Consider the following 41,179-nt stretch of genomic DNA (forward strand, 5'->3'; position numbering starts at 1 on the left):
CCCACTACAAAAACACACACACGCAAACCGCTATGCAGCCAAGTCTCGTGGGCTCGGATTTGTTTAAACGCCCCCGGGGACGACGACACGTCGGTTCCGCGCGCCCGCCTCTCGCCGTGTCAGGGCCGCGGCGGGCCCGCGTGGATCGCATCGAGGAGCGACTCCGGGGTCGCGGTGTCCGGGTTCCAGCGGGACTCGACCCACCAGGTCGCTCCGGCGTCGCCGAGGCCGGCGAGCTGGTCCGCCGCCGCGGTCCGGTCGGTCGGGAGCTCGCCCTGGACGACGACGTCGAACGGCCGGCCCGCGTCGAGGCCCAGCTCCGCGCGGCGCGCGGTGAGCCACGCGACCAGGGCGGAGACGTCGTCGGGCGTGGGCACGTCGAAGCCGCGCTCGCCGCGGAGCTGGAGCACGATCCCGTCGGCGCGCAGCGCGCGGTCGAGTGAGCGCAGCGGCGGTCGCTCGGCGTCCCAGACGCCCACGGGCCACACCGGCACGTGGTGCCCGACGACCGGGCGCTCCACGGGCCGCGGGAGGAACAGCATCTCGCCCGCGTGCACGTGCGTGCCGTCGAAGGCGAACTTCTCCCCGGACCAGGCCCGGTCGAGGTAGGCGATCGCGTCGTCGAGCAGCTCCGCACGCTCCCGCAAGGACTGGAGCTGGCCCGGGACGGCCGAGAAGCCGCCGTCGTCGAGCACGCCCACGCCGACGGGCAGGACCAGGCGCCCGCCCGACAGGTGGTCGACGGTCAGCGCCTGCCGCACGACCTCCCACGGCCGGCGGCGGGGGAGGGCGAAGACCATCGCCCCGAGCGCGATGCGCTCCGTCCGGACCGCCGCTGCGGCGAGCACCGCCCACGGGTCGAACGTGTCGACCGGCATCGACAGCAGGCTCAACCCGTCCCACGAGAAGAACCCGTCCCAGCCCGACTCCTCGGCCCCCACCGCCATGTCCAGCACCTGTGCCGCGGAACCGAAGCTCCCGACCACCCCGACCTTGATCGCCGACCCTGTCTCCGTTGCTGATGCGCTCATCCGCCCGACGCTACGTCCCACCACCCACACCGCTGAGTGCATGAAATAGTCGCGTCCCGGCACCGCGCGCGCGATTATTTCATGCACTCAGCGGTCAGGGGCGCGGGGTGACGTCGAGGCGGACGATGCGGCGGCGGGCGACGTCGGTCACGGTGAGGCGGCGGTCGTCGACGTCGACGTGGTCGCCCACCGTCGCGAGCCGGCCGAGCTGCGCGACGACGTACCCGGCGACCGTCTCGTACGGGCCGTCGGGCAGCTCGACGCCGGTGCGCCGCGCGAACTCCTCGATCGTCTGGCCGGCATCGACGCTCGTCGCGGTGCCGTGCTCGCGCGCCGGTGACGGCTCGTCGGGGTCGTACTCGTCGCGGATGTCGCCCACGAGCTCCTCGACGAGGTCCTCGAGCGTGACGATCCCGTCGGTCCCGCCGTACTCGTCCACGACGACGGCGATGTGCACGCCCTCGCGGCGCATCTGCGACATCGCGGGGAGCACGGTGTTGGTGGCGGGCAGGGCGAGGATCGGGCGGACGACGTCGCGCACCGCCAGGGCGCGCCCCGTCTCCGGGTCGGTCGCCGGGTGGTCGGGGCAGTCCCGGCCGAGGAGGTCGCGCACGTGGAGGAACCCGACGACGTCGTCGAAGTCGTCGCCGGTCACGGGGTAGCGCGAGTACGGGCCCGCGGCGACGGTCGCGGCGGCGTCGTCGAGCGACGTGTCGGCGCGCAGGAACGCGACCTCGCCGCGCGGCGTCATGGCCTCGGCGAGCGAGCGGTCGCCCGCCTGGAACACGTCGTCGAGGATGCGGCGCTCGTCCTCGGGCAGCGACTCGTGCGCGAGCACGATCTCGCGCAGCTCCTCCTCGCTCATCTCCTCGCTGCGCGCGGACGGGTCGCCGCCGAGCAGCCGCACGACGCCGTCCGTCGAGCGCGAGAGCAGCCAGATGACGGGCCGCATGAGCGTCGCGAAGCGGTCGAGCGGCGGCGCGACGACGAGCGCGACCCCGGCCGAGCGCTGGAGCGCGATGCGCTTGGGGACGAGCTCGCCGAGCACGAGCGAGAGGTACGCGATGACGAGCGTCAGCCCGACGAGCGAGACCGTGTCCGCGAGCGTCGCCGAGAGCCCGAGGTCCTCGAGCGCGGGCGCGAGGTCGGGGGCGAGCGTCGAAGCGCCGTAGGCGGCGGAGAAGAAGCCTGCGACCGTCACGCCGATCTGGACGGCCGCGAGGAACCGGTTGGGGTCGCGCGCGACGGCGGCCACCCGCGCGCCACGCGCGGACTGCTTCTCGAGCCGTGCGACCTGGCTCTCCCGCAGGGACACGAGCGCGATCTCGGTGCCGGCGAACACGCCGCCGACGAGGATGAAGAGCAGGACGAGGCCGATGTTGGCCCAGGTACCGGAGTCCATGCTCCATCCAAGCAGGCCGCCCGGCCCGCCGCGGAGTCAGCGGTCGGTGGGCTCCCGGTCGGGGTCCGTCGCCTCGGGGTCGGTCGGCTGGGGGGCGGTCGGCTCCGAGGTGTGCGGCTCGGCCGCCGGCGTGGTGGCCTCGGTCGCCGTCCCCGCCGTCGAGTCACCGGACGCGTCGGTCGTCGCTCCGGTCGTCGCCTCGGTGGTGGCCGGCTCGGCGTGCTTGCGGCGGGGGATGAAGTGCGCGACGAGGACGACGACGCCGCCCACGAGGATGCCGACCACGGCCGAGCACGCCGTGTTGACGAGCCAGCCGAGGAACCCGCCGACGCCCGCGACGCCGGTGACCGCGTGCTCGAGGTGGTGCACGACGTCGTACGGACCGTGCCAGCCGAGGTCGTAGGCGCCCTGGAGCAGGATGTGCCCGCCGACCCAGAGCATCGCGATGATCCCGACGAACGAGATGACGGCCATGACCTTGGGCATCGCGCCGACGAGGCCGCGCCCGAACGACTGGACCCACGGCGTGTCGCGCTTCGCGAGGTGGAGGCCGATGTCGTCCATCTTCACGATGAGCGCCACGACCCCGTACACGAGCACCGTGATGAGCACCGCGACGATCACGAGGATGACGAGGCGCGACCAGAAGCCCTCCGACGCGACCTCGTTGAGCGCGATGACCATGATCTCCGCGCTGAGGATGAAGTCGGTGCGCACCGCGCTCGAGACCACCGAGTCCTCGTCGACGGCCTTCTTCTCGGCCTTGGTCTCGACCTCGGCGTGGTGCTTGCCCGAGACGAGCTCCCACACCTTCTCGGCACCCTCGAACGCGAGGTACGTCCCGCCGAGCATGAGCAGCGGCGTGAGCAGCTGGGGCATGAATTGGCTCAGCAGCAGGATCGCCGGGAGGATGAACAGCAGCTTGTTGCGCAGCGACCCGGTCGCGATCCGCTTGACGACGGGCAGCTCACGCTTGGCGGCCAGACCCTCGACGTAGCGGGGCGTGACGGCGGTGTCGTCGATGACGACGCCCGTCGCCTTGGCGCTCGCGCGCCCGGCGGCGGCGCCGACGTCGTCGATCGACGCGGCCGCGAGCTTGGCGAACGCCGCGATGTCGTCCAGGAGGGCAGCGAGTCCGAAGGCCATGGGGAGGTGCTCCGTGCGCCGGCCCGCGTCGCCGCGCACGGGCCCGCTGGTCGAGTGGACGCGGCGGCAGCATCGTAGCGACTTCACCCCCCGCTCGCGTCGGGGGGTCAGGACGCCGGGGCGCGGGTCACGACGTTCACCACGTGCGGCGCGCGCACGACGACGCGCACGACCTCGCGGCCGGCCGTCGCCCGCGCGACGCCGCCGGTCGCGAGCGCGAGGTCGTGCAGCGCCCGCTCGTCGACGTCCGCGGGCACGCGCACCCGGTCCCGGACCTTCCCGTCGACCTGGACGGCCGCCTCGACCTCGTCCGCGGCGAGCAGCCTCGGGTCGACGACGGGCCAGGCCGCGTCGGCCACCGACGGCTCGCGACCGAGCCGGCGCCACGCCTCCTCGGAGGTGTGCGGGGCGAACAGGCTCAGCAGCACCGCGACCGCCTCGGCCGCCTCGCGCACGGCGGCGGCGTGCGCGCCGGCGTCCTCGCCCGCCGCCGGGCCATCCTCGGACGCACGGCGCGTGGCGGTGACGAGCTCCATGACGCGCGCGACGACCACGTTGAAGCGGCTCCGGTCGAGCAGGTCCTCCGCCTCGTGCACGGTCCGGTGCGTGGCACGGCGCAGCGCGTGCGCGCGCGACCCGGACACGACGGCGTCCCGCGCCCCGAGTTCGGACGCACCCGGCACGGAGTCCGGGCCGACGGCGTCCGCGAGCCGCAGCACGCGCGCGCAGAACCGCCGCATGGAGACCGTGTCGACGTCGGCCCAGTCCACGTCGTCCTCCGGCGGCCCGGCGAACACCATCGCGAGCCGCACCGCGTCGGCGCCGTGCCGGTCGAGCTGCTCGCCCACGTCGACGCCGTTGCCGAGCGACTTGCTCATCGCCCGCCCGCCGTTCAGCACCTGCCCTTGATTGAGCAGCGTCGCGAACGGCTCGACCACGTCCACCCACCCCTCGTCGTGCAGGAACTTCGTGACGAACCGGCTGTACAGCAGGTGCAGGATCGCGTGCTCGACGCCGCCCACGTACTGCGCCGCGGGCATCCACCGGCGCGCGTCCTCGGGACGGAACGGGACGTCGCCGGGCGCGCCGTCGCCCAGCGAGCAGTACCGCAGGAAGTACCAGGAGGAGTCGACGAACGTGTCGAGCGTGTCCGGGTCGCGATCGGCGGCCGCGCCGCAGCGCGGGCACTTAACGCGCCGCCACGCGTCGGCGGCGGGGGACGCGAGCGGCGAGCGGCCGCGGGGGAGCAGGTCGTCGCCGGACAGGTCGGGCAGCCGCACGGGCAGCTCGTTCTCGGGGACGGGCACGACGCCGCAGCCCGGGCAGTGCACGACCGGCACCGGGGCGCCCCAGTAGCGCTGGCGCGAGACCAGCCAGTCACGCAGCCGGTACGACGTCGCGCGCTCGCCCGCGCCGTCGGCCTCCAGCACCGCGACCGCCTTCTCGACGCCGCGCCACGTCTCGCCCGACCCGGCGGGCAGGCCGTGCGCGGCGGCGAAGCGCGCGTCGCGGTCGTCGTGCGCGGGCACGCCCATGACCGCGCCCGTCCCGTAGTGGGGCAGCACGTGGTCGGCGGCCCAGACCGGCAGCCGCTCGCCCGTCGCGGGGTGGCGCACCCACGTGCCGAGGAAGGTCCCGGCGCTCGGGCGCTGCGCGTTCGTCCGCTCGATCTCCCCGGACGCCAGCGCGGCCTCTCGGTGCCGGGCGAGCGCGCCCGCGTGCTCCGGCGCGCACAGCGCCGCCGCGGGCGGCCCGTCCGGGGCGACGGCGACGAACGTCGCGCCGGGCAGGGTGTCGGGGCGGGTCGTGAACACCTCGACGTGGTCGGGGCGTGCGCCCGGCCCGGGCGAGGCGCTCGCGGTGGCGCGGGGGCCGCCGTCGGGCACGACCGCGAAGCGCACGCGCGCGCCCGTGCTGCGCCCGATCCAGTTGCGCTGCATCGCCAGGACGCGCGCGGGCCACGCGCCCTCGAGCGCGTCCATGTCGTCGAGCAGCCGGTCCGCGTACGCCGTCACGCGCACGAACCACTGCGTCAGCTCGCGCTGCACGACGGCCGCCCCGCACCGCTCGCACCGACCGCCCACGACCTGCTCGTTGGCGAGCACGGTCTGGTCGGCCGGGCACCAGTTCACCGGGGCCGTCGCCCGGTAGGCGAGGCCGCGCTCCAGCAGGCGCAGGAACAGCCACTGCGTCCAGCGGTAGTACTCCGGGCGGTGCGTCTCCAGGTGACGCGACCAGTCGAACGACACCCCGTACCGGTGCGCCGTCGCGGCCTGCGTCGCGATGTTGGTCTCGGTGAACACGGCGGGGTTCTCGCCCCGGCGGATGGCCGCGTTCTCGGCGGGCAGCCCGAACGAGTCCCAGCCGATCGGGTTGAGCACGTCGTACCCGCGCAGGCGCCAGTACCGCGCGACGACGTCCTCCAGGGCGAACACCTCGGCGTGACCCATGTGCAGGTCGCCCGACGGGTACGGGAACATCGTCAGCAGGTAGCGGCGCGGGCGCGCGCCGTCGTCGCGCGCGCGGAACGTGCCGTGCTCGGCCCAGTACCGCTGCCAGCGGTCCTCGATCTCACGGGTCGGCAGCAGGGCTGCGGCGGGGTGGGGTGGGTGTGCGGCGTCCACGGGGAGGCTCCTCGAGAAGGTGGGCTTCGTCGTCGGGCACTCGCCCGGTCCCGTGGGGACGCGCGGGCATCGCCGCGCTGAGCGTGCCCGCCCGGCGGGCTCAGCGCGGCCGGCGAAGGAGGAGCCGCAGGTGTCGCATCCCGGACATCGTGACCCGCCCGACGGTGCAGGGTCAACCCTCGGAGGTCCCTCGGGTGTGGCGGACGTCGCGCGTCCAGGCACCCCAGGCCCGATCCCGCGCCAGTAGGCTGGTCGCCATGGCATCCCACTACGACGTCGTCGTCCTCGGTGCAGGTCCCGGTGGTTACGTGGCCGCGATCCGTGCAGCCCAGCTGGGCCTGTCGGTCGCGGTCGTGGAGGAGAAGTACTGGGGTGGGGTGTGCCTCAACGTGGGCTGCATCCCGTCCAAGGCGCTCCTGCGCAACGCCGAGCTCGCGCACATCTTCCAGCACGACGCGAAGACCTTCGGCATCTCCGGAGAGGTCAGCTTCGACTTCGGCGCGGCGTTCGACCGCTCGCGCACCGTCGCGGAAGGGCGCGTCAAGGGCGTGCACTTCCTCATGAAGAAGAACAAGATCACCGAGTACGACGGCCGCGGCACGTTCCGCGACGCGCACACGCTCGACGTGAAGCTCGCCGACGGCTCGACCGACCAGGTGACGTTCGACAACGTCATCATCGCGACCGGCTCGAAGGTGCGCCTGCTCCCGGGCGTCGAGCTGTCCGAGAACGTCGTCACGTACGAGAAGCAGATCCTCACGCGCGACCTGCCCCGCTCCATCGCCATCGTCGGCGCCGGCGCGATCGGCATGGAGTTCGGCTACGTCCTCAAGAACTACGGCGTGGACGTCACGATCATCGAGTTCCTGGACCGCGCGCTGCCCAACGAGGACGCTGACGTGTCGAAGGAGATCGCCAAGCAGTACAAGAAGCTCGGCATCAACCTGCTCACGTCGACCGCCGTCCAGACGGTCAAGGACAACGGCACCGCCGGCGTCACCGTCAGCTACAAGGGCGTCAAGGACGACAAGCCGGGCGAGCTCGTCGTCGACAAGGTGCTCATGGCGGTCGGCTTCGCGCCCAACGTCGAGGGCTTCGGCCTCGAGAACACCGGCGTCCAGCTCACCGAGCGCGGCGCCATCGCGATCGACGACGTCATGCGCACCAACGTCGAGCACATCTACGCCATCGGCGACGTCACCGCGAAGCTCATGCTCGCGCACGTCGCGGAGGCGCAGGGCGTCGTCGCGGCCGAGACCATCGGCGGCGCGGAGACCCTCACGCTCGGCGACTACCGCATGATGCCGCGCGCGACGTTCTGCCAGCCGCAGGTCGCGAGCTTCGGCCTCACCGAGCAGCAGGCGCGCGACGAGGGCTACAAGGTCAAGGTCGCGACGTTCCCGTTCATGGCGAACGGCAAGGCCCACGGCCTCGGCGACCCGACCGGCTTCGTCAAGCTCATCTCCGACGAGACCTACGGCGAGCTCCTCGGCGGCCACCTCATCGGCCCCGACGCGTCCGAGCTGCTGCCCGAGCTCACGCTCGCGCAGAAGTGGGACCTCACGGTCTACGACGTCGCGCGCAACGTGCACACCCACCCGACGCTGTCCGAGGCCGTCCAGGAGTCGGTCCACGGCCTCGCGGGGCACATGATCAACTTCTGATCGACGAGCACCACGTACCGCGTGCTTCACGGAGGGCCCGGACCTGCGCACCGCAGGTCCGGGCCTTCTGCGTTGTCCGAGCCCTGACAGGACGGCACGGGGCCGCGGCGCGAGGTGGTGCTCAGCGGCGCGCTGCGAGCGGGCGGAGATGCCCCCACGCTGGACGTTCCGCCGATCGTCGACAGGGGAGCCGCACATGTCCGACCAGACCACGCCCCAGGACCCGACCACGCAGCAGCCGCAGCCCGAGCAGCCCGCTGACCAGCTGGAGCCGCCCGGCCTCACCGGCGACATGTCCCAGGAACCCGACCACGGGGAGTCCACGTACCGAGGATCGGGCCGGCTCGAGGGAAAGCGCGCGCTGATCACCGGGGGCGACTCCGGCATCGGCCGCGCGGTCGCGATCGCGTTCGCCCGCGAGGGCGCCGACGTCGCGATCTCGTACCTCCCGGACGAGGAGGAGGACGCCCGGACGACGGCCCGGTGGGTCGAGGACGCGGGCCGCACGGCCGTCCTGCTGCCCGGCGACATCCGCGACGAGGAGTTCTGCCGGCAGCTCGTCGCCGACGCCGTCGCGGGCCTGGGCGGCCTCGATGTCCTCGTGAACAACGCCGCGTACCAGATGTCGCAGGACGAGGGGCTGCGCGGGATCACGACCGACCAGCTCGACCGCGTCCTGAAGACCAACGTCTACGCGCTGTTCTGGATCACGAAGGCGGCGCTCGACCACCTGCCCCGCGGCGGGGCGATCGTCAACACCACGTCCGTGCAGGCGTTCGAGCCGAGCCCGCAGCTGCTCGACTACGCGACCACCAAGGCGGCGATCCTCAACTTCACCAAGGGCCTGGCGCAGCAGCTCGCGCCGGAGGGCATTCGCGTCAACGCGGTCGCTCCGGGACCGATCTGGACGCCCCTCATTCCGGCCACCATGCCGGAGGAGAAGGTCGAGCAGTTCGGCGCAGACACGCCGCTGGGCCGGGCCGGGCAGCCCGCCGAGCTCGCTCCGGCGTACGTGTTCTTCGCGTCGCAGGAGTCCAGCTACATCACCGGCGACCGCATCGGTGTGACCGGGGGCCGGCTGCTGTAGGACGCTGCGGACCTCGACGGCTCACCGCGCACGACGGCAGGCCGGCGGCACGTGAGCCGCCGGCCCGCCGTCGTGGAGCGCGTCAGCCGCAGGCCACGCCGTTGAGCGCGAAGCCCACCGGGGCCGGGTGGGTGCCGGCGGTCGTGGCCGCGCCGTTGAAGCCGAACGTGACCGACTGCCCCGGCGCGATGCTCGACTGCCATGCCGGGTGCGCCGCCGTGACGGTGCTTCCCTCCTGGCTCACCACGGCGCTCCAGCCGGGCTCGTCGACGGTCTGTCCGCCGGGGTAGCTGAACGTGACGGACCAGCCGTTCACCGGGGCGGCCGACGTGTTGGTGACGGTGACCGACGCGGTGAACCCGGTGCTGTTGCCGCCCCACGAGGCGGCCGAGTAGTCGGCCTCGCAGTCGCCGAGGGGCTCCGGCGTCCCGTCGTCCTCCAGGGTGGTGAACGTGACGGAGCGTGTGGCCGAGACGGCGCCGGAGTGGTCGTTGCGCGACCGGACGTCCACCGTGTACGCGGTGTCAGGTTGCAGACCCGTCAGGTCGACCATCGGCGACCCGTCGGTGCTCGCGATCACCTGCCCGGTGGCCGGGTCGACGACGTCGTACCCGGTGACGCACCCGGACTCCGCCGCGCCCCACATGACGTGCGCGCTCGTGGCGGTGACGGACATCGCCATGACGGATCCCGGGGCGCCCGGCGCCTCGTCCGGGCACGCGGGCTCGGTCGGCTCGCCGCCGTCGTCACCGATCCCCGTGACCTCGCCGTCGCCGCCGTCGAACGCGACGTCGGAGCACGAGTAGAAGTTCTCGTTGCTGTCCGAGCGGACCCAGTGGGTGAAGATCATGTGGTCGCCGCTGCGGTCGGCGGGGAGCGTGACGTCCCAGTAGTAGTAGTTCAGGGCACCGGGTCCGCCGGTGTCGGGCGGGTTGGTCACGGAGTCGATCAGCTCGAGGTCGTCCCACGCGAGCGGGCTCGACGGGTCCCAGCCCTCCTCGGTGACGTACACGTCGAAGCGTCCGGGGTGCTCGGCCCAGTTGTTGTGCTGGAACTGGTAGGTCTCCCCGGCGGTCAGGTGCGTCCGCGGCCAGTCGTCCCGGACGGCGTTGAACCCGCTGAAGTCGTACGGGCCGCGCCCACCGCCGTCGCAGATCTGGCCGTCGGGGACGTAGCCAGCGGTCCGTCCCGCGCCGTTCGAGTCCAGGTTCCCGAACCAGTTGTAGAAGGCCGAGGTGCCGCTGACCGCGTAGGCGTTCGCGCACGCCGGGTTCTGCGGGTCCACCTGGCCGTTGCCCGTCTGGCCGTCCACCCAGCACAGGTACTGCCGGCTCCCCGGGAAGACCTCCGCCCCGTGGGCCGCGGCGGGGGCGGGCGGCGAGGCCGCCACCAGGCCCGCCGCGCCGAGGACCACCGCGGCGGCCCACGCTGCAATGCGTCGCATCTCTCCAGCTCCTTTGCTCTCGGATGTCGAACACGGTGACGATGCCGCAGGACGTTCGACGGCGGTACCGACCTAATCGATTCGGGCGGCGCGCGCCGTCGGCTCGCCGAGAAGGGCATTCGGCCAGATGCCCGACGAGCGCCTGTGTGTTTGTGTGTCGGTGGCTGGCCCTAGCCTGTGCGCGAGAAATACGAGCGTCTGAGGGGGCCGTCGTTGCAGGTTGGTTCGATCGACGAACAGGATCACCAGATCCACGCAGTGATGGCCGGCCTCCGGGTGTCATCGACGTCCGCGGGTACGGGCCACGCGAACGCTGCGGCGGCGGGGGTTGAGGCGGTTGGTGCATACCGAAGGCTGTATGCGGACGAGTCATGGCCGGAATGCGATGGCGTGAACGAACTTCTGATCGCACAGCGGCACCGTTGCGCAATGTGTGCTACGGATCTTCAGGACGTAAGGGCACGAAAGTCGCTCGACCATTGTCACTTCTGCGGGTTGGTGCGGGGGTGGCTGTGCAACCGGTGCAATGTTCTTGAGTCCCGCGCGGTTGATGGTGCCTTCGCGGACTACCGGGCTGAGCCGCCGGCGGCCCTCGCGCGGGTACGCGTCCGATATCCGGGCCGTGATCGGTCGGAGGCGTCGCGACGGTACTTCCGCAATGTCGCTGCTGGGTACCCCTCCGGAGTGTTGCCGGGGGACTGCGAGCCCGACCTCCATCTGATCATCTCGACGTGTCGCGCGGAGAACGCGCAGTTGCGCAGTCGAATCGCCGAGGTCCTGTTCCAGCGCGCCGGGGAGCGTGATCGCCTCGCCGCGGTGGAAGCCTCGTGGCGGGTGCGCTTGAGGACCGCGTCGGCGAAGGTGGCTGCGGCTGATGCGGGTACGACGGGCGTGCTGGAGGAGCTCCGGTTTTGGCGTCGTGCGCTCTCGTGGGGTGCCGGAACCGCTGCGGCACTCTGGATCGCGAACATGACTGCCTGGATGATGGCGTCCGACCCGCTCACCGCGGTGCCGCGCTCGATTCTGCTGCTCTTCTGCCTCATGCTGTGCCACGCCGCAGCCACGGTGTGGGTCATCTACCGCGACGCGTGCAGGCTCCGAACGCACCACGTGCTGAGATACATCTGTCTCGGCACGATCTTGGCGACCCCCTCTGTCGTCGGGATCGTTGGCATCCTCGTAGGATCCGGGATTCTCGACGACGAGATCATCGGGTCGGTGCTCGGTTGGGTATCACTGCTTGGCATCGTTGTGGAGCTCGGGATGATCGTGGGTGCCCTTATTCTGGCCCGCGCCCCTCGCGACGACGGGGTTCCGGGTCAACCGAGCTGATGGGATCGCGGTCACGAGCGAGTGCGCCCCGAGTGGAGTCCCTGGACGTCGCGCACGGGAGAGGATGAGGGTGGGGGACACCGACACGAGAAGGAGACCCATGCCTGCGCCCACGACGCCCACCCGCGAGTTCGTCACCGGCCTGCCCAAGGCGGAGCTGCACCTGCACCTGGAGGGAACGCTCGAGCCCGACCTCAAGCTGCGCCTCGCGCAGCGGAACGGGATCGACATCGGCCAGTCGACGGTCGAGGAGGTGCGCGCGACCTACGCGTTCGACTCGCTCACGAGCTTCCTCGCCGTGTACTACCCGGCCATGGAGGTGCTGCAGACCGCGGACGACTTCTACGAGCTCGCCGACGCGTACCTCGCCCGCGCGGCCGCAGACGGGGTGAAGCACGTCGAGATGTTCTTCGACCCGCAGGCGCACACGTCGCGGGGCGTGCCGTTCGAGGCGGTCGTGACGGGCTACCACCGCGCCGCGGCCGAGGCGCCGGGCAAGCACGGGATCGACACGCACCTCATCCTGTGCTTCCTGCGCGACCTCTCGGCCGAGAGCGCGGCGGAGACGCTCGAGGCGTCGGTGCCGTTCCGGGACAAGATCCTGGGCGTCGGGCTCGACTCGGACGAGCGCGACAACCCGCCGCAGAAGTTCGCCGACGTGTTCGCGCGCGCCCGCGAGCTCGGCTACCGGCTGACGATGCACTGCGACATCGACCAGGTCGGCAGCATCGACAACATCCGTACCGTGCTCGACGAGATCGGCGTCGACCGCGTGGACCACGGCACGAACGTCGTCGAGGACCCGGCGCTCGTCGACGTCGTGCGCGAGCGAGGGCTCGGACTCACGTGCTGCCCGATCTCGAACTCGTTCGTCACGGACGACATGAAGGCGACCGAGATCGCCGGGCTGCTGCGCTCGGGCGTGCGCGTCACGGTGAACTCCGACGACCCGGCGTACTTCGGCGGCTACGTCGCCGACAACTACGTCGCGCTCGCCGAGGCGGCCGACCTCACGGTCGCCGAGGTGGTGCAGCTCGCGCGCAACTCGTTCGAGGCGTCGTGGCTGGGCGACTCCCAGCGCGCGGCGTACCTCGCCGAGATCGACGGGTACGTCGCGGCGTTCGAGGCGACGGCGGGCTAGGACCCGGCGCACATCCCGCGCCACGCGACGCGGACGGCCTCGCGGCACCGGGCCACGGCCGCGGGGTCGTCCAGCGCGACGCCACGCACGACGTACTGGTAGTAGAAGACCCCGTTGACGAGGTCGATGCACGCGTCGACGTCGAGGTCGTCGCGCAGGACCCCGCGGTCCATGCCGGCCTGGAGCACCGCCTCGAGCCCGGCCCGGCGGCGGGACACGTGCGAGCGCCAGTAGGCCCGCGCGATCTTGCGGTCCGTCATCGCGAGACGCAGACGCAGGCGGAAGCGCCGCTCCGGGTAAGCGCGCCCCGCGGCGTGCGCGGTCGGGACGAACGCCGCCAGCAGGTTCTCGAGCAGGTCTCCGTCGAGCGGGATGACGTACGGCTCGCGCCCGTGGTCGAGGGCCGCGGCGACGAGGTCGGTCATGCTCGGCCAGCGGCGGTAGATGGCGGCCCGGCTCACCCCGCTCAGCTCGACGACGCGGCTGAGCGTGACGTCCTCGCCGCGGTCCACGAGCTCGACGGCGGCGGCCAGGATCCGCTCGTCGTGACCCTCGGCACGGGGACGCCCGGGACCCCGGCGCTCCACCGCGGTCCCGGGGCGCCCGGGGTCGACCGTCGTCACGCCGCGGGCGCGGTGGCGTCGACGTCGGCGGCGACGAGCGCGCGCTCGCGGAGCCGGGCGACGAGACCGTCCGTGAGCCCTGCCGCGCGCAGCGGCGCGAGCGGGTCGCCGTGCCGCTCGACGAGCGCGGCGAGCAGCTCCCGCATCGGTGCCTCCGAGAACTCCGTGCGGACCGCCGCCCGGGCCGCCGCGTCGAGGTCGATGCCGAACCGGCGCATCAGCGGCTCCATGAGCGGCGCGATGCGGGCCATGATCGCGCCGGAGTTCTCACCCGTGCGGGCGTAGTCCGCGACGATGTCGTCCTCGTGGGCGCCCAGAGCCAGGAGCAGCGACGCCGCGAGGACGCCCGTACGGTCCTGGCCCGCCGCGCAGTGGAACGCCACGGCGCCGGGGGTGTGGGCGATGATCGCGAGCGCCGTGACGACCTGCGCGGACGCGCCCTCGTACATCCGCAGGTACATCCGCCCGAACCGGCTCTGGTCGACCATCTCGCCGAGATCGTCGGTGGCCGCCTCGGCGATGTCCGCCATCAACGGCACGTGGTGGTACGTCACGGTCGGCCGGTCGCCGAGCGGGCCCCGGCCGGTGAGGCGGACCTCGTCGACGGAGCGGAGGTCGACCACGGCGCGCAGACCGCCGTCGACGAGCCGCTGCGCGTCGGTGGCGGTGACGATCGAGAGGTCGTCGGCGCGGAGGGCGAAGCCCTCGCGCACGGTGCCGCCCGCGACGCGGACGCCGCCGAGGTCGCGCAGGTTGACGGGGGAGCTCAGGGGCATGCTCGCGGGGGTTGCAGGGGAGGCGTCGACGGGGTCGACGGTGTCGGTGACGGTCACGTGATCTTCCTTCGGATGACGGCGCTGGCCTGGTCGATGACCGTGACCAGCACGATGATGCAGATGACGATCGCGGAGAGGTGCCCGTAGTCGTACATCTTCATGGCGGTGGTGAGCTCCAGGCCGATGCCGCCCGCGCCGACCATGCCCAGGATGGTCGCGCCGCGCACGTTGCCCTCGAAGAGCAGCAGCGTGTACGACACGAGCAGGGGCCCGGCCTGCGGCAGGACGCCGTACTGCACGACCTGACGCTTCGACGCCCCGACGGCCTGCATGGCGACCACGGGTCCGTCGTCGACCGACTCCATCGCCTCGGCGAACACCTTGCCGATCGAGCCGATGGAGCCGACGGTCATCGCGAGGATCCCGGCGAACGGGCCGAGGCCCACGGCGGAGACGAACATGAGGGCGAACACCAGGTCGGGCAGCGACCGGATGATGTTCATGACCCAGCGGGTGGGGTAGTACAGCCAGCGGGGAGCGATGTTCGACGACGCCCCGAACGCGACGACGAGCGACAGGACGGCGCCGAGCACCGTCCCGACGATCGCCATCTGGAGCGTCTCGACCAACAGCTCGACGATGACGCCGAGCTGGTCCCACGTGGGCGGGAACATGCGGGAGAGGAACTCGCCCATGTTGGCCGTGCCCTCGCCGAGCTTCGCGACGTCGAACTCCGCGCCGACGAACGACCACACGAGCAGGAGCGCGGCGACCGGTACGCCCAGCAGGAACCGGGCGCGCGGCACGCGGAAGGCGCGCTCCAGGCGCTCGCGCTCGTGGGGGTCGAGCTGCGGCCGCTCGGCCGGACGGCCACGTCGGGTGTCGCCCGCAGACCGGGGTGCCGTCTCAGGCGACGTCAGCGTCATGGTCGCCCCCTTCCTCGTCGTGCGCGTAGAGCACGTCGAGCGATGCGGCGTCGAGCTCGCGCGTCGGGGCGCTCACGAGCGTCTCGCCGTGCCGCAGGCCGACGATGCGGTCGGAGTGCGCGAGCGCGAGCGGCAGCACGTGCAGGCTCACGAGGACCGGGATGCCGTCCTCGCGGGCGATCCGGTGCAGCAGGTCGAGCACCGACCGCGACATCGTCGGGTCGAGCGACGCGACCGGCTCGTCGGCGAGGATGAGCCGCGGCCGCTGCATGAGGGCGCGCGCGATCGCGACGCGCTGCTGCTGGCCGCCGGACAACGTCCGGGCCTGGTCCGTCGCCTTGTGCGCGATGCCGACGCGGTCGAGCAGCTCCAGGGCCCGGGTGCGGTGCGCGCCGGTGAAGCCGCCGCCGAGGTTGAGCGGGCGGGCGTCGTGGAGCGCGCCCGTGAGCACGTTCGTCAGCACGCTGAGGCGCCCGACGAGGTTGAACTGCTGGAAGACCTGCCCGACGGACGCGCGCAGGCCGCGCAGCTGCCCGTGCCGCAGGTTCGTCAGGTCGTAGCCGTTGACCCGCACGGACCCGGAGGTGACCGGTGCGAACCCGGTGAGGCTCTTCATGAGGGTGGACTTGCCCGAGCCCGAGGAGCCCAGCAGCGCCACCATCTCCCCCGGGAACAGGTCGAGGTCGACGCCGTCGAGCACGAGCGGCCCGTCGCCGTAGGCGACCCGGAGCTCGCGGACGGAGACGAGAGGGAGGCGCGGCGGGCCGTCGGTCGGCGGCGGCCCGCCCGCCGCGGTCGTCGCACCGGGCAGGATGGTGCCGGGGCTGGTCGTCACGGTGGTCATCCCAGGTCCGAGATGTCGACGTCGGCGATCGCCGCGATGTCGACGAACGGCTGGAAGATCTCGTCGCCGGGCTCGAGGACCGGCTCGGTGCCCTGCATCGCCTCCATCATCGCGCCGAGCGCCTCGGCGTTGTCCTCGGTGAAGACGTTCGGGAGCGCCTCGAGGAGGAGCTCGCGCTTGTCGGCGGCGATGTCCTGGTCGGCGAGGACGGTGACCGCGACCGGCATGGACGCGCTCTCGCCGATCGAGCGCGTCTCGCCGACCTCGAACGGGAACATGCCGTTCCCGGTCCCCGCCATCGTCGGCATGATCGTCGAGGTGCAGGCCACGTCGACCTGGCCCTCCTTCAGGGCGACGAAGCTCATGTCGTGCCCGCCCGAGAACGTCGCGGTGTAGTCGGCGTCCTTCTCCAGGCCGGCCTCGTGCAGCATCGCCACGGGCATGAAGTACCCGGAGCTCGACGCCGGGTCGGCGAACGCGACGACGGTCTCGGGCGTGATGTCCTCGAGCGTCCGCAACGGCGAGCCGTCGAGCACGAGGCACGTCGAGACGGGCTCGTCGTTCCCGGGCCAGGCGACGAGCGAGTCGACCTCGCCGGTGTTCACGGCGAGCGCCGACGGGAAGCCGCTCATGAAGCCGATGTCGACGTGGTGGTTGCGCAGGGCCTCGACGACCGCGGTGTAGTCGGGCACGTCGACGATCTCGACCGCGCGGCCCGTCTCGGCCTCGACGAGCCCGGCGAACGCCTCGATCGGGTTCTCCGCGGTGGGGTCGTCGCCGAGGGGCGTCGTCGCGAACGTGATCGGGGCGTCGGGATCGGTGGCGGGCTCCGCCGCGGTCGAGCTCGAGCAGCCGGCGAGCACGACGGCGGCGCCGACGCCGAGGAGGGCGAGGGCGGGGAGGGCGCGGGCGCGCATGGGCGTTCCTTTCGGGTGGGTCGGGCGAGGCCCGAGGGATATCGCGACTGGCGATACCGGAATCACACCCGCCGAAGGTGGCCGGGAATTACGAGACCGCCGGCCCTGAAACGGAAGGTTCGATGAACGGCGGGTGTCGCCGTCGGCCGGAGTCACCGTGTGACGGTCCTGTGGAGGACGTGGCGCGAACGGGCCCGTCGTGCCACGAGCGGTGTCGAGAGCGCGTCAGGGGGTGAATAATCTCCGGGTGCTCCGTGTTGGCGCACGAGGGCCCGGGCTCGGGCCCGCGGACCACCCCGCAGTCGAGAGGGCGACCTGAGCAGATGAACGACGTGCTGTACGTGAACGGCGGGACCCCGCTGGACGGGACGATCACCGTGCGGGGCGCGAAGAACTTCGTGTCCAAGGCGATGGTGGCGTCGTTGCTGGGGGAGTCGCCGAGCGTGCTGCGCAACGTGCCGCAGATCCGCGACGTCGGCGTCGTGACGGGGCTGCTGGAGCTGCACGGCGTGGCGGTGAAGTCCGACCCGGACGCGGGGATCCTCGACCTGGACCCGTCGAACGTCGAGTCGGCGCACGTCGCGGACATCGACGCGCACGCGGGCTCGAGCCGCATCCCCATCCTGTTCTGCGGCCCGCTGCTGCACCGCCTGGGCGAGGCGTTCATCCCCGACCTGGGCGGGTGCCGGATCGGCGACCGGCCGATCAACTACCACCTGGACATCCTGCGCCAGTTCGGCGCCGTGGTGGACAAGCGGGAGAACGGGATCCACATCCGCGCCCCGCGCCGCCTCCAGGGCACCAAGATCGCGCTGCCGTACCCGTCGGTGGGTGCCACGGAGCAGCTCCTGCTCACGGCCGTGCGCGCCGAGGGGATCACGGAGCTGGCGAACGCCGCGATCGAGCCCGAGATCATGGACCTCATCGCGGTGCTCCAGAAGATGGGCGCGATCATCTCGGTCGACACCGACCGCGTGATCCGCATCGAGGGCGTGGACCGCCTCGACGGGTACACGCACACCGCGCTCGGCGACCGCATCGAGGCCGCGTCGTGGGCGTCGGCCGCGCTGGCCACGGGCGGCGACATCACGGTCAAGGGCGCGACCCAGCCCGAGATGATGACGTTCCTCAACACCTTCCGCAAGGTCGGCGGCCGGTTCGACGTGCAGGACGACGGCATCCGGTTCTGGCACCCCGGCGGGGACCTGGACCCCATCGTGCTCGAGACCGACGTGCACCCCGGCTTCATGACGGACTGGCAGCAGCCCCTCGTCGTCGCGCTCACCCAGGCCAAGGGCCTGTCGATCGTGCACGAGACGGTCTACGAGAACCGGTTCGGCTTCACCGACGCGCTGCGCGGCATGGGCGCGACCATCCAGGTCTACAAGGAGTGCCTGGGCGGCCGCGACTGCCGGTTCGGCCAGCGCAACTTCCACCACTCCGCGGTGATCTCCGGCCCGACGCCGCTGGCGGCGGCCGACATCGAGGTCCCCGACCTGCGCGGCGGCTTCTCCCACCTCATCGCGGCGCTCGCGGCGAAGGGCACCTCGACCGTGCGCGGGATCAGCCTCATCGACCGCGGCTACGAGAACTTCCAGGAGAAGCTGGTCGCCCTCGGCGCCGACGTCCGCCGCGACTGACGGACGCCGCGGGCGGGGCCCCGCCCGTGGCGCCGACCTCATGACGACTGTCACGGCGCTCCGCGCCCGCCGCGTGCGACGCTGGACCGCGTGATCACCCGCCCGCGCACCTTCATGGAGGTGTGGAGCCGCCGCACCGCGCCCGAGCGGTTCGACGCCTACACGCGTTGGTCGCTGTACCTGCTCTCGGCGTTCGAGCCGTTCGTCGCGCTCGCCGTGGTGGGGGCGTCGGGCACGTTCGAGGCCACGCCCCTGCGCTTCTGGCTGCTGGCCGTCCTCGCGCAGACCGTCGTGTGCGTCGCGACCCTGCGAGCCGGGATCGTGCACTTCCTCGGTGGTGCCCGCGTCCCGCGTCTCCTCCTCGGCGCCCTCGCCCTGCTGACCGTCGCCGTCGCCGTGCTCGGCCTCCTGGCCTTCCCCGTCGGCTCGCCGGACGACGTCCCGGGGAGCGGGCGCTACTTCGGGCTCCTCGTGGGGCTCGGCTTCGGCGTCCTCGCCCTCGTGCCGCTGCTCACCTTCGGCCGGCTCTGCGCCACGGCGCTCGTGCTGTCCGTGCTCGTGGGGTGCTCGGTGTGGCTCGACACGGGCCCGATCACCGCGACGACCGCGGGCATGGCGTTCGGCCTCGGGCTCTCGACCGCGCTCATGCTCGTCGCCCTCTTCGGCTCCTACCGCACCTCGGTGTGGATGCTCGGCGTGGTGTGGGAGCAGGAGCGCACGCGAGTGCTGCACGCGCGGCTCGCCGTCGCGGAGGAGCGGCTGCGGTTCTCGCGCGACCTGCACGACGTCTTCGGTCGGACCCTGTCCGTGGTCGCCGTGAAGAGCGAGCTCGCCGCCGAGCTCGCGGCGCGTGGCCGCCCGGGCGCCGAGGAGCAGATGCTCGAGGTGCGCCGCATCGCGCAGGACGCGTTGCGCGAGGTGCGCGCGGTCGTCGCGGGCTACCGCACCGCCGACCTGGCCGCCGAGCTGGCCGGCGCCCGTTCCGTCCTGCGGTCCGCGGGGATCACGACGACGGTCCACGGCGACGAGACGCCCGTCGGCCAGGAGGCGCAGGAGGCGCTCGCGTGGGCCGTCCGGGAAGCGGTGACGAACGTGGTGCGGCACTCGACCGCGAGCGCCTGCACCATCACTGTCCATCGCGACGGCGCGACCAGCGTCGTCGAGGTCGTCAACGACGGCGTGCCCGCGACGTCGCGCGCCGGCGGGGGGTCGGGCCTCGTCGGGCTGCGGGAGCGGCTGGAGGGGGCCGGTGGGAGCCTGCAGACGTGGTCCGACGGCGGTCGGTACGGGCTGGTGGCGAGCGTGCCCGACGACGGTGCGGCACGTGGCGCCCCGTCGCGGCAGCCCGACCGCGACCACCCCGCCCCTGCCCCCGAAAGGACCACGCGCGCGTGATCCGCATCCTGCTCGCCGACGACGAGAACCTCATCCGCGACGCCGTCGCGTCCCTCCTCGCGCTCGAGGACGACCTCGACGTGGTCGCCCAGGCCGCGTCCGGGCCCGAGGCCGTCGCGGCGGCGCTCAAGCACGAGCCCGACGTCGCGGTGCTCGACCTCCAGATGCCGGGCCTGGACGGGGTCGAGGTCGCGCAGCGGCTCGCGCGCGACCTGCCGTCCTGCGGTGTGGTGATCGTCACGAGCCACGGTCGGCCCGGCTACCTGAAGCGGGCGCTCGAGGCGGGAGCGCGCGGGTTCCTCCCCAAGACGGTCTCGTCGCGCGTCCTCGCGGACGTCGTGCGCCAGGTGCGCGCGGGCGGCCGGTACGTCGACCCGGAGCTCGCGGCCGAGGCGATCGCCGCGGGCGCGAGCCCGCTCACGGCGCGCGAGGCGGACGTGCTCGAGCTCGCCGCAGACGGCGCGCCCGTCGAGGAGATCGCGACGCGCGCCCACCTGGCCCCGGGGACCGTGCGCAACTACCTGTCGTCGGCCGCCGCGAAGCTCGGGGCGGCGAACCGCCACGAGGCGGCGCACGTGGCCCGGCGGCACGGCTGGATCTGAGCGGAGGGCCGCGCCCGGTAGGCTCGGTGACCGTGCCGAGCCTGCCCGAGACGCCGCGCGCCTACAAGACCCTCGCGTTCTTCCTGCGCCCGATCCTCTTCGCGATCACCCGCCGTGACTGGCGTGGTGCGGAGAACCTGCCCCCGACCGGCTTCATCGCCGCGGCGAACCACGTCACCGAGGTCGACCCCGTGACGCTCGCGCACTTCCTCTACGACCAGGGGCGCGCGCCCAAGATCACGGCCAAGGCGTCGCTGTTCACGGTGCCGGTCCTGGGCGGCCTCCTGCGCCGCACGGGCATGATCCCGGTCCACCGGGGTACGTCGGGCGCCGCGCAGTCCCTCGTCGACTCCACCGCGCGCCTCGACGAGGGGGAGTGCGTCGTGTTCTTCCCCGAGGGGACGTTGACGCGCGACCCTGACGGTTGGCCCATGGTCGGCAAGACGGGCGTCGCGCGGCTCGCCCTGACGAGCCGCGCCCCCGTGGTGCCCATCGCGCAGTGGGGCGCCGAGCAGCTCCTCGCGCCGTACGGCAAGGTGTTCAAGCCGATCCCGCCCAAGCGGGTGGCCGTGCACGCGGGCCCGCCCGTCGACCTGTCCGACCTGTACGACCGCCCGCAGGACACCGCGACGCTGCGCGAGGCGACCGAGCGCATCATGGCGGCGATCACGCGCCAGCTCGAGGAGATCCGCGGCGCGAAGGCGCCCGCGGAGCGCTTCGACCTTCGTCAGCACCCGGGCTCGGAGCGCCGCCGGTGAGCGGGGACCAGACCGTCGAGATCAGCCCTGCGCCGCTCGGCGCCGACGACGTCCCCGCCGCGGAGCGCGTCGTCGCCGCGGTCCTCGGGTCGGGGAGCTGGGGCACGACGTTCGCCGCCGTGCTCGCCGACGCCGGCTGCGAGGTCCGCCTGTGGGGCCGCGACCCCGAGGTCGCCGCGCAGGTGAACTTCTCCCGGCGGAACGAGAAGCGGCTGCCGGGCATCGAGCTGCCCGCGGGCATCCGGGCCACGACCGACGCGCGTGCTGCGCTCACCGGGGCGGGCCTGGTGGTCGTCGCGATCCCCTCGCAGGTCGCGCGTACGACGCTCGCCGAGCTGCGCCCGTACCTGGAACCCGACGCCGTCGCGGTCTCGCTCATGAAGGGCGTCGAGCTGAGCACCGACCGCCGCATGAGCGAGGTCGTCGCGGAGTCCCTCGGGCTGCCGCCCGAGCGCGTCGCCGTGGTGTCCGGGCCGAACCTGGCGCGGGAGATCGCGCACCGCCAGCCGACGGCGACGGTCGTGTCGTGCGTCGACGAGGACGTGGCGCGGTATGTCGCGCGGGCCTGCTCGTCGTCGTACTTCCGCCCGTACACCAATCGCGACGTCGTCGGGGTCGAGCTGTGCGGGGCGGTCAAGAACGTCATCGCGCTCGCCGTGGGGATCGCGCAGGGCCGCGGGTTCGGCTACAACACGACGGCCACCGTCATCACGCGCGGCCTCGTGGAGATCACGCGGCTCGGGCTCGCGCTCGGCGCGGACGCCGAGACGTTCCCCGGCCTCGCGGGCATGGGCGACCTGGTCGCGACGTGCTCGTCCCCGCTCTCGCGCAACCACACGCTCGGCAAGCACGTCGGCCAGGGGCTGAGCCTCGACGACGCGATCGCCGCCACCGGCGGCACGGCCGAGGGCGTCAAGTCCTGCCGGTCCGTGCTCGAGCTCGCCCAGAAGGTGGGCGTCGAGATGCCGATCACGGCCGGCGTCGTCGCGGTGCTGCACGAGGGGATGCCGGTCGACGAGATGGCGCGCGGCCTGCTCGCCCGACCGCAGAAGGCCGAGGGGATCTCGGCCGAGCGCTGAGGTCGATCGTGGCGGCCGACGCGGTCGTCAGTCGTCGTCGCGGACGTCGACCACCACGCGCGTCGGGTCCTCGAGCGAGAACACCCGGAACGGGCGCCGCTCGTCGTCGACCCCGACGAACGCCTGCGTGTAGCCCTCGAAGACCCCGCGCAGCAGGACCTCCTCGACCTCGCCGTCGTCCCCCGCGCGCACCGGGTTGGGTCCCGCGTACTCGTCGACGCCCGTGTCCATGGGGTACCCCGAGCCGGAGATCATGACCTGGAGGTAGGCGTCGCCGTCGACGGCGACGACGTCGCCCTTGCCGTCGTCGACCGGCTGGTCGACGTACTCGACGCGCCACCCCGGCGTCCCGGTCCCGCCGAGCTCGAGGACGACCCGGTCGTACCCGTCGTGGTGCCCGACCCGGATGTCCGTCACGGTCAGGGCCGCGTCCGCGGACGGGTCCTGGGTGTCGGGGTCGGTGTTCGCGGGGAACGGGAGCGGCGCCTCGGTGGCGTCGTCGGCGGGGGCCGACGAGTCGTCGGTGGGGCTCTCGCTCGGCTCGTCGGTCGGTGAACCCGTCGGACTGGGTGAGTCGCTCGTCGGAGTGCCTGACGGCGACGAGGAGTCGTCCGTCCCGCCCGGCGTGCATGCAGCGAGGGCCACGACCAGCCCGGCCGCAGTGGCGGCCGCGACGCGGCGCCGGAGCGTCGCCGGTACGGGTCGTCCTCGCCGGCTTCGGGTCTGCACCGCTCGTCGTGTCCTCATGGCCCGATCGTAGAAAGCGCAGGTCACACCCGCACGGCGGGCAGAGCACGGTCCGGTCCCGATCCGGACACGGCCGTGTCTCGGCGGGACATCGGGGCCGTCACGACCATCGTGGGCGCGCCGGTCCTCGCCCTCGTGGCCCTGCCCGGACGGTCGACGCTACGCTCGGAGGATGCTGCAGGGGATCGGCACAGGCGGGCTGGGGGCTCTCGTCGCGGTCGTGCTCACGGTGCTGCTCGTCGTCGGGATCACACGGTTCACCTCGGGCGCCGAGGCGCGCGCCCGCCGTGACGCGGGCGGGGGCGAGAGCGCGTCGTCGGGCATGTTCGGCGAGATCGTCGAGATCTTTCAGCCGAGCCGCACGCACCTCACCGAGGAGAAGGAGCGCCAGCGCCTCGACATCGTGCAGCGCCCCGCCGAGGGCCGACCGTTCGACGTCGACCTCGACGGCGGCGTCTTCTACGTCCCGACGGACCCGACGGGGCACGAGCGCCGGGACACCGAGGCGCGGTAGCGCACACGGGGAAGATCAGCCGGCGGGTGCCCGTAGCGCCCGGTCGAGGTCCTGCCAGAGGTCCTCGACGTCCTCGATGCCCACGGAGAGCCGCAGCAGGTCCTCGGGGACCGTGAGCGACTCGGTCGCGAACCGACGGCGACGCTCCAGGCTCGACTCCACACCGCCGAGGCTCGTCGCAGGGACCCACAGGCGCACGGCACCGACGACGGCGTCCGCGCCTGCGGCCCCGCCACGAGGCCGGACGCCGAGGATCGAGCCGTACCCGGTCATGAGGCGCGACGCGCGCTCGTGCCCGGGGTCCGTCGGCAGGCTCGGGTGGCGCACCTCGACGACGTGGGGGTGGTCGGCGAGGCGTCTGGCGAGCTCCGCCGCGTTCGCCTGCGAGCGCTCCACGCGCAGCGCGAGCGTGCGCAGGCCGCGCAGCGCGAGCCACACCTCGAACGGGCCGGGGATCGACCCGTGCAGCGTCCGGTAGGCACGCAGCGTCGCGGTGAGCTCGGTCGTGCGCGCGACGGCCGCGCCGAGCACGACGTCGGAGTGCCCGGCGAGGTACTTCGTCACCGAGTGCACGACGACGTCCGCGCCGTGCGCGAGCGGCTGCTGCCCGAGCGGGGTCGCGAACGTGTTGTCGACGGCGGTGAGCACGCCGCGCTCGCGAGCGGCCGCGAGCAGCACGGGGAGGTCGGCGACCTCGAGCATGGGGTTGGTCGGGGACTCGACGAGCAGGAGAGAGGCGCCGTCGAGCGCGGCGACGACCTGGTCGGTGTCCGCGACGTCGACGCGGACCACCTCGAGCTCCGCGCGCGCGGCGAGGTCGTCGGCGAAGCCGAGCGTCACCTGGTAGGCGTGCCGGGGGAGCACGACCTTGCCGCGGGCCGGCACGAGCGAGAAGACCGCCGCGATCGCCGCCATCCCGGACCCGAAGACCACGCCGGGGTGCTCGCCGCCCTCGAGCGCGGCGAGCGCCTCCTCGAACGGGTGCCATGTCTCGGTGTCCATGCGCGTGTACAGGAGCTCACCAGGCTGCTGTACGCCTTGCGAGACGTACGTCGACGACAGCACGATCGGCGGGTTCACGGGCGCGCCCTGCGCCCGCTCGGGTCGCCCCGCGGCGACGACGACGGTGGCGGGGGAGAGGGCGGCGGGGCCGTGCGGGTCGCTCATGGCGGCAGCGTACGCCCGGTCGCACGACGGGTGCCCCGGGCGACCGCTCGGCGGTCCTGTCAGTCGAGCGGGCCCAGGAGGGACTGCGCGACCGTAGAGTGCGCGGACTCGTCGTCGGACGGGTGGAAGATCCCGGCGAGCACGTCGCGGTAGAGGCGGCCGAGCTCGTTGCCCGCGAAGTAGCTCGACCCGCCCGCGACGCGCACCATCTGGTCGACGACCGTCTTCGCCGTCTCCGTGGCGCGCACCTTGAGCCCCGCGGTCGCGCGGAACCAGCCGGCGCCGCGGTCGACGAGCGCGTCGAGCTCGCCCGCGACGGTGTCGATTTGCGGCCAGACCGCGTCGAGCGCGAGCGCGGCGTCGGCGAGGCGCCAGCGGATGTCGGGGTCCTGCGCGAGGGACGCGCCGTCGTTCTTCATCGACGTCCGGCGGCGGGCGGCGGCGACGCCCAGCTCGAGCGCGCGCTCCGCGATCCCCGTGTAGACGGACGCGAGGAGCGTCTCGAACGTCGTGAAGATCCCGACGACGAGCGGGTCGAGCGTGGGCCCGGGCGCGAGCCGCCGGACGACGCGGTCGGCGGGCGCGTGCGCGCCGTCGAGCACCGTGGAGCGGGACTGCGAGGCCCGCATGCCCAGCGTGTCCCAGTCGTCGAGCACCTCGACCCCGGCGTCCCGGGGGACGAACGCGTGCACGAGGCGGGGGGCGTCGTCGGACACCGTGTCGAGCCCGAGGACGCCCAGGCGCGTCCACGCGGGCGAGCCGGACGTGAAGATCTTGCGGCCGTGGAACGTGTAGCCGCCCGTGCCGTCCGGTCGCGCCTCGGTGCGGCACCCGAGCAGGACCAGGTCGTTGCCGCCCTCGGAGTACCCGAAGCCGAACACCTCGCCGCGGCCGGCCTCCTCGAGCAGCCAGTCGAGGGACGCGTCACCGCGCTCGTGCAGGTAGCGCGCGACGCCGGTCCACACGTGGTGCATGTTCACCGCGAGGGCCGTCGCGGGCGCCGCGCCCGCGAGCCGCGCCTGTTCGTGCGCGACCTCGCGCAGGCTGAGCCCGGCGCCGCCGAACGACGTGGGCACGAGCGCGCGCAGGTACCCCGCCTCGGTCAGGGCGACGAGGTCCTCGTCGAAGAACGCGTTGGCGCGGTCGTAGCCCGCCGCGCGGCCGCGGACGGCGTCGAGCAGGTCGTCGGAGAGGAGGGCGCGCGGGCGAGGGAACGGCAGAGCGAACGGCGGAGCGACGGGCGTGGACATGGCCTGCCTTCGGTCGGGGCGGACGGCGAGAGGCCCCGGCGACGTGCGTCGCCGAGGCCCCTCCACCGTACGCCGGACCGGTCAGCCGACGAGCGCCGGCGTCGGCTCCTCCGGGGACGGCAGGATGCGGCGCAGCACGTCGGCGAGCGTCACGACGCCGACGAACCGCTCGCCGTCCATGACGATCGCGAGCTGCTCGCTCGACTCGCGCATCCGCGCGAGCGCGGCGTGCACGGTCGTCCCGGACGCGAGCACGAACCCCGGGCGGGCGAGCTCCCCGGCGAGCCGGTCGTCCGGTTCCAGGAGCGTGTCGCGCACGTGCACGACCTTCGGGACGACGCTCCCGTTCTGGACGAGGATGCGCAGGTGCCCCGACCGCGCGGACGCCGCGCGGACGTCCGCGGCCGTGGCCGTCGCGGGGACCGACGTCGGCCGGCCCTCGGTCGGCACGAGCGCGTCGACCGTGAGGGTCTCGAGCTCGATGACGCCCGAGATCTGCGCGCGGTACGACGCCTCGAGCGCGCCGACGTTCGCCGAGTGCTCGACGAGGTGCCGCAGGGTCGCGGCATCCTGCCCGCCACCCTCGACGTTCTCGACCGGCTCGACGCCCACGGCGCGCACGCAGCGGTTCGCGAGCGCGTTGAGCCAGCGCAGCAGCGGGCGGAACGCCCACATGAACCCGCGCATCGGCAGCGCCAGCAGGGTGGCCGAGCGCTCCGGGTGGGCGATCGCCCACGACTTCGGCGCCATCTCGCCGATGACGAGGTGCAGGAACGTCACGACGATCAGGGCGAGCACGAAGCCCGCGACGTCGGCGGCCCACAGGGGCGCGCCCCACGTCTCGAAGACGGGCGTGAGCCAGTGGTGCACGGCCGGCTTGGTGATGGCACCGAGCGCGAGCGTGCACGCCGTGATGCCGAGCTGCGCACCCGCCATGAGCAGCGTGAGCTCGTTCGAGCTGCGCAGCGCGGCGCGCGCCGCGCGGCTCGTGGGCGCGGCGTCCTCGAGCCGGTGCCGCTTGGCGCCGAGGAGCGCGAACTCCACGGCGACGAAGAACGCGCTGAGCGCGATGATCGCGACGGTCGCCACGACGACGACCCAGGGGTTGCTCATCGGGTCTCCTCCGTCGTGCCCGCCGTCTGGGCGGTCTCGGGTGCCGGGTGCGCGTCTGCGGCGGGGGCGTCGCCCCGCTGCTCGACGAGCCGGACGCGCACGAGGCGCGGCACGTGCCGCTCGACCGACAGGACGTCGACGACGAGCGTGCGGTGCACCGGCTCGTCGTGGACGAGGTCGGCCGGGTCGTCCGGGAGCGGCACCTCGATCTGGTCGCCCGCGCGCGGCAGGGCGCCGTGCTGGGCGATCAGGAGGCCGGAGACCGTCTCGTGGTCGCCGCGCGGCAGGTCGTGCCCGATCGCGCGTTCCGCCTCGTCGACGTGGACGTCGCCGCCCATGACCCACACCCCGTCCTCCTCGGCCGTGACCGTGACGGGCTGCTCGGGGTCGTGCTCGTCGGTGATCTCGCCCACGAGCTCCTCGGCGAGGTCCTCGACCGTGAGCACGCCGGTGAAGCCGCCGTACTCGTCGATGACGCACGCGAGCTGGTTGCGCGTGGAGTTGAGCTGGGCGAGCGCGTCGGGCAGCGTCATGGTCGTCGGCAGCACGACGGCCGGGCGCATGAGGTCGGTGACGGGAGCGTCGTCGGGCAGGACGGTCGCGAGGACGTCGGCGAGCTGGACGACGCCGAGCGGCTGGTCCGTCTCGTCGACCACGGGGTAGCGCGTGTGCGCGCGGGCCATGAGCTCGCGCACCTCGGCGACGGTCGCCTCGGGCCGCACCGTCCCGACGCGCGAGCGGGGGATCATCGCGTGCTCGACGTCCTGCTGGGGGAAGTCGAGGATGCGGTCGAGCAGCACCGAGAGCTCGTCCGGCAGGTCGCCGCTCTCGCGCGAGTCCGCCACGATGTGCTCGAGGTCGCGCGCGGTCGCGGTGTTGTCGACGTCGTGCACGGGCTCGATCTTCAGCAGGCGCAGCAGGGCGTTGGACGCCTTGTCGAACACCGCGATGAGCCAGCCGAACACCGTGAGGTACGCGGTCGTGGAGCGCGCCAGGCCCTTCGCGAGCGGCTCGGGCCGCGCGATGGCGAGGTTCTTGGGGAACAGCTCGCCGAAGAGCATCTGGATGATCGTCGACAGCACGAGGGCGAGGACGGTGCCCACCGCCACGCCGACGCCCGTGGGGACGCCGACGCCGCCGAGCATCGTGCCCAGCGACTCACCGATCAGGGGCTCGGCCACGTAGCCGACGAGCAGGCCTGTCACGGTGATGCCGAGCTGGGCCCCGGACAGGACGAAGGACGTGCGCCGGGTGACGGCGAGCGCGCGCCGGGCCGGCTCGTCGCCGGCCTCCGCCTTGGCCCCCAGGCGGGAGCGGTCGACGGTCATGTAGGCGAACTCCTGGGCGACGAAGTAGGCCGTCGCCGCCGTGATCGCGAGGACCACGAGGAGGCCGAGCAGGAGGGAGAGGAAGGTCGTCATCGTGCCCGCACCGCCCTCCGGTCGTCGGGGACGCGTTCGCGCGTCCGCTCGTCGCCGGGGCCGGTGCGGCCGGGACTATGGTCGGGGTCGTCGGCCGCGGGGGCCTCGAGAGTCGTGTCTTCCACGGCACTCCCAACGCAGGACGTCCCCGAATCGTTCCCGGTGGTGCGTCGGGCGCGCGAGCAGGCGTCCGGTAGGGTCGTGCGCGATGTCCAGCCAGAGCCCCGACCGGTCCGTGCCGTCCACCGACGAGCACCCCACCGGCGCGCCCCGCAAGCCCCGTGTCCTCGTGCTGTTCGGGGGCCGCTCGGGCGAGCACGCCATCTCCGCCGCGACCGCCGCGGGCGTCCTGCGCGCGATCGACCGGTCGCGCTACGACGTCGTCCCCGTCGGGATCACGCCGACGGGGGAGTGGGTCCTCGCGGCCGACGAGCCCGCGCGCTGGGAGATCGCGGAAGGGCGCCTGCCGCAGGTCGAGCCGACCGGCGAGGAGGTCATCCTGCCGCTGTCCACCGGGCGCCGGGAGCTGCGCGTCCTCACCCCGGGCGACGTCCCGCGCGTGCTCGGCGAGGTGGACGTCGTCTTCCCGCTGCTGCACGGCCCGTACGGCGAGGACGGCACGCTCCAGGGCATGCTCGAGCTCGCCGACGTCCGCTACGTCGGCGCGGGCGTCCTGGCGTCCGCCGTCGGCATGGACAAGCACTTCATGAAGCTCGTGCTCGCGGGCGAGGGGCTGCCCGTCTCCCCGTACACCGTGATCCGCCCAGGCGCGTTCGAGCGCGACCCGGAGGCGTGGACGCAGACCGTCGCGGCCCTCGGCCTGCCGGTGTTCGTCAAGCCCGCGCGCGCCGGGTCGAGCCTCGGCATCTCCAAGGTCGACGACCTCGCGGACCTGCCCGCCGCCATCGCCGCCGCGCAGGAGCACGACCCCAAGGTGATCGTCGAGGCGGGCGTCGTCGGCCGGGAGATCGAGTGCGCCGTCCTCGGGGGCCGCGGGGGCGCGCGTCCGCGCGCGTCGTTGCCCGGCGAGATCGTCGTGACGGGCGACGCGCACGACTTCTACGACTTCGAGGCCAAGTACCTCGACGAGGCCGGGGTCGAGCTGTCGTGCCCGGCCGACCTGCCGGAGCACCTCGTCGAGCGGGTGCGCGAGATCGCGATCCGCACGTTCGAGGCGGTCGGCGCCGAGGGCCTCTCGCGCGTCGACGTCTTCGTCACGCCCGACGAGCAGGTCGTCGTCAACGAGATCAACACGATGCCCGGCTTCACGCCGTTCTCGATGTACCCGCGCATGTGGGAGAAGTCCGGGCTGAGCTACCCCGAGCTCATCGACGAGCTCGTGGCGCTCGCGCTCGAGCGCCCCACCGGCCTGCGCTGACCCGCTGACCCGGCCGGCTCAGCCCGCGTCGGCCGCGCCGACGCACGCGCGCGTCTGCGGGACCTCCATGACCGCGCGGCCCAGGTCCGCGATGAACGCCGTCGAGTGGCCCTCGGTCACGGCCGGCGGCACGACGACCTGCACCGCGGGGTCGCGACCGTAGGTCGTGAACGTCCACGTGCCCTGGTCCTCGACCACGAGCCAGTCCACGGCGCCGCCCTCGGACTCGACGCTCTGGCACGTCGTCGTCGTGGGCCCGGGGACCTCGACGCCGCACCGCAGCGTCACCGCGGCGCCCGGCTCGCCCCAGGCCGCGGTGGCCTGGCTCGTCGTGCCGACCTTCGCCAGGTCCTCGCCGAGGGTCTCCGGCAGCGCGAGCACGACGTCCGCGCACAGCGGGTTCTGGGCGTCGTCCGCCACCGGGACGCCGATGCGCGGCGCGCAGGCGGCGGTCGCCGCGACGACGCCGAGGAGCGCCGGCACGGCGAGGGCCCGGACGAGGGGTCGCGAGCGGCGGGGCGGTCGCGCTCCGGGGGAGGTGGACGGCGAGGCGGGAGGGACGGCGTCGAGCACGCGACCACCGTAGCGGCCCGCGGAGGGTGCCCGTGACCGCCCGGGCGGCGACTAGGGTGGCGGCGTGAGCGAGACGCCCCTGCTGGTCCGCGACGTGCCCGAGGAGGCGCTCCTCGCCCGGATCTTCCCCCTGCTGCCCACCGCGCCGACCACCCTCGTCGGGCCGGGGGACGACTGCGCCGTCGTCGCGGCGCCCGACGGCCGCTACGTCGTGTCGACCGACGTCCTCGTCGAGGACCGGCACTTCCGCCGGCGCTGGTCGTCCGGGTACGACGTCGGGTGGCGGGCCGCGGTGCAGAATCTCGCCGACGTCGTGTCCATGGGCGCGCGCCCCGCGGCGCTCGTCGTGTCGCTCGTCATGCCCGGCGACCTGCCCGTCGACTGGGTCACCGGCCTGGCGCGGGGGCTCGCCGACGCGTGCACGCCGCTCGGGGCCGCGGTGGTCGGCGGGGACCTGTCGGGGGGCGACCAGGTCGTCGTCGCGGTCACGGTCCACGGGGACCTCGAGGGCCGCGCCCCCGTGCTGCGCTCCGGCGCCCGGCCGGGTGACGTCGTCGCCCTCGCGGGGAGCCTGGGCCGGTCCGCCGCGGGTCTCGCGCTGCTCGACGCCGACCGGGCGGACCTCGACGACGCGCTCGTCGTCGCGCACCTGCGTCCCGACCCGCCGCTCGCCGCGGGTCCCGCGGCCGCCGACGCCGGCGCGACCGCGATGATGGACGTGTCCGACGGGCTGCTGCGGGACGCGGGCCGGATGGCGCGGGCGAGCGGCGTGGTCGTGGACCTCGAGCTCGCCGCCCTGGGCGCGGACCGCGACCGGCTGCGCGCGGCGTCCGCGGCGCTCGACGGCGCGAGCGGGGACGGTGCCGGGGCGACGGACGGCGACGCCCGGACGGACGCCCGCGAACGCACCGAGGGCTGGGTGCTCTCGGGAGGCGAGGACCACGCGCTGCTCGCGACCTTCCCCGCCGACGCCGGCCTGCCCGACGCGTTCCGGGCGATCGGCACGGTGCGCACCGTGGACGGCGTGGGCGCCGGGGTGCGGGTCGACGGCCGCGTCGCGCACCGCGCGACCGGGTGGGACCACTTCCGCGCGTGAGCGCGGCGGTCAGCCCCGGCGGTAGCGGACGGCCGTGAGGTCCTTGCCGCCGATGTCGTCACGGCGCTCGACGCCGTCCGGCGTGAAGCCGTGGCGACGGTAGAAGCGCCGCGCGCGCTCCGCGTCCTCGAGGACCCAGAGCGTGACGGTCGTGCCGGGGCGCACCTCGCCGAGCATGGTGCGCATGAGGTCGCGCGCGACGCCGCGGCCCCAGGACTCGGGGTCCAGGTAGATGGCGAAGATCTCGAGGTCGCCCGGCTCGGCGTCCTCGTCGCGGCTGGGGCCGAGGGTGGCGAAGCCGATCGTGCGGCCGTCGGCGTCGGCGAGCCACGTGCGGGCGCCGGGGGTGGCGAGGCTCTGGACCCAGTGCTGCTCGCGCTGGTCGTGGTCGAGCGAGGCCAGGTACTCGTCGGGCACGATGCCCGCGTAGGCGCCTCTCCAGGACGCGATGTGCACGGCCGCGATGGCGCTCGCGTCCGCGGGAGCGGCCGGGCGGATGGTTACCTCGCTCAGTTCCGTCACCATGCACAAAGACTGCCACCGCGGCCCGGATCCGCCAAACCGGTTTGTCCTGATCTTCAGGAGATCTCCGCATCTCGGGGGAGCGGTAGGGCTCTCGTCCGGAGCGGGGTGCGCGAGGCGGAGACGACGAGAGCGCCTGCCGGGACCCGGCAGACGCTCTCGTCAGGAAGTCTCGCGATGCTCAGGCGGGACGGGTGACCTTCCCGGCCTTGAGGCAGGAGGTGCACACGTTGAGACGCTTGGGCGTCCCCGCGACCACGGCGCGCACGCGCTGGATGTTCGGGTTCCAGCGGCGCTTCGTCCGGATGTGGGAGTGCGAGATGCTGTGCCCGAAGCCCGGGCCCTTGCCGCAGACGTCGCAGTTGGCAGCCACGGTTTCTCCTGATCGTCGTGCACGTCGCGCACGCAGCGGCGACGTCCTGAATGGTCTGTAGGGTGCCTCGCCCGGTGTTCCTCGGCGGCTCCTCGACGGTGTCGAGGGCGCGCGAAGCACCCGGGCAACCTCGTCAGGGTAGCCGATCCGAGGGCCTGAGCTCAAACCGGGCGCTCGTCACACCCTCGGGTGCCCGGAGGTGCCCCGGCGCGCGCCCCGACGGCACGCGCGGTTGACTACCGTGGTCCCGACGGCCCGCGGTGCCGTCCGACCGTCCGGCCGCCCGGCCCGGTCGTCCCCCGAGCGCAAGGAGCCGGTCCGACGTGAGCCCCGGAGCCGACGTGGTCGACGCCGCCGTCGTCGTCGCGTGGGGCCGCGGCGGTGTCCGCGCGCTCGCCGCCGCGCGCGAGTCGCTCGACCGCGTGAACGTGTTCCCCGTCGCGGACGCCGACACGGGGACCAACATGTACCTCACGCTCCTCGACGCGGTCCGGGCGCTGCCGGGCGGTGACGCGGCGGGAGTCGCGGAGGCCGGTGCGGTGGGCGGCGCCGGCGACCTGCTGGTGCGGCTGGCCCGCGGCGCGCTCGTCGGGGCGCGCGGCAACTCGGGCGTCATCCTCAGCGAGTACCTCCGCGGGATCGCGCTCGCGCTCGCCGAGCACCGGACCGTGACCGGTGCCGCGCTCGCGGCCGGCCTCGAGCGCGCCGCCCGCACCGCGCGCGACGCGGTCGCCCGCCCCGCACCCGGCACGATCCTCACGGCTGCCGACGCCGCAGCGCGTGCCGCGACGACCGCGTCGGAGGGGCCCGGTGCCTCCGCGCCCGCGGTCGTCGCGGCCGCGGCCCGGGACGCGGCGCGTGCCGCGGCGCTGCGCAGCACCGGCGAGCTCGACGTGCTCGCCCGGGCGCAGGTCCTGGACGCCGGAGCCCTCGGCCTCGTGCTGGTCCTCGGCGCGCTCGTCGCGGCGCTCGACGCCCGCGTGGCGGGGAACGACCCCTCGGCCGCCGTGGGCGCCCCGGGGTCCGCGCCCGACGCGCACGACGACGCCGGGCCCGCGGGAGCGGGTGTGTCGGAGGTGCTCGGCATGATGGCCGGCATGGTGCCGGTGCCGGGCTCGCCCGGGGACGCGGGCACCGGGCCGCGGTCCGGGCATGAGGGGGGCGAGTTCGAGGTGATGTACGTGGTCGACGTCCCGGCGGGCGGTGCGGAGCACCCTGCCGGCGTGGCCGTCGAGGACCCCGCCGAGCTGCTCCGCGCGGAGCTCGCGCGGATCGGCGACTCCGTCGTCGTGGTGGGCGGGCCGGGGGACGACGGCTCGGGCCTCTGGCAGGCGCACGTCCACACCGACGACCCGATGGCGGCGGTCGCCGTCGGGCGAGCCACGCTCGCGACGCTGCGGTCCGCGCGGGACGGCCACGAGGTCGGCGCGCCGTCCACGGCGGGGCCCGACGTCGCGCTGCGCCAGGTGCGCGTCCGCCACCTCCCGGGACCCCACGAGCCGGGCCACGCCCCGGACGCCGCTGCCGACGGGGCGCACGGCGCCCGGACCGGTGCGTCCGCCGTCGCCGACGCCCCCGGGATGGTCGCGGTGACCACGGCGCCCGCGCTCGTCGCGGACCTCGCCCGGGCGGGCGCCGTCGTGCTCCTGCGAGAGGCTCCCGGCCCCCTCGACCTGACCGCCCTGCACCGCGTCGCGGTCGACGCCCGCGCGTCGCACGTCGCGCTCCTGCCCGGCGCGGACCTGCGGGAGGACGACGTCGAGTCCCTGCGCGCGACCCTGCGCGACGACGGGGTCGAGACGCTCGAGGTGCTGCCCGCCGGGAGCGACCTGCACGTCGCGGTGGCGCTCGCCGCCGCGCAGCTCGTGGAGCCCGGTGCCGCGCAGCGGCTCGAGGCGGCCCGGTCGGCGCTCGACGCCGCACGGTGGGCTCGCCTCGACACCGCGGGCGTGCCGGCCCCGGCGCTGGCGCAGCGGCTGACGGACCTGCTCGGACCGCTCCGGGCTCCCCTCGGGGCGCTCGTCACGGTGCTCGCCGACGACGACGTGCCGGACGTGGCCCTCGACGCGCTCGCGGCGCACGCGACCGGGGACGGGGCGGAGCTCGTGCTCCTGCGCTCGGGGCGCGACGGCGGCGTCGTCACGCTCGCCGTCGAGGGGCCGGAGGCCGTGGCCGACGACATCGAGCGCACCGTGGAGGCCGAGGGATGAGCGACCGCCTGGCCGAGCCGCTGACCCGTGCCGTCGGCACGCGCAGCGCGGGCCCGCTCGCGAAGCTGGGCCTCGAGACCGTGGGGGACCTCCTGCGGCACTACCCGCGACGCTACGGGGACCCGGGGCGCCTCACCGACCTCGGCGGCCTCGCCCTCGGCGAGCACGTGACGATCGTCGCGCAGGTCCGCAGCGCGACGGTCCGGCGCATGCGCAACCGTGCGGGCGCGATCCTCGAGGCGGTCGTGACCGACGGCCCGCAGCAGCTCTCGCTCACGTTCTTCGCCAAGAGCCCCAACGTCCTGCGCTACCACGAGCAGCGGCTCGCCCCGGGGCGGCACGGGCTCTTCACGGGGGTGGTCGGGCTGTACCGGGGCACGCGCCAGCTCACGCACCCCGACTACAAGATCATCGGGGTCGACGACGACGCGGAAGACACGGAGAGCGCCGTGCTCGAGGCGAGCCGGCCCATCCCGATCTATCCCGCGAGCGCGAGCATCCCGAGCTGGAAGATCCAGCCCGCCGTGCGCACCGTGCTCGACCCGCTGCGCGAGGAGGACGTCCCGGACCCGCTCCCGGACGCCGTCCGCGAGCGGCACGGGCTCGGGACGCGGCTCGAGGCGCTGCGCGACGTGCACGAGCCCTACGACGAGAAGCAGTGGCGGCGCGGGCGCGACCGACTGCGGTACGAGGAGGCGTTCGTCCTCCAGGCGGCGCTCGCCCAGCGCCGGGCCCGGGCCGCGGCCGAGCCGGCGACGGCCCGCCCTCCCCGCGGACCGGGGGAGCCGAGCATCCTCGCCGACTTCGACGCCGCGCTCCCGTTCACGCTGACGACGGGTCAGCGCGAGGTCGGGGAGGAGATCGCGACGGACCTCGCGCTCGCGCGCCCCATGCAACGGCTCCTGCAGGGCGAGGTGGGCTCCGGCAAGACCGTCGTCGCGCTGCGCGCCATGCTCCAGGTGATCGACGCCGGCGGGCAGGCGGCGCTCCTCGCCCCGACCGAGGTGCTCGCCGCGCAGCACGCGCGCACCCTGCGCGCGCTGCTCGGGCCGCTCGCGGAGGGCGGCTTCCTCGGCGGTGCGGAGCACGGGACGCGCGTCGCGCTCCTCACCGGGTCGCTCGGCGCGGCGGCGCGCAAGGAGGCGCTGCTCGACGCCGCGAGCGGCGCGGCGGGGATCGTCGTCGGCACGCACGCGCTGCTGTCCGAGAACGTGCAGTTCGCCGACCTCGGCCTCGTCGTCGTGGACGAGCAGCACCGGTTCGGCGTCGAGCAGCGCGACGCGCTGCGGGCCAAGGCGCGGACGGCCCCGCACCTCCTCGTCATGACCGCCACGCCGATCCCGCGCACCGTCGCGATGACGGTGTTCGGCGACCTCGAGACCTCGTCGCTCACGGAGATCCCGGCCGGGCGCGCCGGCATCACGACCCACGTCGTGCCCGCCGGGAACGAGGCGTGGATGGAGCGCACCTGGGCGCGTGTGCGCGAGGAGGTCGACGCCGGGCACCGCGCGTACGTGGTGTGCGCGCGCATCCACCCGGACGAGCCGGACGCGGACGGGCCGCCGAAGGGGACCGACGACTTCGACGAGGTGCCCGACTTCCTCCTCGACCCCGACGCCCCGGACGCGTCGGACCGCGCACCCCTGCGGGCCGTGCTCGAGGTCGCCGAGGAGCTGCGCACGCACCCGCGCCTCGCGGGGCTCGAGGTCGGGGTGCTGCACGGGCAGATGGCCCCGGCGGACAAGGACGCGGTGATGGCCGACTTCGCGTCCGGCGCGGTGCAGGTGCTCGTCTCGACGACGGTCGTCGAGGTCGGCGTCGACGTGCCCGAGGCCACGGTCATGGTGGTCCTCGACGCGGACCGGTTCGGCATCTCCCAGCTCCACCAGCTCCGCGGGCGCGTCGGGCGCGGGTCCGCGGCCGGGCTGTGCCTGCTCGTCTCGACGGCGCAGCCGGGCACACCCGCCGCGACACGCGTCGAGACGCTGGCCCGCACGACCGACGGGTTCGAGCTCGCGACCGTCGACCTCGAGCTGCGCAGCGAGGGCGACGTCCTCGGCGCCGCGCAGTCGGGGCGGGCGAGCTCGCTGCGGCTCCTGCGCGTGGTCAAGGATGCGGACGTCATCGAGACCGCGCGCACCGACGCGGCCGCCGTCGTCGCGGACGACCCCGACCTGACCGACCACCCCGCTCTCGCCGACGCGATCCGCGACCAGCTCGACCCCGAGCGCGAGGAGTTCCTCGAGCGCGCGTGAACGTGCGGCATAGTCCGCATCGGCCGTTGCGCCGCGCATCGTGACCTCGCACCACGGCGTCGTGCGTCGATCCCCGTGCGGCGTGTCTAGGCTGGGCGCGTGACGAGGATCGTGGCGGGAACGGTAGGGGGACGCACGCTGCAGGTCCCGCCGCGCGGGACGCGGCCGACGAGCGAGCGTGTCCGCGAGGCGATCTTCTCCCGTCTCGAGCACCTGGGTGTGGTCGACGACGCGCACGTCCTCGATCTCTATGCGGGATCGGGCGCGCTCGGCCTCGAGGCGGCGAGCCGCGGTGCCGCCGACGTGACGCTGGTCGACTCGGCCCGGGTCGCCGCCGACGTCGCCCGACGCAACGTCGCGGCCCTCGGCCTGTCGAACGTGCGCGTCGTCGCGCAACCCGCCGAGGCGTTCGTCGCGGGCGTGGCCGCCGCCGTGGCGACGGAGCGGACGGCCGTCGGGGCGGCGTCCGGAGCAGCGACCTCCGGGCGTGCGGGACACGGCCCGTACCACCTCGTGCTCGTCGACCCGCCGTACGACGTCACCGCCGAGGCGCTGGAGCGCGTCCTCGCCCACCTCGCGGCGCCCGACGTCCTCGACCCGGCCGCCGTCGTCGTCGTCGAGCGCTCGACGCGCACGCCCGCGCCGACCTGGCCGACGGGCTGGGAGGTCGTCGCGCGCAAGGACTACGGCGAGACGACGGTGTACTTCGTCGGCCCCGAGCTCCCCGACGAGACGTAGCCGCCCGCCCCGCCGGCCGAGGCAGAACCTGGACCCCCGAGGTAGAACCCCGGCCAGGCGAGGTAGAACCCTGGTAGCGCGAGGTAGAACCCTGGTAGCGCGAGGTAGAACCCTGGTCGCGCGGTAGAACCGTGGGAGCTGTGCCCGGCGGCGCGTGGTTGCCCCGTGGGTGGTAGCGGTTGGTGGTGGCGCGGCGTCGACCGTCTGCGCCGCTCGTTCCTCGCGGCTCCCGTGCTCGCGGTCGGGATCGCGTTCGCTGGCTCAGTCGCGCCGCCGCGCGGCGTGACGCGCGACCAGCGTTCTACTTCGCGCGACCGGCGTTCTCCCTCGGCGGACCGGGGTGGTTCTACCTCGAGGCGGCTGCTCAGGTCGTCGGGGCGTGGGCCTCGGACGGGGCGAGGATGCCGACCGGGACGGTCGCGAGGGCGGCGGGGTCGGCCGGGTCGACGAGCGCGACGCGGTCGCCGGACGCGGCGTCGAGCAGTCGGCGGGTCGCGGCGTCGTCCGACAGCGTGCCCTCGCTCGCGCGGAGGTTCTCCGCGAGGAACGCGAGCAGCGGCGCGGCGGGGACGTCGTCGGGGGTGCCCGGCCCGAGGGGGAACGACACGAGCAGGAGTGCGGGCACGCGCTCGCCGCCGGGTCCGTCGCCGGGCTGGAAGTAGGGGAGCGCGAGGACGCGCGCGCCGAGGCGCGCGTAGAACCGCAGCCGCGCGACCGGGTCGCCGTGCGCCTCGCTGCCGACGTGGTGCGCGGGGTGCTCGACCTCCCCGAGGACCAGGAGCGGGTCCAGGTCTCGCCAGCCGGTGAGGGCGGCGGCGACGAGCCGTCCGCCGACCCCGCCGCCGCGCCGGCCGGGCGCGATGGCGAGGTAGAGGACGAGCAGGACGCGCGCGTCGGGGAACCACTCGCCGACGACGCCCGCGACGACGCGGCCGTCCTCCACCACCCCGAGGCTGCGCAGGCGTCCGCTCGCGTGGTCGTCGAGGAGCTCGTCGACGTCCACGAGCTCGGCGGGCGGGAACGACGGCGCGAGCACGTCGCGGTGGAGCGAGCGCACGAGCTCGGGCGTCGTGAGCGGGACGACGGCGGGTTCCTCCGGGGCGGTCACGCGGACCATCGTCGCGCGCGACGCCGATCCGCGCCCGCCCGGTCGTGCCGCCGGGGTCCGCGCGGCCGCGTGTACTACCGTGACGAGGTGACCACAGCCGTCTGTCCCGGGTCCTTCGACCCGATCACCCTGGGCCACCTCGACATCGTCCGACGTGCCCGCGCGCTCTTCGACGAGGTCGTCGTCGGCGTCGCGCGGAACGCGTCGAAGTCGGCGCTCCTGAGCGTCGACGAGCGGGTCGCGCTGGCCGGTGCGGCGGTCGCCGACGCCGGGCTCGACGGGGTGCGCGTGGAGGTGGTGCCGGGGCTCCTGGTGGACTTCTGCCGGGAGATCGGGGCGGGCGCCGTGGTCAAGGGGCTGCGTGGTGGCGCGGACTTCGACGCCGAGCTGCCGATGGCGCTCATGAACCGGCACCTGGCCGGCGTCGAGACCGTGTTCGTCGCGGGCGACGCCGCGCTCCTGCACGTCGCGTCGTCGCTCGTGAAGGACATCGCGCGCCACGGGGGGCCGGTCGACGACCTGGTCCCGCCGGGGGTCGGGGACGCCGTCCGTGCGGCGCTGGCACGGGTGCAGGGGAGCAGCAGGTGAGCACGACGGGAAGGACCGGGTACGTGAGCGAGCAGCAGGACCGACGGGTGACGCACGAGGACCACGCGACGGAGGAGGCGCGGGTCGGGCTCAACGCGATCCTCGACGACCTCGCGCACCTCGTGGAGTCGGCGCGCGCGATGCCCATGTCCGCGTCGGTGCTGGTGCACAAGGGCGACGCGCTCGCGCTCGTGGACGAGCTGCGCGGCGCGCTGCCCGAGCAGCTCGCGCACGCCGACGAGGTGCTGGCCCAGGCGGACGCCGTGCTCGAGGACGCGCACCGGCAGGCGGAGGAGATCCTCACGACGGCGCGTGCGCGCGCGATCGAGCTCGTGCAGGCGGAGCAGGTCGTGGTCCAGGCGGAGTCGCGGGCCCGGGAGATCGTGGACGAGGCCGACGAGGCGGCGACGGCGCTGCGGCGCGACGCCGACGACTACTGCGACCGCAGGCTCGCGGACTTCGAGGTCGACCTCGGCAAGCTGCTCGCCCAGATCCAGGGCGGGCGCGCGAAGCTCGCGGACCGCCTCGGTGACCGGGTCGGCGAGCCGGAGGAGTCGCCGTTCCCGGCGACGATGCGCGAGCGCGCCGCGCGCTGAGGTCGTGGGCCGCGACGGAGCCGCGCGGCGCCGCCGCCTCGACGCCGGGTGCCCGGCTCGACGGGCGCGGGGCGCAGCCGGCGGCAGGTGGCGGTCGGGCCGTCGCGTGACGTAAGATCGATGTTTGGCTCGGCGCGTCACGCGTCGGCCTGTGCCTGGCAGTCGCCGTCGAGCGGCCGTCGGCCCCCGACCATCGTTGACCATCCGTCCGCGGGCGCCCACGCCCGCGGCCTGGCGATCCTGGAGTCCGCCATCACCGCCGAGAAGACGTCGCCGCTCGTGCTCGACACGCACGAGCTCGGTCGGCGACCCGGGAGCATGCTGACGGTCCGCCGGACCGTGCCTGCCCCTGCCGACCTCGGGACCGCCGTGATCGGCATCCCCGAGGGCAGCGAGCTCGAGCTCGACCTGCGTCTCGAGGCGGTCATGGAGGGCGTGCTCGTCTCGGGCACGGTGTCGGGCCACGCGGTCGGGGAGTGCGTGCGCTGCCTCGACACGGTCCACGAGGACGTCACGGTCGAGCTCGGGGAGCTCTTCGCCTACCCCGAGCGCGCGAAGGCCGCCCAGGAGTCGGGCGACGACCTGGAGGACGCCGAGGACGTCTACGACCTCGACGGCGACCTCGCGGACATCGAGCCCGCGCTACGGGATTCGGTCGTCACTGCACTACCATTCAGTCCGGTGTGCCGAGCGGACTGCCCGGGGCTGTGCTCCGAGTGCGGGGCGCGTCTGGCGGACGACCCGGGGCACACGCACGAACTTGTCGACCCTCGTTGGTCGGCGCTGGAGAGCATGTTCGACACCTCGAACGTGTCCGACGAGACGAAAGAGAGCTAGCCGTGGCTGTTCCGAAGCGCAAGATGTCGCGCAGCAACACCCGTGCGCGTCGTTCGCAGTGGAAGACGACCGCCGCGAACCTCACCACCTGCCCGCAGTGCAAGGGCGACAAGCTGTCGCACGCGGCGTGCCCGACGTGCGGTACCTACAAGGGCCGCCAGTACGCCGAGGCGCTGCGCACCGAGCACGCAGGCTGAGGCGCGTGGCACCGGCTGCACCGGCATCCGGTCTTCTCGAGAAGCTCGGGGTCCATCTGGACCCC

General features: G+C 73.9%; 38 protein-coding genes and 1 pseudogene. 20 read left to right on the plus strand and 19 right to left on the minus strand.

Annotated elements, in window-relative coordinates; all coding sequences use genetic code 11:
- Positions 1-119: 119 nt before the first annotated feature.
- The 4 genes from ACFWH7_RS04915 to ACFWH7_RS04930 all read right to left on the minus strand — a co-directional run bounded on the left by ACFWH7_RS04915 (position 120) and on the right by ACFWH7_RS04930 (position 6,203).
- Positions 120-1,031 (minus strand): LLM class flavin-dependent oxidoreductase, encoded by a 912-nt coding sequence (locus ACFWH7_RS04915; protein WP_378215334.1) that lies wholly within the window; start codon positions 1,029-1,031, stop codon positions 120-122.
- A 94-nt stretch (positions 1,032-1,125) separates the two neighbouring features.
- Positions 1,126-2,433, minus strand: coding sequence for a hemolysin family protein (locus ACFWH7_RS04920; protein WP_378215335.1), 1,308 nt, complete (start codon positions 2,431-2,433; stop codon positions 1,126-1,128).
- A gap of 36 nt (positions 2,434-2,469) precedes the next feature.
- Positions 2,470-3,579 (minus strand): DUF808 domain-containing protein, encoded by a 1,110-nt coding sequence (locus tag ACFWH7_RS04925; RefSeq protein WP_378215336.1) that lies wholly within the window; start codon positions 3,577-3,579, stop codon positions 2,470-2,472.
- Between the two features lie 107 nt (positions 3,580-3,686).
- Positions 3,687-6,203, minus strand: coding sequence for a leucine--tRNA ligase (locus ACFWH7_RS04930; RefSeq protein ID WP_378215337.1), 2,517 nt, complete (start codon positions 6,201-6,203; stop codon positions 3,687-3,689).
- Between the two features lie 257 nt (positions 6,204-6,460).
- Here ACFWH7_RS04930 and lpdA point away from each other — a divergent pair, with 257 nt between their 5' ends.
- Both lpdA and ACFWH7_RS04940 read left to right on the plus strand, forming a co-directional pair.
- Positions 6,461-7,867 carry a dihydrolipoyl dehydrogenase gene (gene lpdA, locus ACFWH7_RS04935; protein WP_378215338.1) on the plus strand — a complete coding sequence of 469 codons (1,407 nt, stop codon included), beginning with the start codon at positions 6,461-6,463 and terminating at the stop codon, positions 7,865-7,867.
- Between the two features lie 196 nt (positions 7,868-8,063).
- The gene (locus ACFWH7_RS04940; RefSeq protein ID WP_378215339.1) at positions 8,064-8,954 is read left to right on the plus strand and encodes an SDR family oxidoreductase; all 891 of its coding nucleotides are present in this window, start codon (positions 8,064-8,066) and stop codon (positions 8,952-8,954) included.
- Between the two features lie 82 nt (positions 8,955-9,036).
- On the opposite strand, the gene ACFWH7_RS04945 is transcribed toward ACFWH7_RS04940, so the two are convergent.
- Complete coding sequence (locus ACFWH7_RS04945) at positions 9,037-10,398, minus strand: lytic polysaccharide monooxygenase (protein ID WP_378215340.1); 1,362 nt, start codon at positions 10,396-10,398, stop codon at positions 9,037-9,039.
- A 261-nt stretch (positions 10,399-10,659) separates the two neighbouring features.
- Here ACFWH7_RS04945 and ACFWH7_RS04950 point away from each other — a divergent pair.
- The 3 genes and pseudogenes from ACFWH7_RS04950 to ACFWH7_RS04960 form a co-directional block, all read left to right on the plus strand.
- A pseudogene (locus tag ACFWH7_RS04950) lies at positions 10,660-10,938 on the plus strand (endonuclease domain-containing protein); the annotation flags it as partial.
- A gap of 144 nt (positions 10,939-11,082) precedes the next feature.
- Positions 11,083-11,730 (plus strand): hypothetical protein, encoded by a 648-nt coding sequence (locus tag ACFWH7_RS04955; RefSeq protein WP_378215400.1) that lies wholly within the window; start codon positions 11,083-11,085, stop codon positions 11,728-11,730.
- Positions 11,731-11,830: 100 nt separating this feature from the next.
- Entirely contained in the window at positions 11,831-12,871 is a 1,041-nt protein-coding gene (locus tag ACFWH7_RS04960; protein ID WP_378215341.1) for an adenosine deaminase, read from the plus strand.
- On the opposite strand, the gene ACFWH7_RS04965 is transcribed toward ACFWH7_RS04960, so the two are convergent.
- The 5 genes from ACFWH7_RS04965 to phnD are packed head-to-tail and all read right to left on the minus strand — an operon-like array spanning position 12,868 to position 16,957.
- On the minus strand, positions 12,868-13,494 hold the full coding sequence (locus ACFWH7_RS04965) for a TetR/AcrR family transcriptional regulator (RefSeq protein ID WP_378215342.1): 627 nt from the start codon (positions 13,492-13,494) through the stop codon (positions 12,868-12,870). The genes ACFWH7_RS04960 and ACFWH7_RS04965 overlap by 4 nt on opposite strands.
- Positions 13,491-14,327, minus strand: a complete 837-nt coding sequence (locus ACFWH7_RS04970) for a tyrosine-protein phosphatase (RefSeq protein ID WP_378215343.1) — start codon at positions 14,325-14,327, stop codon at positions 13,491-13,493. The genes ACFWH7_RS04965 and ACFWH7_RS04970 overlap by 4 nt, the downstream gene beginning before the upstream one ends.
- Positions 14,324-15,196, minus strand: a complete 873-nt coding sequence (gene phnE / locus ACFWH7_RS04975) for a phosphonate ABC transporter, permease protein PhnE (protein WP_378215344.1) — start codon at positions 15,194-15,196, stop codon at positions 14,324-14,326. The genes ACFWH7_RS04970 and phnE overlap by 4 nt, the downstream gene beginning before the upstream one ends.
- Positions 15,177-16,040 (minus strand): phosphonate ABC transporter ATP-binding protein, encoded by an 864-nt coding sequence (locus tag ACFWH7_RS04980; RefSeq protein WP_378215345.1) that lies wholly within the window; start codon positions 16,038-16,040, stop codon positions 15,177-15,179. The genes phnE and ACFWH7_RS04980 overlap by 20 nt, the downstream gene beginning before the upstream one ends.
- Positions 16,037-16,957, minus strand: coding sequence for a phosphate/phosphite/phosphonate ABC transporter substrate-binding protein (gene phnD, locus ACFWH7_RS04985; protein WP_378215346.1), 921 nt, complete (start codon positions 16,955-16,957; stop codon positions 16,037-16,039). Before phnD ends, ACFWH7_RS04980 begins: the two co-directional genes overlap by 4 nt.
- 323 nt (positions 16,958-17,280) lie before the next feature.
- On the opposite strand from phnD, the gene murA reads away from it, so the two are divergent.
- The 5 genes from murA (at position 17,281) to ACFWH7_RS05010 (ending at position 22,431) form a co-directional block, all read left to right on the plus strand.
- On the plus strand, positions 17,281-18,597 hold the full coding sequence (murA, locus tag ACFWH7_RS04990) for a UDP-N-acetylglucosamine 1-carboxyvinyltransferase (RefSeq protein ID WP_378215347.1): 1,317 nt from the start codon (positions 17,281-17,283) through the stop codon (positions 18,595-18,597).
- A gap of 90 nt (positions 18,598-18,687) precedes the next feature.
- A complete protein-coding gene (locus tag ACFWH7_RS04995) occupies positions 18,688-19,992 on the plus strand; it encodes a sensor histidine kinase (protein ID WP_378215348.1) in 1,305 nt (434 codons plus the stop codon).
- Positions 19,989-20,594, plus strand: a complete 606-nt coding sequence (locus tag ACFWH7_RS05000) for a response regulator transcription factor (protein ID WP_378215349.1) — start codon at positions 19,989-19,991, stop codon at positions 20,592-20,594. Before ACFWH7_RS04995 ends, ACFWH7_RS05000 begins: the two co-directional genes overlap by 4 nt.
- 32 nt (positions 20,595-20,626) lie before the next feature.
- Entirely contained in the window at positions 20,627-21,352 is a 726-nt protein-coding gene (locus ACFWH7_RS05005) for a lysophospholipid acyltransferase family protein (protein ID WP_378215350.1), read from the plus strand.
- Between the two features lie 20 nt (positions 21,353-21,372).
- Complete coding sequence (locus ACFWH7_RS05010) at positions 21,373-22,431, plus strand: NAD(P)H-dependent glycerol-3-phosphate dehydrogenase (RefSeq protein ID WP_378215396.1); 1,059 nt, start codon at positions 21,373-21,375, stop codon at positions 22,429-22,431.
- Between the two features lie 27 nt (positions 22,432-22,458).
- On the opposite strand, the gene ACFWH7_RS05015 is transcribed toward ACFWH7_RS05010, so the two are convergent.
- Positions 22,459-23,178, minus strand: coding sequence for an AMIN-like domain-containing (lipo)protein (locus ACFWH7_RS05015; protein WP_378215352.1), 720 nt, complete (start codon positions 23,176-23,178; stop codon positions 22,459-22,461).
- Between the two features lie 172 nt (positions 23,179-23,350).
- On the opposite strand from ACFWH7_RS05015, the gene ACFWH7_RS05020 reads away from it, so the two are divergent.
- A complete protein-coding gene (locus tag ACFWH7_RS05020; RefSeq protein WP_277513385.1) occupies positions 23,351-23,692 on the plus strand; it encodes a DUF6191 domain-containing protein in 342 nt (113 codons plus the stop codon).
- A gap of 15 nt (positions 23,693-23,707) precedes the next feature.
- On the opposite strand, the gene ACFWH7_RS05025 is transcribed toward ACFWH7_RS05020, so the two are convergent.
- The 4 genes from ACFWH7_RS05025 to ACFWH7_RS05040 form a co-directional block, all read right to left on the minus strand.
- Positions 23,708-24,859 (minus strand): trans-sulfuration enzyme family protein, encoded by a 1,152-nt coding sequence (locus tag ACFWH7_RS05025; RefSeq protein WP_378215353.1) that lies wholly within the window; start codon positions 24,857-24,859, stop codon positions 23,708-23,710.
- A gap of 59 nt (positions 24,860-24,918) precedes the next feature.
- Positions 24,919-26,109 carry an acyl-CoA dehydrogenase family protein gene (locus ACFWH7_RS05030; RefSeq protein ID WP_378215355.1) on the minus strand — a complete coding sequence of 397 codons (1,191 nt, stop codon included), beginning with the start codon at positions 26,107-26,109 and terminating at the stop codon, positions 24,919-24,921.
- A gap of 81 nt (positions 26,110-26,190) precedes the next feature.
- Positions 26,191-27,222, minus strand: a complete 1,032-nt coding sequence (locus ACFWH7_RS05035; RefSeq protein ID WP_378215357.1) for a hemolysin family protein — start codon at positions 27,220-27,222, stop codon at positions 26,191-26,193.
- Positions 27,219-28,643, minus strand: coding sequence for a hemolysin family protein (locus ACFWH7_RS05040; protein ID WP_378215358.1), 1,425 nt, complete (start codon positions 28,641-28,643; stop codon positions 27,219-27,221). The genes ACFWH7_RS05035 and ACFWH7_RS05040 overlap by 4 nt, the downstream gene beginning before the upstream one ends.
- Before the next feature lie 208 nt (positions 28,644-28,851).
- On the opposite strand from ACFWH7_RS05040, the gene ACFWH7_RS05045 reads away from it, so the two are divergent.
- Entirely contained in the window at positions 28,852-30,021 is a 1,170-nt protein-coding gene (locus ACFWH7_RS05045) for a D-alanine--D-alanine ligase family protein (protein WP_378215359.1), read from the plus strand.
- A gap of 18 nt (positions 30,022-30,039) precedes the next feature.
- On the opposite strand, the gene ACFWH7_RS05050 is transcribed toward ACFWH7_RS05045, so the two are convergent.
- Positions 30,040-30,594 (minus strand): DUF3515 family protein, encoded by a 555-nt coding sequence (locus tag ACFWH7_RS05050; RefSeq protein ID WP_378215362.1) that lies wholly within the window; start codon positions 30,592-30,594, stop codon positions 30,040-30,042.
- Between the two features lie 64 nt (positions 30,595-30,658).
- On the opposite strand from ACFWH7_RS05050, the gene ACFWH7_RS05055 reads away from it, so the two are divergent.
- A complete protein-coding gene (locus ACFWH7_RS05055; RefSeq protein WP_378215363.1) occupies positions 30,659-31,690 on the plus strand; it encodes a thiamine-phosphate kinase in 1,032 nt (343 codons plus the stop codon).
- Positions 31,691-31,699: 9 nt separating this feature from the next.
- Here ACFWH7_RS05055 and ACFWH7_RS05060 read toward each other — a convergent pair whose 3' ends face one another.
- Both ACFWH7_RS05060 and rpmB read right to left on the minus strand, forming a co-directional pair.
- A complete protein-coding gene (locus tag ACFWH7_RS05060) occupies positions 31,700-32,215 on the minus strand; it encodes a GNAT family N-acetyltransferase (protein WP_053371462.1) in 516 nt (171 codons plus the stop codon).
- Positions 32,216-32,393: 178 nt separating this feature from the next.
- On the minus strand, positions 32,394-32,585 hold the full coding sequence (rpmB, locus tag ACFWH7_RS05065; protein WP_024840757.1) for a 50S ribosomal protein L28: 192 nt from the start codon (positions 32,583-32,585) through the stop codon (positions 32,394-32,396).
- Between the two features lie 323 nt (positions 32,586-32,908).
- On the opposite strand from rpmB, the gene ACFWH7_RS05070 reads away from it, so the two are divergent.
- The 3 genes from ACFWH7_RS05070 to rsmD all read left to right on the plus strand — a co-directional run bounded on the left by ACFWH7_RS05070 (position 32,909) and on the right by rsmD (position 37,788).
- Entirely contained in the window at positions 32,909-34,795 is a 1,887-nt protein-coding gene (locus ACFWH7_RS05070) for a DAK2 domain-containing protein (RefSeq protein ID WP_378215364.1), read from the plus strand.
- Positions 34,792-37,050 (plus strand): ATP-dependent DNA helicase RecG, encoded by a 2,259-nt coding sequence (gene recG / locus ACFWH7_RS05075; RefSeq protein WP_378215365.1) that lies wholly within the window; start codon positions 34,792-34,794, stop codon positions 37,048-37,050. Before ACFWH7_RS05070 ends, recG begins: the two co-directional genes overlap by 4 nt.
- A 99-nt stretch (positions 37,051-37,149) precedes the next feature.
- Positions 37,150-37,788 (plus strand): 16S rRNA (guanine(966)-N(2))-methyltransferase RsmD, encoded by a 639-nt coding sequence (rsmD, locus tag ACFWH7_RS05080; protein ID WP_378215367.1) that lies wholly within the window; start codon positions 37,150-37,152, stop codon positions 37,786-37,788.
- 364 nt (positions 37,789-38,152) lie between these two features.
- On the opposite strand, the gene ACFWH7_RS05085 is transcribed toward rsmD, so the two are convergent.
- Complete coding sequence (locus tag ACFWH7_RS05085) at positions 38,153-38,896, minus strand: GNAT family N-acetyltransferase (protein ID WP_378215368.1); 744 nt, start codon at positions 38,894-38,896, stop codon at positions 38,153-38,155.
- Between the two features lie 87 nt (positions 38,897-38,983).
- On the opposite strand from ACFWH7_RS05085, the gene coaD reads away from it, so the two are divergent.
- The 4 genes from coaD (at position 38,984) to rpmF (ending at position 41,114) form a co-directional block, all read left to right on the plus strand.
- Positions 38,984-39,484 carry a pantetheine-phosphate adenylyltransferase gene (gene coaD, locus ACFWH7_RS05090; RefSeq protein ID WP_378215369.1) on the plus strand — a complete coding sequence of 167 codons (501 nt, stop codon included), beginning with the start codon at positions 38,984-38,986 and terminating at the stop codon, positions 39,482-39,484.
- A gap of 23 nt (positions 39,485-39,507) precedes the next feature.
- Positions 39,508-40,080 carry an ATP synthase subunit B family protein gene (locus ACFWH7_RS05095; RefSeq protein ID WP_378215370.1) on the plus strand — a complete coding sequence of 191 codons (573 nt, stop codon included), beginning with the start codon at positions 39,508-39,510 and terminating at the stop codon, positions 40,078-40,080.
- Between the two features lie 318 nt (positions 40,081-40,398).
- Positions 40,399-40,917, plus strand: coding sequence for a YceD family protein (locus ACFWH7_RS05100; protein ID WP_378215397.1), 519 nt, complete (start codon positions 40,399-40,401; stop codon positions 40,915-40,917).
- A 2-nt stretch (positions 40,918-40,919) separates the two neighbouring features.
- A complete protein-coding gene (gene rpmF / locus ACFWH7_RS05105; RefSeq protein WP_021482203.1) occupies positions 40,920-41,114 on the plus strand; it encodes a 50S ribosomal protein L32 in 195 nt (64 codons plus the stop codon).
- Positions 41,115-41,179: the final 65 nt, after the last annotated feature.

Origin of the sequence: Cellulosimicrobium cellulans (assembly GCF_042723955.1) — a bacterium.
Lineage (GTDB): Bacteria > Actinomycetota > Actinomycetes > Actinomycetales > Cellulomonadaceae > Cellulosimicrobium > Cellulosimicrobium cellulans_H.

Coding starts and splice junctions, on each gene's coding strand:
- ACFWH7_RS04945 (WP_378215340.1), bottom strand. CDS start 10,398: ATGCGACGCATTGCAGCGTGGGCCGCCGCGGTGGTCCTCGGCGCGGCG.
- phnD (WP_378215346.1), bottom strand. CDS start 16,957: ATGCGCGCCCGCGCCCTCCCCGCCCTCGCCCTCCTCGGCGTCGGCGCC.
- ACFWH7_RS05020 (WP_277513385.1), top strand. CDS start 23,351: ATGCTGCAGGGGATCGGCACAGGCGGGCTGGGGGCTCTCGTCGCGGTC.
- ACFWH7_RS05045 (WP_378215359.1), top strand. CDS start 28,852: ATGTCCAGCCAGAGCCCCGACCGGTCCGTGCCGTCCACCGACGAGCAC.
- ACFWH7_RS04940 (WP_378215339.1), top strand. CDS start 8,064: ATGTCCGACCAGACCACGCCCCAGGACCCGACCACGCAGCAGCCGCAG.
- murA (WP_378215347.1), top strand. CDS start 17,281: ATGAACGACGTGCTGTACGTGAACGGCGGGACCCCGCTGGACGGGACG.
- ACFWH7_RS05025 (WP_378215353.1), bottom strand. CDS start 24,859: ATGAGCGACCCGCACGGCCCCGCCGCCCTCTCCCCCGCCACCGTCGTC.
- ACFWH7_RS04925 (WP_378215336.1), bottom strand. CDS start 3,579: ATGGCCTTCGGACTCGCTGCCCTCCTGGACGACATCGCGGCGTTCGCC.
- ACFWH7_RS05100 (WP_378215397.1), top strand. CDS start 40,399: ATGCTGACGGTCCGCCGGACCGTGCCTGCCCCTGCCGACCTCGGGACC.
- ACFWH7_RS05030 (WP_378215355.1), bottom strand. CDS start 26,109: ATGTCCACGCCCGTCGCTCCGCCGTTCGCTCTGCCGTTCCCTCGCCCG.
- ACFWH7_RS05040 (WP_378215358.1), bottom strand. CDS start 28,643: ATGACGACCTTCCTCTCCCTCCTGCTCGGCCTCCTCGTGGTCCTCGCG.
- ACFWH7_RS05015 (WP_378215352.1), bottom strand. CDS start 23,178: ATGAGGACACGACGAGCGGTGCAGACCCGAAGCCGGCGAGGACGACCC.
- ACFWH7_RS04960 (WP_378215341.1), top strand. CDS start 11,831: ATGCCTGCGCCCACGACGCCCACCCGCGAGTTCGTCACCGGCCTGCCC.
- ACFWH7_RS04920 (WP_378215335.1), bottom strand. CDS start 2,433: ATGGACTCCGGTACCTGGGCCAACATCGGCCTCGTCCTGCTCTTCATC.
- phnE (WP_378215344.1), bottom strand. CDS start 15,196: ATGACGCTGACGTCGCCTGAGACGGCACCCCGGTCTGCGGGCGACACC.
- ACFWH7_RS04980 (WP_378215345.1), bottom strand. CDS start 16,040: ATGACCACCGTGACGACCAGCCCCGGCACCATCCTGCCCGGTGCGACG.
- recG (WP_378215365.1), top strand. CDS start 34,792: ATGAGCGACCGCCTGGCCGAGCCGCTGACCCGTGCCGTCGGCACGCGC.
- lpdA (WP_378215338.1), top strand. CDS start 6,461: ATGGCATCCCACTACGACGTCGTCGTCCTCGGTGCAGGTCCCGGTGGT.
- ACFWH7_RS05035 (WP_378215357.1), bottom strand. CDS start 27,222: ATGAGCAACCCCTGGGTCGTCGTCGTGGCGACCGTCGCGATCATCGCG.
- ACFWH7_RS04915 (WP_378215334.1), bottom strand. CDS start 1,031: ATGAGCGCATCAGCAACGGAGACAGGGTCGGCGATCAAGGTCGGGGTG.
- ACFWH7_RS05060 (WP_053371462.1), bottom strand. CDS start 32,215: ATGGTGACGGAACTGAGCGAGGTAACCATCCGCCCGGCCGCTCCCGCG.